Annotated in this window: 50 protein-coding genes (1 of these 50 running past the window's edge); 35 read left to right on the forward strand and 15 right to left on the reverse strand. The window is 65.0% G+C overall.

Annotated elements, in window-relative coordinates:
- Positions 1–1,170: the 5' portion of an amidase gene (locus tag AB0N65_RS15890; RefSeq protein ID WP_364163541.1), read on the reverse strand. Its footprint begins 252 nt before the window's first position; 1,170 of the gene's 1,422 nt are visible here — the first part of the coding sequence; its start codon is at positions 1,168–1,170; its stop codon lies beyond the left edge, outside the window.
- Positions 1,163–1,906 carry a peptidase E gene (locus AB0N65_RS15895; RefSeq protein WP_364163544.1) on the reverse strand — a complete coding sequence of 248 codons (744 nt, stop codon included), beginning with the start codon at positions 1,904–1,906 and terminating at the stop codon, positions 1,163–1,165. Before AB0N65_RS15895 ends, AB0N65_RS15890 begins: the two co-directional genes overlap by 8 nt.
- 138 nt (positions 1,907–2,044) lie before the next feature.
- On the opposite strand from AB0N65_RS15895, the gene AB0N65_RS15900 reads away from it, so the two are divergent.
- From AB0N65_RS15900 to AB0N65_RS15910, 3 genes are all read left to right on the forward strand, one after another.
- On the forward strand, positions 2,045–2,371 hold the full coding sequence (locus tag AB0N65_RS15900; RefSeq protein WP_364163547.1) for a rhodanese-like domain-containing protein: 327 nt from the start codon (positions 2,045–2,047) through the stop codon (positions 2,369–2,371).
- Positions 2,372–2,406: 35 nt separating this feature from the next.
- The gene (gene pheA / locus AB0N65_RS15905; RefSeq protein ID WP_364163550.1) at positions 2,407–3,336 is read left to right on the forward strand and encodes a prephenate dehydratase; all 930 of its coding nucleotides are present in this window, start codon (positions 2,407–2,409) and stop codon (positions 3,334–3,336) included.
- A gap of 145 nt (positions 3,337–3,481) precedes the next feature.
- Positions 3,482–3,712 carry a hypothetical protein gene (locus AB0N65_RS15910; protein WP_364163553.1) on the forward strand — a complete coding sequence of 77 codons (231 nt, stop codon included), beginning with the start codon at positions 3,482–3,484 and terminating at the stop codon, positions 3,710–3,712.
- Here AB0N65_RS15910 and AB0N65_RS15915 read toward each other — a convergent pair.
- Positions 3,709–4,770 carry a diacylglycerol kinase family protein gene (locus AB0N65_RS15915; RefSeq protein ID WP_364163556.1) on the reverse strand — a complete coding sequence of 354 codons (1,062 nt, stop codon included), beginning with the start codon at positions 4,768–4,770 and terminating at the stop codon, positions 3,709–3,711. The two genes, AB0N65_RS15910 and AB0N65_RS15915, sit on opposite strands and share 4 nt — an antisense overlap.
- Before the next feature lie 55 nt (positions 4,771–4,825).
- Between AB0N65_RS15915 and serS the strand changes: the two genes are divergently transcribed.
- Entirely contained in the window at positions 4,826–6,106 is a 1,281-nt protein-coding gene (serS, locus tag AB0N65_RS15920) for a serine--tRNA ligase (RefSeq protein ID WP_364163687.1), read from the forward strand.
- Between the two features lie 20 nt (positions 6,107–6,126).
- Here the strand turns inward: serS and AB0N65_RS15925 are convergent, their stop codons facing one another.
- Positions 6,127–7,035 carry a hypothetical protein gene (locus tag AB0N65_RS15925; RefSeq protein WP_364163559.1) on the reverse strand — a complete coding sequence of 303 codons (909 nt, stop codon included), beginning with the start codon at positions 7,033–7,035 and terminating at the stop codon, positions 6,127–6,129.
- A gap of 362 nt (positions 7,036–7,397) precedes the next feature.
- Between AB0N65_RS15925 and AB0N65_RS15930 the strand changes: the two genes are divergently transcribed.
- The 3 genes from AB0N65_RS15930 to AB0N65_RS15940 all read left to right on the forward strand — a co-directional run bounded on the left by AB0N65_RS15930 (position 7,398) and on the right by AB0N65_RS15940 (position 9,606).
- Positions 7,398–8,243, forward strand: coding sequence for an HAD family hydrolase (locus AB0N65_RS15930; protein ID WP_364163562.1), 846 nt, complete (start codon positions 7,398–7,400; stop codon positions 8,241–8,243).
- 42 nt (positions 8,244–8,285) lie between these two features.
- On the forward strand, positions 8,286–9,122 hold the full coding sequence (locus AB0N65_RS15935) for an AraC family transcriptional regulator (RefSeq protein WP_364163564.1): 837 nt from the start codon (positions 8,286–8,288) through the stop codon (positions 9,120–9,122).
- A gap of 88 nt (positions 9,123–9,210) precedes the next feature.
- Entirely contained in the window at positions 9,211–9,606 is a 396-nt protein-coding gene (locus tag AB0N65_RS15940) for a DUF1761 domain-containing protein (RefSeq protein ID WP_364163567.1), read from the forward strand.
- A gap of 42 nt (positions 9,607–9,648) precedes the next feature.
- Here AB0N65_RS15940 and AB0N65_RS15945 read toward each other — a convergent pair whose 3' ends face one another.
- Together AB0N65_RS15945 and AB0N65_RS15950 are read right to left on the reverse strand one after the other, a co-directional pair.
- Positions 9,649–10,098, reverse strand: coding sequence for an SRPBCC family protein (locus AB0N65_RS15945; protein WP_364163570.1), 450 nt, complete (start codon positions 10,096–10,098; stop codon positions 9,649–9,651).
- A 32-nt stretch (positions 10,099–10,130) separates the two neighbouring features.
- Positions 10,131–10,874, reverse strand: coding sequence for a GAF and ANTAR domain-containing protein (locus tag AB0N65_RS15950; protein WP_364163573.1), 744 nt, complete (start codon positions 10,872–10,874; stop codon positions 10,131–10,133).
- Positions 10,875–11,015: 141 nt separating this feature from the next.
- Between AB0N65_RS15950 and AB0N65_RS15955 the strand changes: the two genes are divergently transcribed.
- Positions 11,016–11,786: a sigma-70 family RNA polymerase sigma factor gene (locus AB0N65_RS15955; protein ID WP_364163576.1), complete on the forward strand. Its 771-nt coding sequence runs from the start codon at positions 11,016–11,018 to the stop codon at positions 11,784–11,786.
- A gap of 15 nt (positions 11,787–11,801) precedes the next feature.
- On the opposite strand, the gene AB0N65_RS15960 is transcribed toward AB0N65_RS15955, so the two are convergent.
- On the reverse strand, positions 11,802–12,770 hold the full coding sequence (locus AB0N65_RS15960) for a glycosyltransferase family 9 protein (RefSeq protein WP_364163579.1): 969 nt from the start codon (positions 12,768–12,770) through the stop codon (positions 11,802–11,804).
- Between the two features lie 86 nt (positions 12,771–12,856).
- On the opposite strand from AB0N65_RS15960, the gene AB0N65_RS15965 reads away from it, so the two are divergent.
- The 7 genes from AB0N65_RS15965 (at position 12,857) to AB0N65_RS15995 (ending at position 19,779) form a co-directional block, all read left to right on the forward strand.
- A complete protein-coding gene (locus tag AB0N65_RS15965) occupies positions 12,857–13,399 on the forward strand; it encodes an HAD-IIIA family hydrolase (RefSeq protein ID WP_364163582.1) in 543 nt (180 codons plus the stop codon).
- Positions 13,396–14,487: a glycosyltransferase family 9 protein gene (locus AB0N65_RS15970; protein ID WP_364163585.1), complete on the forward strand. Its 1,092-nt coding sequence runs from the start codon at positions 13,396–13,398 to the stop codon at positions 14,485–14,487. The genes AB0N65_RS15965 and AB0N65_RS15970 overlap by 4 nt, the downstream gene beginning before the upstream one ends.
- Positions 14,484–15,590 (forward strand): glycosyltransferase, encoded by a 1,107-nt coding sequence (locus AB0N65_RS15975; RefSeq protein WP_364163588.1) that lies wholly within the window; start codon positions 14,484–14,486, stop codon positions 15,588–15,590. The genes AB0N65_RS15970 and AB0N65_RS15975 overlap by 4 nt, the downstream gene beginning before the upstream one ends.
- Positions 15,587–16,855: a glycosyltransferase gene (locus tag AB0N65_RS15980; RefSeq protein ID WP_364163591.1), complete on the forward strand. Its 1,269-nt coding sequence runs from the start codon at positions 15,587–15,589 to the stop codon at positions 16,853–16,855. The genes AB0N65_RS15975 and AB0N65_RS15980 overlap by 4 nt, the downstream gene beginning before the upstream one ends.
- Complete coding sequence (locus tag AB0N65_RS15985) at positions 16,852–17,568, forward strand: SIS domain-containing protein (protein WP_364163594.1); 717 nt, start codon at positions 16,852–16,854, stop codon at positions 17,566–17,568. The genes AB0N65_RS15980 and AB0N65_RS15985 overlap by 4 nt, the downstream gene beginning before the upstream one ends.
- Entirely contained in the window at positions 17,565–19,022 is a 1,458-nt protein-coding gene (locus AB0N65_RS15990) for a PfkB family carbohydrate kinase (RefSeq protein ID WP_364163597.1), read from the forward strand. Before AB0N65_RS15985 ends, AB0N65_RS15990 begins: the two co-directional genes overlap by 4 nt.
- Before the next feature lie 61 nt (positions 19,023–19,083).
- Positions 19,084–19,779: an SDR family oxidoreductase gene (locus AB0N65_RS15995; RefSeq protein WP_364163600.1), complete on the forward strand. Its 696-nt coding sequence runs from the start codon at positions 19,084–19,086 to the stop codon at positions 19,777–19,779.
- On the opposite strand, the gene AB0N65_RS16000 is transcribed toward AB0N65_RS15995, so the two are convergent.
- The gene (locus AB0N65_RS16000) at positions 19,745–20,911 is read right to left on the reverse strand and encodes a glycosyltransferase family 9 protein (RefSeq protein ID WP_364163603.1); all 1,167 of its coding nucleotides are present in this window, start codon (positions 20,909–20,911) and stop codon (positions 19,745–19,747) included. The genes AB0N65_RS15995 and AB0N65_RS16000 overlap by 35 nt on opposite strands.
- A gap of 110 nt (positions 20,912–21,021) precedes the next feature.
- On the opposite strand from AB0N65_RS16000, the gene rfaE2 reads away from it, so the two are divergent.
- A complete protein-coding gene (gene rfaE2 / locus AB0N65_RS16005) occupies positions 21,022–22,629 on the forward strand; it encodes a D-glycero-beta-D-manno-heptose 1-phosphate adenylyltransferase (RefSeq protein ID WP_364163606.1) in 1,608 nt (535 codons plus the stop codon).
- Positions 22,630–22,656: 27 nt separating this feature from the next.
- Positions 22,657–23,694 (forward strand): NAD-dependent epimerase/dehydratase family protein, encoded by a 1,038-nt coding sequence (locus AB0N65_RS16010; protein WP_364163609.1) that lies wholly within the window; start codon positions 22,657–22,659, stop codon positions 23,692–23,694.
- 1 nt (position 23,695) lies between these two features.
- Here AB0N65_RS16010 and AB0N65_RS16015 read toward each other — a convergent pair whose 3' ends face one another.
- Positions 23,696–24,778, reverse strand: coding sequence for an aromatic acid exporter family protein (locus AB0N65_RS16015; protein WP_364163612.1), 1,083 nt, complete (start codon positions 24,776–24,778; stop codon positions 23,696–23,698).
- Between the two features lie 185 nt (positions 24,779–24,963).
- Here AB0N65_RS16015 and AB0N65_RS16020 point away from each other — a divergent pair, with 185 nt between their 5' ends.
- From AB0N65_RS16020 to AB0N65_RS16030, 3 genes are read left to right on the forward strand one after another with little or no spacing between them, the layout of a single operon-like run.
- Positions 24,964–25,881: a hypothetical protein gene (locus AB0N65_RS16020; protein ID WP_364163615.1), complete on the forward strand. Its 918-nt coding sequence runs from the start codon at positions 24,964–24,966 to the stop codon at positions 25,879–25,881.
- On the forward strand, positions 25,878–26,309 hold the full coding sequence (locus tag AB0N65_RS16025; RefSeq protein ID WP_364163617.1) for a phage holin family protein: 432 nt from the start codon (positions 25,878–25,880) through the stop codon (positions 26,307–26,309). Before AB0N65_RS16020 ends, AB0N65_RS16025 begins: the two co-directional genes overlap by 4 nt.
- The gene (locus AB0N65_RS16030; protein ID WP_364163620.1) at positions 26,306–26,881 is read left to right on the forward strand and encodes a DUF3618 domain-containing protein; all 576 of its coding nucleotides are present in this window, start codon (positions 26,306–26,308) and stop codon (positions 26,879–26,881) included. The genes AB0N65_RS16025 and AB0N65_RS16030 overlap by 4 nt, the downstream gene beginning before the upstream one ends.
- 92 nt (positions 26,882–26,973) lie before the next feature.
- Here AB0N65_RS16030 and AB0N65_RS16035 read toward each other — a convergent pair whose 3' ends face one another.
- The 6 genes from AB0N65_RS16035 to AB0N65_RS16060 form a co-directional block, all read right to left on the reverse strand.
- Positions 26,974–27,573 (reverse strand): hypothetical protein, encoded by a 600-nt coding sequence (locus AB0N65_RS16035; RefSeq protein WP_364163623.1) that lies wholly within the window; start codon positions 27,571–27,573, stop codon positions 26,974–26,976.
- Positions 27,574–27,630: 57 nt separating this feature from the next.
- The gene (locus AB0N65_RS16040) at positions 27,631–28,281 is read right to left on the reverse strand and encodes a hypothetical protein (RefSeq protein WP_364163626.1); all 651 of its coding nucleotides are present in this window, start codon (positions 28,279–28,281) and stop codon (positions 27,631–27,633) included.
- A complete protein-coding gene (locus tag AB0N65_RS16045; RefSeq protein WP_364163629.1) occupies positions 28,253–28,888 on the reverse strand; it encodes a hypothetical protein in 636 nt (211 codons plus the stop codon). The genes AB0N65_RS16040 and AB0N65_RS16045 overlap by 29 nt, the downstream gene beginning before the upstream one ends.
- 57 nt (positions 28,889–28,945) lie before the next feature.
- Positions 28,946–29,755, reverse strand: coding sequence for a hypothetical protein (locus tag AB0N65_RS16050; RefSeq protein WP_364163632.1), 810 nt, complete (start codon positions 29,753–29,755; stop codon positions 28,946–28,948).
- Positions 29,752–30,732, reverse strand: a complete 981-nt coding sequence (locus tag AB0N65_RS16055; protein ID WP_364163635.1) for a hypothetical protein — start codon at positions 30,730–30,732, stop codon at positions 29,752–29,754. Before AB0N65_RS16055 ends, AB0N65_RS16050 begins: the two co-directional genes overlap by 4 nt.
- Positions 30,733–30,960: 228 nt before the next feature.
- Complete coding sequence (locus tag AB0N65_RS16060; protein ID WP_364163638.1) at positions 30,961–31,449, reverse strand: inorganic diphosphatase; 489 nt, start codon at positions 31,447–31,449, stop codon at positions 30,961–30,963.
- A 210-nt stretch (positions 31,450–31,659) separates the two neighbouring features.
- Between AB0N65_RS16060 and dacB the strand changes: the two genes are divergently transcribed.
- From dacB to AB0N65_RS16135, 15 genes are all read left to right on the forward strand, one after another.
- Positions 31,660–33,108 carry a D-alanyl-D-alanine carboxypeptidase/D-alanyl-D-alanine-endopeptidase gene (dacB, locus tag AB0N65_RS16065; RefSeq protein ID WP_364163641.1) on the forward strand — a complete coding sequence of 483 codons (1,449 nt, stop codon included), beginning with the start codon at positions 31,660–31,662 and terminating at the stop codon, positions 33,106–33,108.
- Between the two features lie 60 nt (positions 33,109–33,168).
- Positions 33,169–34,290: a zinc-dependent metalloprotease gene (locus AB0N65_RS16070; protein WP_364163643.1), complete on the forward strand. Its 1,122-nt coding sequence runs from the start codon at positions 33,169–33,171 to the stop codon at positions 34,288–34,290.
- Positions 34,291–34,409: 119 nt separating this feature from the next.
- Positions 34,410–35,468 (forward strand): tRNA lysidine(34) synthetase TilS, encoded by a 1,059-nt coding sequence (gene tilS / locus AB0N65_RS16075; RefSeq protein WP_364163690.1) that lies wholly within the window; start codon positions 34,410–34,412, stop codon positions 35,466–35,468.
- Between the two features lie 31 nt (positions 35,469–35,499).
- Positions 35,500–36,051 carry a hypoxanthine phosphoribosyltransferase gene (gene hpt / locus AB0N65_RS16080; RefSeq protein WP_364163646.1) on the forward strand — a complete coding sequence of 184 codons (552 nt, stop codon included), beginning with the start codon at positions 35,500–35,502 and terminating at the stop codon, positions 36,049–36,051.
- 332 nt (positions 36,052–36,383) lie between these two features.
- Positions 36,384–38,453, forward strand: a complete 2,070-nt coding sequence (gene ftsH / locus AB0N65_RS16085; protein WP_364163649.1) for an ATP-dependent zinc metalloprotease FtsH — start codon at positions 36,384–36,386, stop codon at positions 38,451–38,453.
- A gap of 10 nt (positions 38,454–38,463) precedes the next feature.
- Positions 38,464–39,096, forward strand: coding sequence for a GTP cyclohydrolase I FolE (gene folE / locus AB0N65_RS16090; protein WP_364163652.1), 633 nt, complete (start codon positions 38,464–38,466; stop codon positions 39,094–39,096).
- Positions 39,097–39,103: 7 nt separating this feature from the next.
- The gene (gene folP / locus AB0N65_RS16095; RefSeq protein ID WP_364163655.1) at positions 39,104–40,009 is read left to right on the forward strand and encodes a dihydropteroate synthase; all 906 of its coding nucleotides are present in this window, start codon (positions 39,104–39,106) and stop codon (positions 40,007–40,009) included.
- Positions 40,010–40,021: 12 nt separating this feature from the next.
- A complete protein-coding gene (folB, locus tag AB0N65_RS16100; protein WP_364163658.1) occupies positions 40,022–40,381 on the forward strand; it encodes a dihydroneopterin aldolase in 360 nt (119 codons plus the stop codon).
- Entirely contained in the window at positions 40,378–40,917 is a 540-nt protein-coding gene (gene folK / locus AB0N65_RS16105) for a 2-amino-4-hydroxy-6-hydroxymethyldihydropteridine diphosphokinase (protein WP_364163660.1), read from the forward strand. The genes folB and folK overlap by 4 nt, the downstream gene beginning before the upstream one ends.
- A gap of 3 nt (positions 40,918–40,920) precedes the next feature.
- Complete coding sequence (locus AB0N65_RS16110; protein WP_364163663.1) at positions 40,921–41,442, forward strand: DUF3180 domain-containing protein; 522 nt, start codon at positions 40,921–40,923, stop codon at positions 41,440–41,442.
- Positions 41,423–41,935: a PH domain-containing protein gene (locus AB0N65_RS16115; protein ID WP_364163665.1), complete on the forward strand. Its 513-nt coding sequence runs from the start codon at positions 41,423–41,425 to the stop codon at positions 41,933–41,935. The genes AB0N65_RS16110 and AB0N65_RS16115 overlap by 20 nt, the downstream gene beginning before the upstream one ends.
- A gap of 44 nt (positions 41,936–41,979) precedes the next feature.
- The gene (locus tag AB0N65_RS16120) at positions 41,980–43,575 is read left to right on the forward strand and encodes a PH domain-containing protein (RefSeq protein ID WP_364163668.1); all 1,596 of its coding nucleotides are present in this window, start codon (positions 41,980–41,982) and stop codon (positions 43,573–43,575) included.
- Positions 43,568–44,476, forward strand: coding sequence for a DUF2520 domain-containing protein (locus tag AB0N65_RS16125; protein WP_364163671.1), 909 nt, complete (start codon positions 43,568–43,570; stop codon positions 44,474–44,476). The genes AB0N65_RS16120 and AB0N65_RS16125 overlap by 8 nt, the downstream gene beginning before the upstream one ends.
- Positions 44,477–44,481: 5 nt before the next feature.
- Positions 44,482–45,384 carry a pantoate--beta-alanine ligase gene (panC, locus tag AB0N65_RS16130; RefSeq protein ID WP_364163674.1) on the forward strand — a complete coding sequence of 301 codons (903 nt, stop codon included), beginning with the start codon at positions 44,482–44,484 and terminating at the stop codon, positions 45,382–45,384.
- Between the two features lie 105 nt (positions 45,385–45,489).
- Positions 45,490–46,965: a DHA2 family efflux MFS transporter permease subunit gene (locus tag AB0N65_RS16135; protein WP_364163676.1), complete on the forward strand. Its 1,476-nt coding sequence runs from the start codon at positions 45,490–45,492 to the stop codon at positions 46,963–46,965.
- Positions 46,966–47,399 lie beyond the last annotated feature (434 nt).

Below are 47,399 nucleotides of genomic sequence, written 5' to 3' on the forward strand. Positions count from 1 at the left end.
GATCGGCCGCGGCGTCTGGGCGAGCGTCGGCATGAGGATGACGTCCCATGGCGCGTACTGCGCGACCGTGTCGTGCTCGAACTGCCGCAGGAACGCCAGTGCCTCGTTGACCTTGGCCGCGCTGCGCTGTTGCGCCCGACGCCGGAACGTGCGGGTCAGCGGGGTCAGCAACGCCTCCCGCTGGGGTGCTATGCGGGCACTCCCGACGCCGGCAGTCCAGGCCGCGGTGAACGCTGCGGGATAGCGGTTGTCGTAGCGGATGTCAGCTTCACCGACACGGTGACCGGCGAACTCCAACAACTCCACTCCGCGTGCCAGGGCGTCCAATGCTTCCTGCTCAACTGCAAACGGATAGACCCCGGCCCATGGGCTGTCCAGGCTCACTCCGACGCGCAGCGGCGAGGGTGGCCGCCCGACATTGGCGAGGTATCCGCCGTCGGGCTTGTCCTCCACGGGGACGAGTGCATCAAGCAGCAAGGCAGCGTCAGCCGCCGAGCGTGCCAGCGGCCCGGCGACCACCAACTTCGCTGCGTCGCCGGCACTCGCACCGGACGGCACCACGCCACGGCCGGGCTTCAAGCCAACCAGCCCACAGGCGCCGGCAGGGATGCGAATGGAGCCGCCGCCGTCGGAACCGGGCGCGAACGGAACCATCCCCGCGGCCACCGCGGCAGCACTGCCGCCCGAGGAACCGCCGGAACTGCGGCTCGGCGAATGCGGATTGCGCGACGGCGGCGCGACGCGGTTTTCGCTGTAGGCGGTGAGTCCGAACTCCGGAACCTGGGTCTTGCCCAACGAGATAACGCCGTGCGCCTTCAGGGCAGCTGCAACGGCACTGTCCTCAGGGGCAGGCTTGTGCTCCAGTGCCGCGCTGCCGTGGGTTGTCGGGACACCGGCGACGTCAGTGAGGTCCTTGAACGCGACGGGCATGCCGTGGAGGAGGGGAAGGTTGTTGCGCGCGCGGTTTGCGTGGAAGGCATCGGCGGCCTTGGCATCTTCCATGGCCTGCCCGGCGGTGACTGTGATGAACGCACCCAGTTGCTTGTTCCGGGTCTCGATGACCGAGAGGAAGTGGGCGGTGACCTCGCGGGCTGAGAGCTCTCCGGAGGCCAGGGCATGGCGAAGTTCGACCGCGCCCAACTGCGCGATACCGGGGTCGGAATCAACCAAGGAAACGCGACTCCAACCGTTCCTCCACGGCAATGGCATCAACGCTCTCGCCGGCACCAGCGGTGACGCGGAAGGCAGCCTTGTTCTTCACCTCCGACACCACCTCCACAAGTTCCGTGCCCCGGTACACCAGCCCCACGCCGTCGTCCGTGCAATGTGCCTCGCCAAGCGTGCCGTTGGCCACCAGCTTGTGGATGGTGGGGCGGCGCCGGAGTTCGGAGTCGTAGTGGACACCGTTGGCATAAGGGAGGAAGCCGAGCGTGTCGGTCACCGGGCGCAGCTCTGGACCGAAGGAGTCCGTGACGCCACCCTTGAACCAGCAAATGGAGCCCGCCGAAACGCCCGCAAGCACCACGCCGCCTTCCCATGCTTTGAGGAGGATCCGGTCCAGTCCATGGGCACGCCACACCGCCAGGAGGTTCACCACCGAGCCGCCGTTGACCCACACCACGTCCTGCTCCAGCAAGTGTGCCTCGGGGTCCTCGACGTTGGGCATGGTGAAAAGGTTCAGGTGGCTGAAATCAAAGCCTGCAATGCGGGCGGCCTGGTCCATTTCCGCGGCCCACCAGCGTTGATCCCCGGAAGCTGTGCCTATGTGTGTCACGCGGGGCGCACGGCCCGTCACCCCGGACAATTCCACGGCGTAATGCATGAGGTGGTCGAACTCGATCCTTGTCCGGCTGCCCGGCCTGTAACCGCCGGATGTTGCCAGGATGGTGGGTTGTCCAGCCGCCATGGGTCCTGCTCCTTGCTACCTGTTCGGGGATCGTTTGCGATCCAGTCTTCGCGCCCGGACCCCGGCATGCAAGCAGCGCCGCACGCGAATCCCGGGGGGACTAGGCTGGATGGTGACTTAATCCAAGGAAGGGACACCATGAGCGACTTCGAAACCGTACCGGTGGGCGACATTCCGGCCGACGCCAACATCCTGGACGTCCGTGAAGAGTACGAGTGGGTTGCCGGACACGCTGAAGGTGCGCGCCACATCCCCATGGATCAACTGCCCGCACGCCTGGAAGAACTGGACCCTGACGACGACCTGTTTGTCATCTGCCGCACCGGCGGGCGTTCCTTCCGTGTGGTGCAGTGGCTCGTCGGCCAGGGGTACTCTGCCGTGAACGTGGCCGGAGGCATGGACATGTGGTTCGAGGCGGGGCGGCCCATGGTGTCGGACAATGGCTTGAAGCCCGTCGTTCTGTAAGCCCCGGCGACAACATAACCAGCAAGGAATATTCCATGTCAGCACTCACCTACACGTTCCTCGGCCCTGAAGGTACGTTCACCGAGGCTGCGCTGATGCAGGTTCCGGGTGCACGCGATGCCACGCGCATTCCGTGCACCAACGTCAACACGGCCTTGGACAAAGTACGGGCCGGTGAAGCCGATGCTGCCATGGTTCCCATCGAGAACTCGGTGGAGGGCGGCGTGACCGCGACGCTGGATGCGATCGCGACCGGCCCGGAACTCCGGATCATCCGTGAGGCCCTTGTTCCCATCACTTTCGTGCTCGTGGCGAGGGCCGGCGTCGAAATTTCCGACATCAAGCGGATCTCAACGCATGGGCATGCCTGGGCGCAGTGCCGCCTCTGGGTCGACGAACATATTCCGCACGCCGACTATGTTCCGGGATCATCCACCGCTGCTGCTGCGATGGGACTCCTGGATGACGGCGCCCCTTACGAAGCCGCTATCTGTGCACCGCTTGTGGCCGCTTCCCGGCCCGGGCTCAAGGTGCTGGCGGAGAACATCGGCGACAACCCTGATGCTGTAACGCGCTTCATCCTTGTGAGCCGGCCCGGCACACTTCCCGAACGGACCGGTGCGGACAAGACCACCGTGGTGGTGCCCCTGCCCGAGGACCACCCGGGAGCGCTCATGGAAATCCTGGACCAGTTCGCTTCCCGGGGAGTGAACTTGAGCCGCATCGAATCGAGGCCAACCGGCCAGTACCTGGGCCACTACTTCTTCAGCATCGACGCCGATGGCCACGCTGCGGATTCCCGGGTAGCCGACGCCCTCGCAGGACTGCACCGGATCAGCCCCGCCACCCGTTTCCTGGGCTCATACGCGCGCGCTGACAAGCAGGCCGCCGTGGTGGCTCCACACACCTCGGATGCCGCCTTCGCGTCGGCCCACGCATGGGTTGAATCGATCCTGAAAAGCTAGTCGCCACGGCTTGGCCGGGGCCGCTCGGTCCTCTCCGGCAGGGCTAAATAATTGACGCTTCAACCCCTTTCGCACTGATGCAACTGTGCGTATGCTTGCCTGATCCATAAACGATGGATGAAATGCCCAAAAGAAGGGAGAGGTCATGTCTGTCCACCGCGATGACAAAGACGGCCAGGGCATGATCGTCAATCCCAAGCCCTCCGGCGACAACAAGGACGACTGGGACGGCGACGAAGCTGACCGCGCGGATCGACTCCGTTTTGAAGAAGAACAAGCAATGATCCGCGAACAGGCTGAGGCCCGGGCCGCCGCGAAAGCCGCCGCAGAAGCAGCCGAACAAACAGCAGCGCAGCCGGACAAGGGCGCGGTCTAAGCCGTTACAGCCTTCGGCACTCGAACCAGCAGCGAAGCCGGCTGGACCTGAACGGTGACCTTGGTCGCCTCACCCGAGGGGTCGCCGTCGAGCTGTGTTGCCATCGGTTCCTGGCTGCGGATGGTGACCTTGCCGGAACGGTAGAAGTTCATCACCGGCAGGTTCCGGTTGTGCTTGAACAGGACCTTTGCGTACATCGCAAGCCAGCCGAACGCGCTTCGCGGGCTCATGACCACGATGTCCAGCATGCCGTCGTCGAGCATGGCCTGCGGGATGAAGTCGATGCCGCCCGGGATCAGGCCGCAGTTGGCGAAGAGGACGCTGCGGATCTTGCGCGACTGCTCGGGTTCGTCGTCCATGGTGATGGTGACGCGCTTCCGGCGGCCGGGCAAATGCCGGACGCCCGCCTCCGTGTAGGCGAGCCAGCCCACGGTTTTCTTGAGGTCTTCCTTTGTGTCACCCACAACTTCCGCGTCCAGGCCCATGCCGGCGATGACCAGGAACGTGTGCACGGACGACTCCCCGGTGGTGTTGTTGGCGATGCTCATGGTTGCGGTGTCGATGTACCGCTGATGCCCGAACAAGGCAATTTGGATGCAGTCGGCGATGTCGTTGACGTCCAGCTCGACGTTGCGTGCCAACAGGTTTCCCGTGCCCAGCGGTACCAGGCCCATCGCGACGTTCTTGTTCGCCAGCGACTCAGCCACTACCCGCACAGTACCGTCGCCGCCGCACGCCAGAACGACGTCGGCCCCGTACTCCAGCGCCTGGCGCGACTGGCCGTAACCGGGGTCCTCGGGAGTGGTTTCGAAGAACCTGGGCGCGTCCCAACCTGCCAGTTCGCAGGCGTCGATGATCCCTTGCCGCGCAACCTCGGCGTTGTTCTTGATCGGGTTGAAGACCACGGCAACCCTTTGGTACCCGGGGTCCGGCTTGTGCGTATCCTCCCGCACCGCGCTCCTGATGTGCCTGGCTTTCAATCGGCGCACACCCCACCAACTGGAGACGGCAAACGCCACGCCCCCAGCGAGAATCACGTACAGGATCCAGTCGCTCATGGTGCTCCAACACTATCGTCAAGGGAGGGCACGTCCGATTCGATACTCTTGTGTGGTGATCGACGTAAAAGACCTCAGCGAAAACCCGGACAAGTTCCGTGCCAGCCAGCGCGCCCGTGGTGCCGACGAGTCCGTTGTGGACGCGATCATCTCCGCCGACTCCGACCGCCGCGCCGCGCTGATCCGCTACGAGACCCTCCGGGCCGAGCAGAACGCCTTTGGCAAGAAGGTGGCACAGGCCAAGGGCGAAGAGAAGCAGGCACTGCTGGCAGAGGTCAAGGAGCTGGCCAACTCGGTGAAGGCCGCTTCCGCGGAAGCCGATGCCGCACAGGCCAAGCAGGACGAACTCCTGCGCATCATCCCCAACCTGATCGTCGACGGCGTGCCCGAGGGTGGCGAGGACGATTTCGTGGTGGTGAAGACTGTGGGCACCCCACGCGAATTCCCCGACTTCGAGCCCAAGGACCACCTGGAAATTGGTGAGCTGATCGGCGCCATTGATATGGAACGCGGCGCCAAGGTTTCCGGTGCACGCTTCTACTTCCTGCGCGGGGTCGGCGCGCGCCTGGAGATGGCGTTGCTGCAGATGGCCATGGACCAGGCCATAGAGGCCGGCTTCATCCCCATGATCACCCCCACTTTGGTGCGCCCGGAGACCATGCAGGGCACCGGTTTCGATGTAAAGCACGACGCCGAGATCTACCGTCTCGCTGAAGACGACCTTTACCTTGTGGGAACCTCGGAGGTGGCCCTCGCCGGCTACCACGCAGACGAAATTCTGGACCTAACCAACGGTCCGATCCGCTACGCCGGCCAGAGCTCCTGCTACCGCCGCGAGGCCGGTTCCCACGGCAAGGACACCCGTGGCATCATCCGGGTTCACCAGTTCAACAAGGTGGAGATGTTCATCTACACCACGGTCGAGGAAGCCGCTGCCGAGCACGAGCGTTTGCTGGCGTGGGAAGAGGAGATGCTGGCCAAGTGCGAGCTTCCCTACCGCGTGATCGACACCGCCGCCGGTGACTTGGGCATGTCCGCGGCCCGGAAGTTCGACTGCGAAGCCTGGGTTCCCACGCAGAACGCCTACCGCGAGCTCACCTCCACCTCCAACTGCACCACCTTCCAGGCCCGCCGCCTCAACATCCGCGAACGCGTGGTCACCGAGGAAGGCGTCGCCAAGGGCACCCGTGCTGTGGCTACTTTGAACGGTACGCTGGCCACTACGCGCTGGATCGTGGCATTGCTTGAGCACCACCAGAACCCTGATGGCTCCGTGAACGTGCCCAAGGCGCTGCAGAAGTACCTGGGCGGGCTCGAGGTCCTCCCGGTTCTCTAGATCACCCTCCAGCGGACAATTCACCCTTGCGCGCGCTGGTGAATTGTCCGTTTGGCGGTGTTGGGTTCCGGCGCAAGTCCGGCCGCGAGGAGTTTTGCTGTGAGCTTGGCCGGATCGTTGGCCGTGGCCCAGTCCCAGCGCACCACTGTGAACCCCATGGCACGCAGCCTGTCCTCCCGTTTTTTCTCGGCCAGTACGGCTTCCCGCGCGCTCAGGCCACCCAGATACTCGTCCTGCAAGTACTTTGCATCGCCATCGAACTCACCGATAATTCCCTGGTCACGCCAGAAGAAGTCTGTACGGGCAACGAAGCCCATGGCGTCGTGGAACTCGCACTGCAACTCGGGAGCTGGAAAGCCCAACAGGTGCATCTGCGCACGACTAAGAGATTCACCCGCAGATCCGGAATTCTTATCAGCGAAGCTAAGAATAGAGTTCACACGCTCCCTCTTGGCGTGGGAAGCCAGGTTCTCGGCTGCCATGCCGAGTGTGGCTTTACTCGTGACAAGCGAAGGAAACCTCGATGCACTGATGGCGTGGTCGGCCAGGACGACTCCCTTGCTGAATGAGCCTCTGGCAAGGACATCCACCGCCGTTCGCGGCAAGTCGGTCAGTCGCAACCCGCGGAGGGCCACCGTGCCGGTGGAGTAGTAGTGCCGGTAAATGCCGTACCCCCGAACTCTCTCAAGTCCGGTAGCGTGGGACGGGCCGACGACGGCTGCGCAGGTGCTGGAGCTTCGGGCCCCGGCATGTCCGCGCGAAGCGTTGGCCAGGTGGATGTGCGATGGAACGCCAACAACTTGGAGGCCCCAGAACACCGCCGCTGTTTCAAAGCAGAATTCCGCGGACGGGTTCTCTGCAGCCACTGCCCGTGCAGTTGCGGCGTATCTCTGCCAGGGCTTGAGCCCGAGCCAATGCTGCTTGTCCACGTAGATTCCTTTGCGGACTCTGACGAGCTCGCCCTTCTTGTACCGGCGGCTAAGCTGCCGTGTACTTCCTGATTCCAGCCCATGCCGGGCAGCTACTATGAATTCGTTCCGGTAGTCCATGAGCAACTGTTGCCCTACGGGGACCACGTGAACACGGGACGTGCACCGCTATGTGGATAGCCCCAGTGACATTCACCTCTATGTGGACAATTCACCACGGGATGCGGGGGTGAAATGTCCGCAGGTGGGTGAAAAGTGGCAGGCGGGGGCGGGGGCCAGGGTCTCAACTGTTCACTCCCCGTTAAGCCCCTGCTGTGGTCCCGGTCCTAGTGGGTGTCGGTAGGGTCTGCTCTACTGGAAGCATGACTATTTTGACTGATACTCCAGTTGCTGGCATCGATGACCAGCCAAATAACAACAACAAACTCATGATCGCCCTGGACGTTGACGGTACCCTGGTGGACCACGATGGCCACATGTCCCCTGGCGTCCGCAGCGCCGCGCAGGCAGTGGTGGCCAAGGGGCACGACGTCATGATCGCCACGGGCCGCTCCCTCAATGCCACGCTCCCGATCATCGAGCAGATCGGCCTGGAGCGTGGGTACGCGGTGTGCTGCAACGGTGGCGTGACCCTCTGCCTCGATCCAAACCTGGACGCCGGGTACGAGATCATCCACAAGGCCACCTTCGACCCCGCACCCGCCCTGAAAGCACTCCGCGAGCGGCTGCCCAACGCCAAGTACGCGCTGGAGGACGAGGACGGCAACTTCCTCTCCACCGAGCGCTTCCAGGATGCGAGCTTTGGTGTGGAAGCAATCGGCGTCGACTTCCAGACCATGCTGGACTCCACGGCCGTCCGCGTCGTTGTCTTCAGCAGCGAGAACACCTCGGAGGAATTCAACGCGGCCATTCGCCACATCGGCCTCTCCGGCGTCACCTACTCGGTGGGCTGGACGGCCTGGCTGGACATCGCCGCGGAGGGTGTCACCAAGGCCAGTGCGCTTGAGGCCCTGCGCCTTCAACTCGGCACTGACCCGGACAACACCCTCGCCATCGGCGACGGCCGCAATGACATCGAGATGCTCACGTGGGCAGGTCGCGGTGTGGCGATGGGCCAGGCTCCCGAGGAAGTCCTCGCCGTTGCGGATGAGGTCACCGCGTCAGTGTTCGACGACGGCGCCGCCCTGGTGTTGCGCGGCCTTCTGTAACTGCCCGCTCACCTTCGGAGGGGTAGCTCCTAGACTGGGCCTGTGCTCTACGAGGAGATCCCGGCGCCACCCGCGCTGCAGCCGTTCGTCACACAGCTGTGGTTTGTCCGCGGCCGGCCGAAGACCAGGTATGAAAAAATCCTGCCCGGCCCTTCGGCCCACTTGGTCCTCAACCTCTCGGACCCGTACCGGCTCATCACCCCGGGCGATGGCGTGGAAGCCGCAGCCACGGAGGTTTCCGCAGGCTTCTACGCCGGACTTCAACGCAGCTACCTCATCAGCGAGAACCCGGACCGGCTATTCAACGTCGGTGCCCGACTGACTCCCTATGGCCTGGCGGCGTTCACCCCCCAGCCGCCATCGACGTTCCAAGGCAGGGTAGTGGACGCTGAAAGCGTGTTTCCGGGCTTCACCGACCTCCGGCCGAAACTACTCAAAGCGGAACCGGCTGGGGCGTTCACGGTGCTGGCCACCTTCCTCGCGGACCGGATCCGCAAGGGTTATCAACCTGATCCGCGCACGGTTGACGCCGTGGAAACCCTCGCGGAACGGGACGTGGAAGTAGCGGTGTTGGCTTCAGGATTGGGCATCAGTTCGTCCACGCTTGAGCGGATCATGAAGCGGGATTGCGGGACGACGGCCAAGACGTACTCGGACGTCTGCCGTTTCTACAGGTTCGTCAACCAGGCCGCGGCGCTTCCGCCGGGCGCCGTTCCGGGCCGGGAACTGTTGGGCTTGGCGGACTACTACGACCAGCCCCACCTGATCCGCTCGTTCCGGAGATTCAGCGGCTTCACGCCCACGGAGTATCTGCAGGTGGTCCAAAGCCATGGGGCGGAGTATGCGACCTTCGTTCCGTTGGAGGACGTTGCGAGCTAGCGGCATCCGTGCGGCTTTTTTACAAGACGCCGTCGGTACCGAGGCATAGGGTCCACTCAGAACCTGAAGACCCGGGAGAGGACCCACCATGGAAGTAAACATCAACTGGCTGGCCGTAGTGCTGGCGGCTTTGGCCACGTTCGTTGTGGGCGGTCTCTGGTATTCGCTGCTCTTCGCCAGGCCATGGCAGAAAGCGGCAGGCGTTACTGACGAGCAATTGAAGTCCGGAACGGCGAGGGTGTTCGTGGGGTCGTTCATCCTGGCGCTGGTGATGGCCGTGTTCCTCGCAGCCTTCATTGGCCGGGAAGGAGCCGTCTTTGGCACGCTCGCCGGCTTGGCTGCGGGTGTTGGTTGGGTTGCCACGGCACTGGGCGTGAACTACCTTTTCGAACGCCGCAGCCCTGTGCTCTTCGCTATCAACGGCAGCTACAACGTGGTCACCTTCACCGCGATGGGTGCCATTATCGGAGCGCTCCAAGCTTAGAGTTCGCGCGCGCCCGGACCCGACCCCGGACCACGGAAGCAATCAGTCCAGCCGTCCCCGCCACGCCCCGGTTTCACGCCCGCGGTCTTCGATGAATTCCTTGAACTTGTCCAGGTCCGCGGCCACCTGCATCTCGTCAGCGGACAGCGCAGCGCCGGCTTTCTCGATGAATCCCTCGGGCTCCCACTCCAGGGTCACGCTGATTCCGCAATGCTCAGGTCCGAGGTTGTCGAAGCGGACGGTCCCGGCGTTACGTGGTTGGTCGATGCTTTCCCAGCTGATGACGGTGTCAGGCACCTGCTGGGTGATCCGGGCGTCGTATTCACGCTTGACCCCGCCGACTTTCGTGGAGAAATGGAGTGTTGCGTCGTCGATTTGGCGGACATTTTCCACGCCGCTCATGAATTCCGGAAACTTCTCGAATTGGGTCCACTGGTTGTAGGCCACGGACACGGGTACCTCCACCTCAACGGCTTTGGTGACGGTTTGCATGGGTAACACCTCGTTTGGTTGGACGGAAGGAACTACTTGAAGTGGGTCTGGACTGGTCCGCCGCCTGCCGAATCAACAATGGCTTGGGCGACGTCCCGGAGCTTGACGTTCCGGTTGCTTGAGGCCTTCTTGATGAGTTCGACGGCTTCCGCCTGGGTACAGCGGTTTTGGGCAATGATGATGCCGGTTGCAACGTCGATGACCGTGCGGGACGCCATGGCAGCCCGCAGGTTGGCGGCCGTCTGGCTGTGCTGGGCGATGAGGACTGCCAAGCGGAGGCCTTTGGAGGCCTGCTCTACATAGTCGGTGGCGCGCTGCACGCTGGCCTGGTCGAAGCCGCCGGTACGTTCGGAGTAGAGGTTAAGCCCGGCCTTGGCAGCGTTGTCGGTCAAGGGAAACGGGACGGCCAGGACTGAACGGATGCCTTGCTTGGTGGCTACCTCGTTGTACTCGGGCCAGGTGTTGTCCCTCCCGAGGTCCGGGATATGTACCAATGTGCCCTCCCGCGCGGCGGTTAGGCAGGGGCCGTCCGCGAACTGGTATTGGAGTTCATCGAGCGATAAGGCGCGCTCACTGCTGCTGGCGACCGTGGCTGCGGCACGGTGCCGAAGCATGGTGATGCCGCAGAAAACTTCCCCGCCCGGGCTGCTGAACATGGCAGCGGAGTGGCGTGCGAGTTCGGTCAAGAATGCCTCGACGTCGGGGGTGTCGAGCAGCAGGTCCTGGATGTCTGCGGCCACGGGTTGCGGTTCTTCAACAAGCTGGGGGTCTTCCATTGGATCTCCGATCCCTGGATGAGGCTACCCTCCGAGCCTAGTCCTGTATACCCGTTGAAAGCTAATAGTAAGTGTGCTTCTCTTTTTTAAGAGTCTTGCCGTGGGCTCACCCTTTCCAACAGGTCTAAGGATTGAAGCCCCATGCGACAAACCCGACCATTCGACGTCCACGCGAGGACGTCCGCGCCGGAGAGCACCATCCGTCAGAGCTTCCAGGACGGCCTCGTCTTGGACCATCTCAACCTAGCCAAGTCCATCGCCGCCCGTTACTCGGCCCACACGCACGACCTCGACGACGTCCGTCAGGTTGCGTACATGGGCTTGATCAAGGCGGCGCGTGGCTATGACGAGGCAAAGGGCATAAGCTTCCCGGCTTACGCCGCCCCTACGATCGCCGGCGAGGTCAAGAGGTACCTCCGCGACCATTGCTGGGTGGTCCGTCCGCCTCGGCCTATCCAGGACGTACGGCGGCAAGTGCTGGCCCGGACAGAGGAAATGACCCAGGCCCTGCAGCGCACACCATCCCCTGAGGAAGTAGCGGCCGACCTGAAGCTCGAGCCATGCCAAGTCCGGGAGGCCCTGATGGCCGGCTCCAGCAAACGGCCCGATTCGTTGGATGCTCCCGCTGCCGAGGGCAGGGACGGCTTGCAGGGATCACTCTCCGCTTTCGGGTGCCCCACGGAGAGGCTGGAGGACGTCCTGGCCCTGCGGAATGCCATTCGGAGCTTGAGCGCGGAAGACCGGCACCTGCTGTACCGGCGCTACTACCGTGAGGAAACGCAGTCCACCATCGCCGAGGCACTGGGGATGTCCCAAATGCAGGTGTCCCGGAAGCTCTCCAAGATCCTCGTCTCCCTCCAGACGCAGCTGCTGGACGAAGAAGCCCACCGCCAGACCGGCACTGCACCCTAAGGCGCAAACCCGGCTTCAGCAGCCCAGTTCATCGACGGCGTCCAGCACGTCGCGTACGCCCACGGCCAGGAGCGCGGGGTCCGGATCCGCGGCGAAAACGTCACCACGGCGAAGTTCGACGGCGGTCAGCACCTTATGTGGTCCGGGCGGCGGACCCCATTCTTCGGCGGGCGCGGGACCAAACAGGACCACCGACGGCCGGACGTAGGCCGAGGCCAAGTGAGCGGCCCCCGTATCGGCGGAAACCACCAGCCGTGCTTCGGCTATGGTTGCCGCGAACTCGGCGAGCCCTTGCCGCCCGGCCAGCACCCCGTCGTCGAGGTTTGCTCCCTTAAGGCGCGCTAGCGCGGCGGTCTCTTCCGCGCGCCCGCGTTCGGAGGTGCCGCCCGTGAACACGACGTCGTGCCCGGCGGCCGCCAGCTCCGACGCAACGTCCGCGAACCGCTCCACGGGCCACAGCCTGCTACCGTACGCGGCGCCCACGTGGATGACGGTGGCGCCTGGCCGCGGTGAGGGGACGGAGGGACGGTGCAGGCGGAAGTCGAGGGGGTCGGCGTCAATGCCATGCCAATTCAGCAACCTGGTCCAGCGCTCGCGTTCGTGGAGGCCCGTGGTCCACTCAGGTCCCTCCAACGCAGGCAGCCCGTCCAGCTCCGGCGAGGAATGCGCCAGCACGCGGCCCGCATTCAATTCATCGATTCTCTGCCGGCTCTCCGGCCCGTTACCGTGCAGGTTGACGGCCACATCAACCACCCCGGGGGCGATGGTCAACGGGTCGTCGAGTCCCGGCGTCGGCAGGTGGTCGATGCCGCCCACCAGCTCCAGGGCTTCGGCAATCCAGCCCGGAGCGGCGTACAGGATCCTGTGCTCCGGAAAGGCCCTGCGCAGCCCGCGGAGGGCCGGCACGGCTACCAGCAGATCGCCGAGTTTCAGCGCGCGCAGGGCGAGCAAAACGGGGTGTCCGTTGCTTTTGACAGTGTCCACGATGGCCTCCCGCTAGGAGTCTAGCGGCAGGAAACTTCTCACGGCCTCGCTGTTTAGCGCGAGGAGAACTGGGGAACGTTGCGGGTATGGGAGGAACCGGAACGTTGAAAGCGGTCCTGTTTGACCGCGATGGAACGCTCGTCGTTGACGTGCCTTACAACGGCGACCCGCAACTGGTGCGGCCCATGGACAGTGCCCGTCCGGCACTCGAGAGAGTACGCCGGGCAGGACTGGCAACAGGGGTAGTGAGCAACCAGTCGGGTGTCGCGAGGGGCCTGTTGTCGCTGGGGCAAGTCACTGCCGTGAACCAGCGGGTGGAGCAGCTCCTGGGGCCGTTCGATGTGTGGGAAGTGTGCCCGCACGGGCCGGAGGACGGTTGTGCCTGCCGCAAGCCCGCGCCGGGAATGATCCTCAGTGCGTGCCGGACTTTGGGCATCGAACCTTCGGAGGCCGCCGTGATCGGTGACATCGGGGCAGACATGGGCGCCGCGCGAGCCGCCGGCGCCCGTGCGGTCCTGGTGCCCACGGAAGTGACCCGGGCTGAGGAGATTGAAGCGGCGGAGGTGGTTGCGGACGACCTGCAGCACGCCGTCGAACTGTTGCTGCAGACCCGGGTGGCACCTGCATGAGCCGCGTCCTGGTGGCCCGGCTGGACAGCATGGGCGATGTGCTCCTCTCCGGACCGGCCCTGCGTGCTGTGGCCAATGGAACGAGGCCCGATGGCAGCCGCCCGAACGACGTCGTCCTGCTATGCGGGCCGGAAGGTGCCGGTGCTGCGGAAATGCTCCCCGGAGTGACCCAGGTCCACACGTGGCCATGCCCGTGGATCGTGAACCCCGCACCCCCGGCAACCGACGAGTTGACCAACGGGTTGATCGAGTTCGTCCGGAATTCGCGGATCGAGGAAGCCGTGATCCTGACGTCCTTCCACCAATCCCCGCTTCCGTTGGCGCTGCTGCTGCGACTCGCCGGCGTCAAGCGGATCACGGGCGCCTCTACTGACTATGCGGGATCGCTCCTTGACGTCAGGTTGAAACCCGGCGAGGACTTTCCCGAAGACCAACCCGAGGTGGTCCGGGCCTTGGGAATCGCTCAGGCTGCGGGCTTTGGGCTCCCACAAGGGGACGACGGCAAGCTGCACATCAACCCGTCCCCCGACCCGGATGACGAGCTCGTGGAAGAGCTGGCAAGCAAGGGCCCCTACATTGTGGTCCATCCGGGGGCAGCTGCTCCGGCGAGGGCCTGGCCTGCGCTCCACCACGCGGCCGCCGTGGAACTCTTGGAGGCGTACGGGCACCGTGTGGTGGTCACGGGCGGGCCGGGAGAAACGTCACTCACGGCAACGGTGGCCGGCCCTTCCGCCCAGAACCTCGGCGGACGTACCAACCTGAGGACGCTGGCGGCGGTACTCGCGCGCGCCGCCGTCGTGGTCACCGGCAACACGGGACCCGCCCACCTGGCTGCAGCGGTCGGCACGCCGGTGGTGTGCTTGTTCGCACCTGTGGTTCCGGCAATTCGCTGGGCGCCGTACGGGGTGCCGATGGAGCTGCTGGGCGATCAGGAAGCCGCGTGCCGGAACACAAGGGCGCGCAACTGTCCCGTCCCGGGCCACCCGTGCCTCAGTTCAGTAACCCCTGAACAGGTTTTGGAAGCGGTGGAACGTCTATTGGGTGGAGTTTCCTCCCTGACCACGCGAAGAAAGGTGTGGAAACCATGAGGATCCTGGTGTGGCATGTCCACGGCGGATGGATGGAGGCATTCGTCCGCGGTAAACACGAGTACCTCCTTCCGGTGGAGCCCGACGGCGGCCCTTGGGGCTTGGGGCGCGGCGGCCGTGAGTGGCCGGTCACCGCGCAGGAAGTCGAACTGGCTACGCTCGACCCGGACACCGTGGACGCCGTGGTCCTGCAGCGGCCCGAAGAGATCGCGGCTGTGGCCCGGACGCTCGGGCGAAGGCCGGGCGTGGACCTGCCCGCTGTCTACCTCGAGCACAACACTCCCAAGGGCGACGTCCCGTTCACCCTGCATCCGCTCGCCGACCAGCACAACATCCCCGTGGTGCACGTGACCCACTTCAACAAGCTCTTTTGGGACACCGGCTCAGCGCCAACAGTGGTGATTGAACACGGCATCCCCGATCCCGGCCTCCTTTACACGGGAGAGCGCGAGGAAATGGGCGTGGTCGTGAATGAGCCTGTGCGCCGGGGCCGGGTGACCGGGACCGACCTCCTGCCCGACTTTGCCGGCGTTGCTCCGCTGCGGGTGTTCGGAATGGGGACAGAGGCCCTGCCCGAAGCACTCAACCTCAAAGGATTCGGGCTGAGCGAGGAGCGGCTCCGGATTGCCGGCGATGTGCCCGCCCCGCAGTTGCATCAGGAGTTGGCCCGGTGCAGGCTCTACCTTCACCCCCTGCGGTGGACGTCGCTGGGCCTTGCCCTGCTGGAGGCCATGCACCTGGGCATGCCCGTGCTGGCACTTTCCACCACTGAAGCTGCACGTGCCGTCCCGCACGGTGCAGGACTGGTCTCGAACGACGTGGACGAACTCCAGCGGTTCGCCCGCCGGCTCCTCGATGACCCCGACGACGCGTTCGCGATGGGCATGGTGGCACGCGAGGCCGCCTTGGAACGCTACGGACTTGCCAAGTTCCTCACCGCCTGGGACGAACTCCTGGCCGATCTTGGCAAGGAACTGCGGGTTCGCAGCCCGCAACCCGGAACGGAACACCGCCCGCCAGCCGACGCGGTTTCCGTCAACCATGACACGTCCGTCGGCCACGACTCTTCCGTTGGCCATGACACAGAGAGGACGCACCCATGAAGATCTCCATGGTTTCCGAACACGCCAGTCCCTTGGCCGCCCTGGGAGGCGTGGATGCCGGAGGGCAGAACGTCCACGTTGCGGCGCTTTCCTCCAGCCTGGCCGACCGCGGCCACCAAGTCACCGTCTATACGCGACGCGATGATCCCGACCTCCCTGCAACGGTGCAGGTTGCTCCGGGTCTCACCGTGGTGCACGTCGACGCAGGTCCGGCCAGCCGCCTCCCCAAGGACGAACTGCTGCCCTTCATGGGCGAACTCGCCGACGGCATCTGCGAGCATTGGGCAGGCCAGGGCCCGGACGTGGTCCACGCACACTTCTGGATGTCCGGGCTCGCCGCTATCCAGGCTTCCCGGCGGTCCGGCGCAGTGGATCCGATCCCCGTGGTGCAGACGTTCCACGCGCTCGGCTCAGTCAAGCGCAGGCACCAGGGCTCCGCCGATACCAGCCCGCCCGCCCGTGCCTGGCTTGAACCGTGGGTAGGCCGCACAGCTGACTGGGTCATCGCCACGTGCCCGGATGAGGTCTTCGAACTCAAAGCACTGGGCATCAGCCGTTCCAAGATCTCCATTGCCCCCTGCGGCGTGGACCTCAACCTTTTCCCGGGAACCGCCGACGCCGAACCCAAGTCCCGCACGCACCGCATCCTGAGCGTCGGCCGCCTCGTGCCCCGCAAGGGAGTGGACCTCATCATCCAGGCCCTGCCGCTCCTCGCCCAGGCGGGCTTTGACGACGTCGAACTCCTGATCGTCGGTGGCTCCGGCGACGCCCTGACCCTCGAGGAAGACCCGGAAGCCCAACGGCTCCGTGCCCTGACGAAGGAACTCGGGGTGGAGGACAAGGTGACCATGCGAGGCCAGGTTCCACGCGATGCCATGCCCGGCATCTTCCGCAGCGCCGACGCCGTGATCTGCACACCTTGGTACGAGCCGTTCGGCATCGTGCCGCTCGAAGCCATGGCCTGCGGCGTGCCCGTGGTGGCTGCCGCCGTCGGAGGACTCCGCGAGACCGTCGTGGACCAGAAAACCGGACTGCACGTCCCGCCGCGGGACCCCGAAGCAATCGCCGACGCCGTGGGGCGGCTCCTCGGCGATCCCGCCCTGCGTGCCGATATGGGGAAAGCCGGCATGCGCCGCGCCCGCTCACGCTACTCCTGGGACCGCATCGCGGCCGACACCGAGAAAGCGTACCGATCCGTCCTGGCCGCCGGGCTCTCCCGACAGGCCGGAGAAGGCCTGGAACCACTGGAAGGAACGGCACTGTGACTATGAAACCCATGCCCGTAACCCGTCCCATCCCGGATACTGTGCCCGTCGGCTGGGCCGGGTCACCGGACCTCCGTGGATCCCGCACCGCCTCGGAAGTCACCACGCACCTGGACAATGTGTTACCGGCACTTGAGTCGCTGCGCTCGCAGGCAGGCCGGCTCTCCGAATGGGGCACTGAACTGGCGCACCGGCTCCTCGCAGGGCAGCGGCTGCTCGCCGCGGGCAATGGAGGGTCCGCTGCGGAAGCACAGCACCTCACTGCCGAGCTCGTGGGAAGGTTCGACGCCGAGAGGGCACCGTTCTCCGCGATCTCCCTGCACGCTGAGTCGTCCGCCGTGACAGCACTCTCCAACGACTACGGCTACGAGGAAGTCTTCGCCAGGCAGGTGCGGGCGCACGGCCGGGCGGGGGATGTCCTTATTCTCCTGTCCACGAGCGGCCGCAGCCCCAACCTGCTCAACGCCGTGCGGGCAGCCAAGGAACGCGGCATCACCACATGGGCATTGACCGGCACCGGCCCCAATCCGCTCTCCGACGCCTGCGAACAGGCAGTGATGGTGGACGCCATCGCTGCCAACGCCCAGGAAGGACACCTCATCGCCGTCCACGCGGTGTGCCGCGCCTTCGATGCGGAAGTCGCCCGGCGGTCCGGAGCCTACCCTGGCCAGAACGCAGCCCACCCCGCCCCCGGCAAGGGAACGCCGTCATGAAAGTGACAGTGGTGGGCGACGTCCTCCTGGACGTGGATATCAACGGCAACGCAACACGGCTCAGCCCCGACGCGCCCGTTCCGGTGGTCGACGTCGTGGATGTCCGGCATCGGGCCGGCGGTGCAGGCCTCGTGGCCACGCTCCTTTCGAACGATGGCCATGACGTCAAGCTGGTCACCGCAGTATCGGACGACGACGGCGCGAGCCACCTCCGGCGCGCCCTGGCGGGTATCGCCGTGCTCACCGGAGCCCCGCTCGCCCCGACGCCCACCAAGACGCGCGTCCGGATCGGATCGCATCCCATGGTCCGCTTCGACGAAGGGTGCGCCCCGGCCCCGACCCCTGCATGCACCCGGGAAATGGTGGACGCGATCGTATCCGCGGAGGCGGTGGTCGTGGCGGATTATGGCCGCGGAATCACCGCCAACCCTGAGATCAGGGCGGCGCTCGCAGAGGCTGCCTGCCGCGTCCCGGTGGTGTGGGATCCGCATCCTGCCGGTTCGGAACCTGTGCCGGGTGTCGCCGTCGTGACCCCCAACCTCGCGGAGGCGCTGGCCGTGGCCAAGGCGGCAGGGCTGGATCCTTCACGGACCGGACCTGCAGAAGCGGGGCGCCATCTGCAGCAGCGTTGGCGCAGCTCGGCCGTGTTGGTGACGCGTGGGGAGGATGGCGCTGTCCTGGTGGGTTCCTCCGGGGACACCAAGGACATCCCCGCGCCCAGGACTTCCGTGACGGACCCGTGCGGCGCCGGTGACCGGTTGGCCGGGAGCCTCGCAGTGCACTTGGGGCGCGGTGTGGAACTGCCGGAGGCTGCTGCCCGCGCGGTGGAGGATGCTTCGGCGTTCTTGGCCAACGGGGGTGCAGCGTCGCTCGCCGTGCCGGCCAGCGCGGAGGATCGCGCGGACGGTCGGGCCGCTGAATCCGCGGACGTATCCACCCGGGTGAGTCCCGTCGTCGAACTCAAAGGGCTCGGACTGGTCAACGGCCCCGCCGGCCTGGAACCCGATGGGGTCCAACTCGCCGAATCCGTCCGTGCGAAGGGCGGGACCGTGGTGGCCACCGGAGGGTGCTTCGACCTTCTCCACGCCGGACACGCCCGGACGCTCGCCGCTGCCCGCAGCATGGGCGACTGCCTCATTGTCTGCTTGAACTCCGACGAATCCGTTCGCCGCCTCAAGGGGGCTCATCGGCCGATCGTCAGCCAGGAGGACCGCGCGGAACTCTTGCTGGCGTTGTCCTGTGTCGATGCCGTGGTGGTTTTCGGAGAGGACACGCCTGAGGCCTGCCTGGACCGGCTCCGGCCCGACATTTGGGTCAAGGGCGGCGATTACGAACCCGAAGAACTGCCCGAAGCCCGCCTGATCGCCGGTTGGGGTGGCCGCTGCGTCACGGTTCCCTTCCATCCGGCACGTTCCACCAGCGGCCTGGCTGAAGCCCTGGCCAAGGTCGGCTGACCCAAACCTGCTCCAGGAAAGAATCTGCTCCAGCTAAGAAACGACCAACGAAAGGAAACGCATGAACACGCAAACACCTGGCCGCGTCATCGTCACCGGAGGCGGCTCCGGCCTTGGCGCCGCGATCGTGGAAGCCATCAGCAACGCCGGTGGCACACCGGTGGTCTTTGACCGGAACATCAGCAACGTCTCCCGAGCCAAAGCGTTCGAAGTGGATGTTGCCAACCGTGAATCCGTTGAAGCCGCCGTCAAGGAGGCTGCGGAGAGCCTCGGCGGGCTGGACGGGGTGGTGACCGCCGCGGGCATCGACCGCTGCGGCAAGTTGGCCGACGTCCCGGCGGAGGAGTGGGAGAAGGTGATCGGGGTGAACCTCCTTGGCACCGTATCCACCGTGCGCGCAGCACTGCCGTACCTCAAGGAATCCCGTGGCCGCGCCATCACCATCGCGTCAACGCTGGGCCTGCGCGCCCTGCCGGACGCCACCGCGTACTGTGCTTCCAAGTTCGGCGTGATCGGGTTCAGCCGCGCGTTGGCCGCGGAAACCGGGGGAGTTATCGGCGTGACCACCATCATCCCCGGCGGCATGAAGACGCACTTCTTCGACGACCGCGATGAGCAGTACAAGCCGCAGGACGACTCCAAGCTCAACGATCCCGCCAACGTGGCCTCGGCCGTGGTGTTCGCGCTCTCGCAACCGTTCGGCAGCGAGGTCCGCGAACTGCTCATTTGCCCCGCAGAAGAAGGCTCGTGGCCGTAAGGTCCAGCACGTCCTGAACAACGTCGGCCACGGCGATGCCCCTGATGAGGGTGTCGTCGTGGCCGCAGTGCGGGGCCGTCCAACCAACCTGGGTGACATCGGCCCCGCAGCGTGGGCACTGCGTTACCCAGGACATGTGGATGCGGTGCATGCTGCGTCCACGCGGTCCCGCGTTGAATACGTTGCCCACCCAGAAGATCCCCACCGTCGGCGTCCCCAACGCCTGTGCCAAATGGCGTGGGCCACTGTCACTGGCCAGCATGACGGTGGCCGAGTCCAGCAGCGCGGCAAGGTCCCCAAGATCCAACTCGCCGGCGACCGACCGAACGGCCTCCCTGTCCCCGCCGCTCAGTTGCTTGGAGGCAAGTTCGGCCACGTCCTGGGCCAGCGCCTTCTCGGAACGGTCTCCCACTACAAGCACCTGGGCACCTTCCAGGGCGGCGCCCGCCGCCGCTTCTGCAAAGTACGACGCCGGCCAGCGCCTTCGCGGATCGGTGGCACCCGGGTGGACCACAAGGAGCGAACCACGGGTTGCATCCCTTAATCCGCTGATGTTTTGTTGGTGTTCGGCGCGTGGCCGCAAAGGTGGAGCGATGATGGTGGGGGCACCGGCCAGGCCAACCACCTCAAGCCAGCGGTCCGGCTCGTTCTGGTAGTAGATGTAATCCAGGTTCCGTTCCAGCGCTTGTGCGTCCCTGGTCCGCGTGCCTACCGTGTGCAAAGCGCCAAGGCGGAGCAGGAAGGGGTTCGAGTAGCGTCCTCCGCCGTGCATTTGCAGTGCGAGGTCGAACCTTTGCTCCTTCATCGCGGTGAAGAAGTCTTCCGTTGCGTCCGGGTCTTCCGTATCCCCGGCGCCGGCGTCGCGCACCCCTTCGGCGAACGGGAGGATCTCTACTGTGTCCACCGGCCCGTCTGTTGCCGCCGCAAGTGCCGCGTGGATGGGTGTGCCAAGAAGCGTGACCGTGGCGTCCGGGTAAGCCGCCTTCAGAGCATAAAGCGCGGGGTATGTGTAGATCAGGTCCCCCAAGCCGCCCCCGCGCAGGACGGCGATGCGCTCCACGTCCGGATACTTCTCCAAGAGCGGGCCAACGCCCAAGCCGGAACCTATGGCGGAAGGTGGGGGAACGACCATGAGTACATCCCTTCATCGTGGTGGAAAACTCCCGGGCCCCGCGTGTGAAGCGCGGGCAGTGGGGTACCTGAGGGGAACAGGAACATGCCGCCTCTACCGGAAGGTACCCAATGGCACGCCTATCCAATCAAGAAGGTTTGGCCGAATGGCTGCCCCGCCGCTTGGCCGAGGAACGCCCCGTGGTAACAGTCATCGGCGATGCAATTCTGGACGGCTGGTGGGATGGGCTGATTGAACGCTTCTGCCGTGAAGCGCCCGCCCCCGTGGTCCAGGTACAACGCCGCGAGTTCGCCCCGGGCGGTGCTGCAAATACGGCGATGAACCTCGCTGCCCTCGGAGCGGACGTCAGGTTCGTTTCGCTCGTAGGTAAGGATTCCGCGGGTGAGGAGCTCACCGGCCGGCTTGCCGCCGCCGGGGTGGATATTGCCGGGGTCGTGCCGCATCCGGACATGCTCACCACCACCAAGTTCCGCGTCATCAGCGGGGGCCAGGTGATGCTTCGCCTGGACGACGCCGCTTCCGAGGTGCCTGCCGCAGGTCTTCAAGAACTGGCCCGTTCCATCCCTGGCGCTGTGGCCGGCGCGGATGCCGTGGTGCTGTGCGATTACGAAGCCGGTGCCCTGGATGGGCCTGTGCGTGCGGCCGTGCTTGATGCGCTCGGTCCCGACGGGCAGCTTGGAGTTTCGGAACAGCCCGGCAGCGCAGGACAGTCCGGCCGGGATGGACAGTCCGGCCGGGATGGACAGTCCGGCCGCGCAGGACAGGGCACCCTGGTGGTGGTGGACGCCCACCACCCTGCGCGCTGGGCTGAACTCAAACCCGACCTCGCCACCCCCAACGCCCAGGAAGCCGCCACCCTGCTTGGTACGGAGTTCCCCGGCGGAGCCGCACGGTGCCCCTTCGTGGAAGCGCACGCAGACCAGATCCTTCGCGCTTCCGGTGCGGCCGCCGTCGTCGTAACCCTGGACCGGGAGGGGACGCTGACGCTGCGTTCCAGCGGAACCGGGCAACGGCCCCCGTCGCACAGGACCTGGGCACGTCCCGAGACGGAGAAGCAGGCCTCGGGTGCCGGCGATACCTTCGTAGCGGCGTTGACCCTGGCCCGCGCGGCAGGGCTGCCCCTGACCACCAGCGTGGACCTGGCGCAGGCTGCGGCGGATGTGGTGGTCCACAGGCCCGGCACGTCGGTATGCAGCACGGAAGAGCTCGCGCGGCACCTGGGTGGATTCGCGGATACCGCGCTCACAGCCGATGAGCTGGCCCGGCAGGTGGAGGCGCACCGCAGGGAAGGCCGCAGGATCGTCCTGACCAATGGCTGCTTCGACGTCCTGCACCGCGGCCATACCCGCTACCTCAACCAGGCCAAGCAACTGGGCGATGTGCTGGTGGTGGCGCTCAACAGTGATTCTTCCGTGCGGCAGCTCAAGGGGCCGGACCGTCCGGTCAACCATGAAGCGGACCGCGCCGCCGTCATTGCCGCACTCAGCTGCGTGGACCATGTCACGGTGTTTGATACGCCAACGCCCATCCCGCTGATCGAGCTCCTCAAGCCCGACGTGTACGCAAAGGGTGGCGACTACACGCCGGAAATGCTGGCGGAAACGGAAGCGGTGGAACGCTGCGGCGGCATCGTGACCATCCTGGACTACGTGCCCGAACACTCCACCACCGCCGTGCTGGAACGCATCCGCTCCACAGGCGATAGCCCGCAAACCTAGACGGTTGAAAGCAACCGAGGAGATCCCATGCGCATTGTCATCACCGGCGGGACAGGTAACGCCGGCACAGCACTCCTGAAGCGACTCCAGCGTGCCCGTTCGGAAGAGGGCGCCGACTTGGACCTCGTGGGCATATCCCGCCGGGAACCGGACAAGGACGCAGCCCCCTATAACGGGGTCCAGTGGCACAGCCTGGACGTCGGCGATTACAAGGACCGCGAAACCTTGGAAAAAGCCGTTGACGGAGCGGATGCCGTGGTGCACCTGGCCTGGCAGATCCAACCGAACCACAACCGTGAACTGCTGCGTCGCACCAACGTCGCAGGCACCGCGCACGTCCTCGGGGCAGCCAAGAAAGCCGGAGTGGGCCAAGTCGTGTGCGCATCCTCCGTCGGCGCCTATTCGCCGGCGCCCAAGGAACAGCGGACCAAGGAAGGATGGCCGGCCGGAGGTATCAAGGGTTCCCACTACAGCGTGGACAAGGCGGCACAGGAACGGCTTCTGGATAGCTTCGCCAAGGAAAACCCGGAGATCGTGGTGGCCCGCCTGCGTCCTGCCCTGATTTTCAGCGGCGAGGCCGGCAGCGAGGTAGGGCGGTACTTCCTTGGACGGGTCATCCCACGACTCATTCCCGCCAAACCCATGCTGCCGGTGCTCCCGATCCCCAAGGAACTCGTCTTTCAGGCAGTCCACTCCGACGACGTTGCCGATGCGTACTGGCGGGTCCTGGACCGGCGGGCGGAAGGTGCGTTCAACTTAGCCGCCGAACCCGTCCTGGATCCCAACGCGCTGGCGTGGATTTTCAAGGCCCGGCGGCAGCTGCCGTTGCCGCTTCCGGTGCTGCGCGCCGTCGTCGACGTCTCCTGGCGACTGCGGCTGCAGGCGACCGACGCAGGTTGGGTGGACATGGCGGCCGGCGCGCCCATCATGGACACCAGCAGGGCGCACGAGTTGTTGGGGTGGATGCCGCGGCGGTCCTCGATCGAAGCCCTGACGGAAATCCTGGACGGGCTGGGTGCCGGAAAGGGGCGCGAGGCGTCTCCTCCGCTGACGCCTCGCTCGTAGCCTATTCCGCAGTGGAGACCGCGGTGATCATCCGGCGCAGGCTCATGGCCACTGAGGCTGCTGCGTTGACGGAGGCCTGGCCGGCAGCAGCCTCCGTCACGGCATCTCCGAGCGCCGCCACGCTCTCCCGTGCGTCGGCCAAGCGGTTCTTCAATTCGCCGGCGTCGCCGGTGCGCCATTGATCGATCATGCCGGCCGCCGACTCAAGCGCTTCGGAAAGGTTCTCCAACACGCTGTCCGGGATCACCGTTCCGGCGTTTTCCTCCCAGATCACACTCGCCAGGACATCGGTGATGTCCTGGACGTGGAAGGTCAGCCGTTCCACCGTTCGCAGCCCGGCCAAATCACTCGGCAGGCGGGAAGCACGACGCCGGGACCGCGGATTCGCTTTGGCGCTTAGTTCCGCTTCGTGAACGGCTGCCCGCACGGCTGCCGCGGTTGCTGACAGTTCGCCGCTGCGGCTTGCCCACGCCTCATGGTTGGGCGGCCAGGATTCCTCCATGGCGCGGGCCATGTCCGTGAGTTGGCGTGAAAGGGCGCGCTGGTGTCCGGCGAGGGCGGGATCGATTCCTTCGAGGTGCAGCGGCGGAAATACCAGCCAGTTGACGGCGAACCCTACGGCAACGCCCATGGCCATCTGGAGGACATAAGCGAACGAGAAACCTTGGGCGTTGGAGTCGCCGAGGACCAGGACGAACAGGGCGGCCATGGGAATCCACTCCGAGGCCGTGCCCAAGCGGGGAAGGCCCCCGATCACCACTCCCAGTCCCACCACTACTGCCACTGCCAACGCCGTGGGCGCCGCGACCGTGGTCACGGCGAATGCCATGCCGATCCCCAGAGTCAGCCCAAGGAGGCTTTGCAGCCCGTGTTTGGCGGAGTCGGCCACCGTGGGGTGCATGCTGACCAGGACCCCAAGGGGTGCATAGTAGGGGTAGGACGCGGCTGGTCCGGGCATGAAGGGTGCCAGGTACCACGCCAGGCCCGCGGCAACCGCAGTTTTCGCGGCGAAGAGGAGTCGGTGGGGCGTCACGGTTTTTCGAAGCGCGGGGATCAGCCGCCGCCTTAGGGGCTTGTGGCTCATTGATCCAACGTAGGCAGGTCACCTGCCGGCTGTCGAGCGCAGCTCGGGACTGGCTGAACGGTAAACAGACTTTTTTATTGAGTGTGATTGAAGCCCGGACAAGCGGGTACACACCCATTGATAGTAACGATCCTTACTATCCCGGCTGCTGTCCGCAGCCTGCCAACTGTGGAAAGAGAGCGACAATGACTGAGAGCCAATCGCCGCAGGACGGAAGCTTCGCGGCGCCACGAACTGGAGTCCCTGCAGGGACCGAGCCTTATTCCGGAAGCTACCTCGACGCGCCGGTCGAAACCGAAACCACCGCCGCCGGCACCACCGGCAGCACCGAGTCATCGGGCAAGGTCGAAACCGCCAAGCAAGAAGCCGCGGGCGTTGCTGGTGCAGCACGCGATGCCGCTGGTGGTGTCGTGGATACAGCCAAGACCGAGGCCTCGCATGTGGCTCAAGAGGTCAAGCTGAACGCGCGCCAACTGCTTCACCAGACCAAGGGGGAATTGACGGACCAGGCCGCAACCCAGCAGCAGCGCGTTGCCGAGGGCCTGCGGTCCATTTCCGACGAACTGTCCACCATGGCTAATGCCTCCAACCAGGGTGGAGTTGCCTCCGACCTGGTCCAGCAGGCCGCCCAGCGTTCCTCCTCCATAGCCAATTGGCTGGAGAACCGGGACCCGGGTTCGCTCCTGGATGAGGTCAAGGGCTTCGCACGCCGTAAGCCGGGTGCGTTCCTCCTGATCGCCGCCGGTGCGGGTGTCCTCGCTGGAAGGCTCGGCAGGGGAATGGCAGATGCCGCCTCCGCCGATGCGTCAACCACCACGACCACGGCCGCACCACGCGCTGAGTACTACCCCACCTCGCGGGGTGCTGCAGTCACTCCGCCGGCCGTTGATCTGCCCGGGCCGCAGACCACCACCGCAGGGTACGGAACTGCCGCCGGGTATGGCGCTGCCACCACCACCGGATACGGTGCCGGCACCACGGGTGGCCTCGAAGGCTCCACCGTCCCCTACCCCGAGACGGAAGCCGGCGGCGTCAAGTCCCAGGGCGACCCGCTCGCAGGACCTTTGGACCCGGATAACCCTGAGTACGGGGGTCCACGATGAGTAGTCCCGCCGACCTGCCTCCCACCGAAGCCCATGCGAAAGCGGAATCCGTACCCCTTGGCGAGTTGCTGAGCGACCTCTCCCGCGACGTTTCCACGTTGATGCGCCAGGAAGTTGAGCTGGCCAAGGTAGAACTCAAGGAGTCCGCCACAAAGGCCGGGAAGGGCGCCGGCATGCTCGCCGGTGCCGCTTGGGCCGGCCATCTCACCATGCTGTTCCTGTCCCTCGCACTGTGGTGGGCCCTCGGCCAACTCATTGGCCTGGGATGGTCCGCCGTAGTGGTGGCCGTCATCTGGGGCATCGTCGCGGCGGTCCTTGCCACCGTGGGACGCAAGGAACTCAACACCATCAAAGGCCTGCCCCGCACGGCCGAGACAGTCAAGGAAATACCTCCAACCTTCAAACCGAATACTGAGGAGACACGATGACGCAGAACCCCGACGCCCTGCGCGCCGGCATCGAAGAAACTCGCCGGCGGCTCAGTACCAATGTTGATGCCGTAGCGGACAAGGTCACCCCCTCGCACATCGTCAACCGGAGGGTAGACAGGATCAAGACTGCCGTGTTCGGTGCCCGGGACGACGTCCAGTATCGGGCCGGCCACGCTGCGCACAGCGCCCAGGATGCCGTTTCCGGTGTTGTTTCTGATATCGGGGACGCACCCCAGGCGATTACCCGCAAAGCCCAGGGAAGCCCTATCGCTGCCGGACTTATCGCATTCGGTGCAGGCTTGCTCGTTTCGGCGCTGATCCCGCCGTCGGACAAGGAGCGCGAAGCTGCCCAGGCCGTGAAGGAAGCAGCCCAGCCGCTGACGGAGGAACTGAGCCACGCGGCCAAGGAAGTGGCCGAGCACCTCAAGGAACCTGCACAGGACGCTGTCCAGAACGTCAAGGAAAGCGCCACGGAGGCCGCAGCCAACGTCAAGGACGAGGGCCAGGCCGCTGCAGCCGATGTCCAGGATCGCGCGACGACCGCCAAGGACAACCTCGGCAATCAGTAGTTCCTGAAAGTTTGCCCAACTGAGTCGCAGTTGATGCCGTTTTGACCCGTCAGAACGGCAACAACTGCGACTCAGTTGCGTGCGGGCGCGGGTTAGCGGACTTCCAGGATCATCTGAAGCAAGCGGGCAGCTGCCGGGCGGGCGGCATGCTCCTCAGCCCACTGCGCACGCGCCAGGGCCTTGCTGACTGCCTGGGTGGTAATTCCCAGTTCCTGCGCGACCGCCCTTTGCTGGCCACGGACACCCGGCGTGAGCAGGTCAAGGACGCGCCACTCTGCCGCGCTGCGATGCTGGACGATGTGGCCGAGGAGTCGGAGCACTGCCTCGGCTTCCGCTGCCAAGGCTGTGAAGGGGCCGTCCACGGCAACGGGGATCCGTTCCTTCCCGTTGCGAAGGCGATCCACCGCACGCCTCGCGTACACCAAACCGTGCCCCGACGCGTCTTTGACCAGGTTGGGCAGGGGTTCATTGATGGGCCCGGCGCCGATTCCCACGTACCACTGGCCGGTGCGGAGCGCGATCAGGGCGGACTCCACAGCTTGGTGGCCGGACTCCACGATGCCCTGGACCTCATCCTCCACCGAACGGTCGAAATCCAGCCGCGCCGGAATGTGCCGCAGGTCCTTCAGGAGCTTGGGCACGAGGTCGCCGTCGCGGCGACTGTCGCGTTGGTTGATGGTCAGCGTGAACATAGTGGATCACATGCTACCGGCTGGTAGCGGCTCGGCAAGGGCTTTTTCTACTGTTACTTAGTCAAGCGCCATCGAGCTGCTGAGGACGACAGCGGGCAGCGCGGCGGCAGAAACCTGCCGGGCGCCCGGGACCCCTGAGTACTCCATGGCTTGTTGGACGGCGCCCACCAGATCCGCCGGATCATGGTGGGAGGCGAAGACCCAGAAATCATCGCGGACCTTGAAAACCACCGCGTTCCGGCCCCCGGCCCCAAGGGACATCTTGCTCCGGGCCACCAGTCGACGATCCGGGTCAGTGTTGTCCGGGGTGGTTACAGCCTTGATGGAACCTGGCGCGATCTCCGCCCAGCGTGCCACCAACGTCGTTCGCGGCTGTGAGTAGCGGACGACCACCCCACCCTCAAAGATGAGCAGTTTCCGGAAGCTTCCCAGCAACGTCATCGCCCACAGCAGCAGGCCTGTCAGTGTGCTGGCCACGACGAACAGGAGGGGGTCGGAGAAGTATGCCGGTTCCCGTGTGGAACGGATCGGGGTGACGAACTCAGCGACCGTCCCGAAGACGAAACCAACCGCCAGGCAGGGAACGAGTGCCTTCCAGTAAATGTGGCGGGAGGGTGCGATGAACCGCAATTCACCGAGCTCGGGTCCCAGTCGCCGTTCAGAGCTCCTGACGAGCCAGTTACGGCCGCGCATCCGGACGCTGGCCATAGAGGTTGGGCAGGTTTTGCCCTTCGGCTTCAGCTGCTTGCCGGGCGGCCGTGGCCTTGGGATCGGGGATGGGCTGCTTGCCCTGCGCCGTGCCGGATCGGCGGTCCATTGCAGCAAACTTCGGATCCCAAGTGTCGCCCGAGCCGCCACTTAGGGCTGAGGCAATGACCATCACGACGAAGAACGGGAAGAAGGACCAGCAGATGGCACGCCAGCCGCCAAGCCAAGCACCCGCCGTCGTGCCGTCCTTGATCCTGACCGAGCGCATTCCTGCCGCGGCGTCCCCAACGCTGCCAACGCTGCCCCAGATCATGCCGTAAGCGAAGAGCCCCACGAACCAGAGGATGACGTACAGCGCTACCCACAGGCCGTTGTTGTAGGCCAGCGCCGAGCCGCTGTTCAGCATGGACTCGCGGACGACGGCCAGCACCACTGCCAGGACTGAATACCCGGCGAGGAACACGATCGCGTCCAACACCCGCCCCCAGAAGTGGGCAGCGCCGGACGCCTTGACGAAGTAGGCGCCGGTATCGGTGTGCCGACGGACTGCCCTGCCGTTGGCGGCATCAACCAGGCCGGTGGCGGTTTGGGACTTCGATGTGCTCATGAGGGGCTTTCAGCTCGACGGCGGTATGGCGGCTTGGTGATTCTGTCCGGGGAAGTGTCAGGCCAAGCCTGCGAGTCCAGCGAGGACTCCGGCGAGACCGACAGCGGACGTCTCCTTCAACTCCAGCCTGACAGACCCGCCTTGCTCCGGTGAATCCATGCCCTCCGGGGAGCCCTCCACGCGGGGGGTCAGTACGTGGACGCCGGACGGGCCGGTGTACACGGTGACCGTGGGGAAGTGGTTGGTGTCGGCATTGAACGCCACTACGTTGCTGGCAGCCTGGGTGTCGGCCAAGGTTGTTGCCGCGTGCTGTTCGAATTCTGCCTCGGTGTACTCCGTGGGATCCGTGTCGCGCGTGGCGGACTTGTTCGGGTCCACGAATTCCGCGAGGCGGTGGACCAGTTGTTCACGGGTGATAACCGTGAAGCCGTGCAGACCGCCTTCGTCCACTTCTTCCAGCAGAACGCCTTCGTCGTGAACGTAGCCATAAAGCCATCGCTTGCCCGTGGATACGGTGCGTTCCACGGAGACCACGCTGCTGCCGCTCCGGCGAAGTGTCAGGGCGCCGGTGATCTCTTCCGTAGCGTGCAGCCGGCTCGGCTCTGTCTCGCCCTCGAAAATCACGGGGTACACAAGTTCCTTCGCCAGCAGCCCACGCAGGGCAACGGCGCACATGAGGTCCTTGCTGGCGTCCTGGGTGGACAACCAGGGCAATGCCACGAGCTGCTCGTGCTGGACGCCGTCCAGGGCAACCACTTCTTCGTCCGTCAATGTGGGGAGTGCTGCGCCCGTTGCGCTGGCCTTGGCGAGTACCTTCGCGGCCGCCTCAATGTCCCGCTGGGTCCATTTCATGGTGCTGGTGGTCATCCGAATATCCCTCCGACAAAGTTTCCGACTGACTTGGCGGCATCACTGACCCCGTCTGCCACCTTACTGCCTACGTCCTTGGCGAAGTTGCCTACCTCCCTTGCGCCATCGGCAATGTAGCTGCCCGGATTGCGGGCAAAGTTGGAGATGGAATCCCAGTTGTCGGCCACAAGGTTGCCCAACGCCCAAGCGCCGGCAACGATGCCTGCGCCGATCACGATCGGGGCGCCGATGGGGCCAAGGAGGGCGGCGCCGCCGGCGGTCATGAGCATGATGCTGCCCACGCCGCCCACCACGGAAAGGCCACCGGCGATGCGGTCTCCCGTGCCACGCCAGCCGTCGTGCTCAGGGTTGATCATGTCGCTGATCCCGCCCACGATGTTCAGCGGCGCCGCCAAGGCGCCGGCGATCCGCAGGCCCTTGGAGAACTTGCTCGCATCCTGGAAGGCCTGGCTGTACGGAATGTTTGCCTTGAGGTCCGTGAGGACGTCCGTGACCTTTTCCCCGTTGCGCAGTGCGGTGAGGGCATCCCGGATTACCGTTCCGCCGGCGCGCCAGTTGGTCAGGACTTCGCGCGTTTTGACCCATTCCGCGTGCCCCAGCTTGCCGTACTTGTAGGCTGTCCATAGTTGCGCAGCGAGGTCCTTGACGCCCAAACCGGTGTCGTAGACGTCTTTCAATACGCCAACCGACGTGCCGGAGCCATCATTGTGGCTCGCGAACTCCTGCTGGTTTGCGTGCTTCTTCAGCTCGCTGGCGTTTTCCCGGAGCATGTTGGCTGCCTTGACCAGGCTCTGCCTGTGCTGGCTGTTCCAGTCGCTCTTGAACATGGAGGCGTCCCGGCCCTGCCACGCAGTCGTGGAATTAATGGCGTTGGACAGCTGCATGCTCTGCAAGTTGATGGCATCGGCAGCTTTGCCCATCACGCCTGCAAGACTGCGGAGCTGCGCGATGTCCGCGCCGTAGAACCCAGCCATATGGAACCCCCTGTGTGCATCGAAAAGTCTCGTCCCAGCCTAGGCTGACCCCGCAAGCGCCGCGATGGGGAGACATGCCCATGTGAAAAACTTCCGCTTAAAGTACGACGGCGGGTGGTGCCGTCCCGTACGGAACCGCACCACCCGCCGTCGTGACCCAACTGAGTCGCAGTTAAGCACGTTTTGGGCCTCCAGAACGCGCACAATTGCGACTCAGTTGGGGAAGAATCAGTGGCCTTCGGCCGAGAAGCGCTTGATGGATGCTTCCAGTTCGGCTTCGGCAGCGGCACGGTCGCCCCAGCCTTCGGCCTTGACCCACTTGCCGGGCTCGAGGTCCTTGTAGCGGGTGAAGAAGTGCTCGATCTCCTTGATCAGGAATTCGCTGACATCGCTGACTTCCTTGATGTGGTCAAAGCGGGCGTCGGCCGGAACACAGAGGACCTTGGCATCTCCGCCGCCGTCGTCGGTCATGTTGAACACGCCGATGGGGCGGGACTCAACGATGACGCCCGGGTGGAGGTCGAAGTCCTGCAGGAGCACCAGTGCGTCCAAGGGGTCGCCATCTTCGCCCAGGGTGTTCTCGAAGAACCCGTAGTGCGTGGGGTACTGCATGGAAGTGAACAGGACGCGGTCCAGGCGGACACGGCCGGTTTCGTGGTCAACTTCGTACTTGACGCGCGATCCCTTAGGGATCTCGATGGTCACGTCGTGCTTCATGGATGCTCCTTGACGGGTGTGGGTGGGGCGTTGCTCCGCCGAAGCGGCGGCCGTCACTGATGACGGCCCCTGGGCAGGCTGCTCAGCCCGGGGCTGGCGGCATGCGGAAGTACAGCCGACGCCGCCGACTACTATTGAGGATATAGGGAGAGGCCCGGGTTTCTTGAACCGGCGGGGACATTTGAGGACTGACAGGACCAAGCAACCTTCATGAAGGGCGTTAAAGACGGGGATGCCCGCAGGTGGGTATCCACGGTGTGGCGGCGCTTGAAGTGGCCGTTGCTCTTGGCCGGTGTCCTTCTTTGTGTTGGAGCGATCGTGGTGGCGGGGATGGTTCCGGGACTTCTTAACGGGCCCAAGTCCGTGCCCCCTCCGCCCGCGTGGCAGCAAGGACCCAGCCAACTTTCGGACGTCAACAGCGTGCTTCCGTTGGGTGACGATGCTCCGTTGCCCGTACCTGCTGAGTTGGCCCGGCTCTTGAACGAAACCCTCAAGCCGGACGGCACGGGGAGCATTACGGGCGTCGTCATGGATGCCTCCACCGGCGAGGTCCTTTTCGACCGCGAAGCCGACGCCAACCGGATCCCGGCGTCGAACATGAAGCTGCTGACCGCCGTCGCCGCCTTGAAAGCGATGGGGCCCGAGTCCCGTTTCACCACGCGAGTGCTCGCATCGGAGGATCCTTCAACCGTGGTCCTGACCGGCGGCGGGGACGTGCTGCTCGGCGCGGGCGCCTCCGATTCCTCGGCCGTCATGGGCCGTGCCGGGCTGGGGTCCTTGGCCTTGGACACCGCTGCAGCGCTAACCTCAGCGGGCGTCAAAGGACCCATCAATGTGCAGGTGGATGATTCCCTCTTTAGCGGCGCGCCCCTGAATCCGGCGTGGAGCCCGGACGACGTCGCCGCGGGCGAGACCGCGCCCTTGTTCTCCTTGGCGCTGAATTCCGGACGCTACTCACCCTCCGTCACCACTGGCCCGCGGCCGCAGGATTCGGCCGTCACCACCGCCCAGGCGTTCGCCGGGCAACTGGCGGCTGCCGGCGTCCAGGTGAGTCCCGGCGTCGAACGTGGCAAAGGCATCCCCACCAACGTGTTGGCCAGTGCGGATTCAGCAACGGTGGCGGAGCAGGTGGACCTGATGCTGGAGTCCTCGGACAATTTCCTGGCGGAAGCACTCGGGCGGATGACCGCCGTTGCGTCCGGCGGTGAGGCGACGTACGACGGCGCCACTGCGGCCGTGCGGCAAAGGCTGGGGGAGTTGGGCATCGCCACGGATTCGATGCAGTTGGCCGACGTTTCCGGGCTCGCGCTGGAAAACCAGGTCAGCGCCAAGCAGTTCGCGGAGGTGGTCCGTGCCATCACGAGCGGTCCGGACCTTGCCCTTCGGACAGCGCTTGACGGTTTTCCGGTGGCAGGCCTGACGGGCACCCTGGACGACAGGTACGTCGACGCCGGCACTGCTGAGGGCGCTGGGTTGGTGCGGGCCAAGACGGGCACGCTCAACACGGTCATCGCCCTGAGCGGGTATGTTGTGGACGCTGACGGACGGTTACTCGTCTTCTCTTTCATCGGGAACGGGCTGCAACCGGGCGCTGCGGGAAACAAGGTTGCCATGGACCGGTCGGCGTCGGTGCTGGCGTCCTGCGGGTGCCGCGGCTAAAGCTCAGCGCGGAGCGAACTTAAGGCCCCAATGTCAGCGGGGTGTGGTGTGATGGACCGTATGGTGTCATCTGCCCGAGATTCGTCAGCAGGGGCCCCGTCCCTGATCAATTGGGACCTGGCCGCCGCTACGGCTGCCCGGCTTGCCCCTCCCGGTCCGGCGCTGAGCGCCGGGGAAATCGGCAAGGCGGTGGAGAACCTGCGCTTCAACGCGGATATCTCCGTTCCGCACGTCCACGACATCACCGGCCTCGATGCCGCCAGGGACCTGCGGGATTCCCACGTGCTCGTCGTGGACCGGGCCTCGTGGTCCAAGGCCAACACGCAGAGTTTCTCCGTGATGCTCGGGCCCGCGCTGAAGCAGATGGTGGAGAGCCGGAGCACTCTTTCCATGACGCCTGCAGCGGCTGCCGCCGGCGGGGCCATCACCGGCAGCCAACTGGGCGCCATCCTCGCGTTCCTGTCCAGCAAAGTCCTGGGCCAGTACGATCCGTTTGCGGCCCTCGCACCGGAAGCGCATGTTCCGCCGGGCGGACGGCTCCTTCTTGTGGCGCCCAACATCATCTCCGTGGAACGCGAACTGAACGTGCACCCGGATGACTTCCGGCTGTGGGTGTGCCTTCATGAGCAGACGCACCGTGTGCAGTTCGCCGCCGCACCGTGGCTTCGTCACCACATGCTGGACGAGATCGAGAAGCTCAGCGGTCACCTGCTCGGCAACATGGACACCTTGGTTGAGCGGGCCAGTGCGGTGGCCAAGTCCCTGCGCGACCGTTCCGCCTCCGGCAATGTGCCTGGTCGCGGTGCCATCCTCGATCTCCTGCAGGACCCGGAGGAGAAGGCATCCATTTCGCATCTGACTGCGGTGATGAGCCTCCTGGAAGGCCATGCCAACGTGGTGATGGATGCAGTGGATTCGAGCATCGTCCCGTCCGTGAAGACCATCCGCCAACGCTTCAACGATCGCGGCAAGGATCGCGGCATCATCGAGAAGTTCATCCGGAACCTCCTGGGCCTGGACGCCAAGATGCGCCAGTACACGGACGGCGCCAAGTTCGTCCGCGAAGTCGTGGCGGTTGGTGGCATGGAGGGCTTCAACAGGGTCTGGGATGCCGCCGAAAACCTTCCCACCGAAGAAGAAATTCACAACTCCAAGCTGTGGCTTGAGCGGATGGGGCTTTGAGCGTTCCTTCCGGTGCCGTCAGCGACTTTTCGGAGGGGGACGCTGCTGCCCGCGCTGTCGTTAAGGGTCGACGACGACCTGGTCGTTTGGCGCCGGTCGTCGGCAAGGCGCGGAAGCACTTGGAGAACGCCTTGGCAGCTGCTGGTTATCCGGCGCGGATCCTCGTTGCCTGCAGCGGCGGGCCGGACTCTCTGGCCTTGGCTGCAGTTGCTGCCTACTTTGCACGCCGGGGGCACGTAGATGGGCATCCAGTCTCTGTTGCCGCAGCGATCGTGGATCACCAACTGCAGCCCGGCTCGGCGGAGGTAGCTTCCCGGACCGCCTCTGTTCTGCGCGAACTGGGGCTTTCCCCGGTAGAGGTTCGCACTGTTGAGGTGTCATCCACGGGCTTCGGGCCTGAAGCCGCTGCCAGGGACGCCCGCCACGCTGCCCTTGAAGCGGCCGCAGACGCACACGGCTGCAATGTCATCCTGCTGGGGCACACCCTGGACGACCAAGCCGAGCAGGTTCTCCTTGGCTTGGCCCGCGGCTCGGGTACCCGGTCGTTGGCAGGCATGCGGCCCGCCCGAGGCCGCCTGCTCCGCCCTTTCCTTGGCCTGCGCCGCATGGAGACCCTGGAAATCTGCGACGCCGAGGAACTGGAACCCTGGCACGATCCGAGCAACGCTGACCCTGCGTTCGCCCGCTCCAGGACACGGGTGGAGGTCATGCCCGTGCTCGAGGAAAAGCTGGGCCCGGGAGTTGCCGAATCGTTGGCGCGCACGGCGGCGATTCTTCAACAGGACGCGGATTTCCTCGAGGACCTCGCGGACCAAACGTACGGCTCCCTCGTGCAGCGGACGGATGATGGTGCATGGTTGCCGGAGGACGCCGTCCGGGACCTTCCCGCAGCGCTCCGGTTCCGCGTCATCGCGAAGGCGGCTGCCGACGTCGGAGGTCAACAACCCGGCTACGGGCGGCTGCAGGCCGCGGAAGCATTGCTCCGCCGCCAGGGTTCGGCCGGCCCGGTTGAACTTCCCGGCCATGTCAGTGTGTACCGGTTGTCCCTCAGCGATTTGGAGCAGGAACGAGCCGCCGCGGCGGTCGTCGGGACGGGTGATTCAGCTTCGGCCGGTCCCCGTGAGGCTGTGCGCTGTGGGAAGCTAGTATTCCGGCATCAGAAATCGTCCCAACAGTAGCCGCACCCGAGCATCAAAACAGGAGCCATTGGTGGATTCAAACGACGTCCAGGCAGATCTCAAGCACGTTCTTTACACCAAAGAGCAGATCCAATCCCGCATCGCTGAACTGGCGGCGCAGATCGACAAGGACTACGAGGGCCGCGAACTGCTGATCGTTGGCGTCCTGAAGGGTGCCGTCATGGTCATGGCGGACCTGGCACGCGCACTTCACAGCCACGTCAGCATGGACTGGATGGCTGTTTCGTCCTACGGCTCGGGCACGCAGTCCTCGGGCGTCGTCCGCATCCTCAAGGACCTCGACACCGACCTCATGGGCAAGGACGTCCTGATTGTCGAGGACATCATCGACTCCGGGCTGACCCTGTCCTGGCTCAAGTCCAACCTCGAGTCCCGGGGCACTGCCAGCGTGGAGATCTGCACCGCCTTCCGCAAGCCGACGGCAGCCAAGGTTGAGATCGACGTCAAATACGTGGGCTACGACATCCCCAACGAGTTCGTGGTTGGTTACGGCCTGGATTACGCCGAGAAGTACCGCAACCTGGACTTCGTGGGCACCCTGGCCCCGCACGTTTACGAGTAAGCGTTTCATTCGCAGCGCTGCCGCACCGCTTCCCACCTTCCGCCCGGTAATTATGGCTGCGGACGGCGGGAACGGGTGCGGCGTTTGCGCTTAAGGGCGCGCCCGGAGTCAGTGTTTGGAGCCGCTGCGGGGATTACAAAAACCGGGGCCCAGTGCTCTGTTTTAGCCGGTCATAGGCGAGTATCCTGTGTACGCCCAGAGGGAACTTTTGAGCTTTCCAGTGCGTGAATTACTGGGAACGGTGTATAGCTAGAAACTGAAGCAGCACCACTTGCGCGCAGAAGTTGCGCCTTGCAGCACTACCAGGAGGGACGGGGCGCAACCCCGATCAGATGAAAGCTAAGAGTTTCTTCAAAGGTCCGGGCATCTGGATTGTTGTCGTCGTTGGCTTGCTCCTGGTGGCATTCGCAACCCTGGCTCCGGGCGGTTCGACGCGCATTGACACCAAGGACGGCCTGGAGCTCCTTGCCCAGAGCGGCAAGGTGGAGCAGGCAAAGATTTTCGACGCCGAGAACCGCGTTGACCTGGTGCTCAAGGACAACCTGAACATTGACGGCCAGGACAAGGGCAAGAACGTCCAGTTCTTCTACGTCACGGACCGTGGCCCCGATGTTGTCAAGGCCGTCACCAACGCAAACCCGGACAAGGGCTTCACTGACCAGCCGATCGAGAACAACTGGTTCTCCGGCCTGTTCTCCCTGCTCATCCCGGTGCTGCTGCTCGGTGTGCTGTTCTGGTTCCTCCTGTCCCGTATGCAGGGCGGCGGCTCCAAGGTGATGCAGTTCGGCAAGTCCAAGGCCAAGCTGGTCAACAAGGACATGCCCCAGGTCACCTTCGCTGACGTTGCCGGTGCTGACGAAGCCGTTGAAGAGCTCCAGGAAATCAAGGAATTCCTCCAGGAACCGGCAAAGTTCCAGGCTGTAGGCGCCAAGATCCCCAAGGGTGTGCTGCTGTACGGCCCTCCAGGGACCGGTAAGACCCTGCTGGCCCGTGCCGTGGCAGGCGAAGCCGGCGTTCCCTTCTTCTCGATCTCCGGTTCCGACTTCGTTGAGATGTTCGTCGGTGTGGGTGCTTCCCGTGTCCGTGACCTCTTTGAACAGGCCAAGGCGAGCTCCCCGGCCATCATCTTCGTCGATGAAATCGATGCCGTGGGCCGTCACCGTGGCGCCGGTATCGGCGGCGGTAACGATGAACGCGAGCAGACCCTGAACCAGCTGCTCGTGGAAATGGACGGCTTCGACGTCAAGACCAACGTCATCCTGATCGCCGCCACCAACCGTCCGGATGTGCTGGACCCCGCGCTGCTCCGCCCGGGACGTTTCGACCGCCAGGTCACCGTGGAAGCTCCCGACCTGCAGGGCCGTGAGCAGATCCTCAACGTCCACTCCAAGGGCAAGCCGATGGCACAGGGCATCGACTTGAAGGCTGTTGCCAAGAAGACTCCCGGCTACACCGGCGCCGACCTCGCCAACGTCCTCAACGAGGCCGCCCTTCTGACCGCCCGTTCCAACGCCAACCTCATCGATGACCGTGCGTTGGATGAGGCCATCGACCGCGTGATGGCCGGGCCGCAGAAGCGCAGCCGGGTCATGAAGGAACTGGAACGCAAGATCACGGCGTACCACGAGGGTGGCCACGCCCTGGTGGCAGCGGCTTTGCGGAACTCCGCACCGGTCACCAAGATCACCATCCTGCCGCGTGGCCGCGCACTCGGCTACACCATGGTGGTTCCCGAGGATGACAAGTACTCGGTTACCCGCAATGAACTGCTCGACCAGATGGCGTACGCCATGGGTGGGCGCGTTGCTGAAGAAATCGTGTTCCACGATCCCTCCACCGGTGCCTCGAACGACATCGAAAAGGCAACGTCCACGGCCCGCAAGATGGTCACCCAGTACGGCATGAGTGAGCGCGTCGGTGCCGTGAAGCTTGGCCAAGGTGGCGGCGAGCCGTTCCTGGGCCGCGACGCCGCACAGGAGCGCAACTTCTCGGACCAGATCGCCTACGTGGTGGACGAGGAAGTGCGCCGGCTCATTGACCAGGCACATGACGAGGCTTACGCCATCCTTACCGAAAACCGCGACATCCTGGACCGCCTGGCCCTGGAGCTGCTGGAACGCGAAACCTTGAACCAGGCCGAGATCGCAGACATTTTCCGTGATGTCCGCAAGCGCGATTTCCGTGAGATCTGGCTATCCAAGGAGTCCCGTCCCGTGCAGACCATTCCTCCAGTGGAATCGCGCGCCGAGAAGGCTGAACGCGAAGCCCAGGAGGAGGCCAAGAAGGCCCGCTTGGACGAGCCACTGGACTCTGTTGCCCCGCACGCCCAGGGCGTCAGCAGCCAGGAGTCGTTCCAGGCGCCAAAGCCCGACGGCGGCAACGACTCTCCGCTTCACGGCTAAGCTTTCTGCTGTGACTCATTTCGACGACGACGACCTCGCCGCCGCCCACGGTTCCGCCGTGGACGCCAAGCGGGGCCATAAAGTGGACCGCCCGCGCATTGAAGCAGCAGTCCGCGAGATCCTCCTGGCCATTGGTGAAAACCCTGACCGGGGAGGCCTGGTGGACACGCCCAAGCGCGTGGCCAAGGCCTACGCGGAGGTTTTCGCGGGCCTGCACCAGAACCCCGCGGAGGTCCTTTCCACCACCTTCGACCTCGACCATGAAGAGCTTGTCCTCGTGAAGGACATCCCCTTCTACTCCACGTGTGAACACCACTTGGTACCGTTCCACGGTGTTGCGCATGTCGGTTACATTCCGTCACATGACGGCAAGGTGACAGGCCTGAGCAAGCTTGCACGTTTGGTGGACATCTACGCTCGTCGCCCGCAGGTCCAGGAGCGCCTCACCACGGAAATCGTTGAGGCGCTCGTGACGCACCTCAACCCGCGCGGTGCGATTGTCGTCGTCGAGTGCGAACACATGTGTATGTCCATGCGCGGCATCCGTAAGCCGGGCGCAAAGACCGTCACCAGTGCGGTGCGCGGTCAACTCCATGACCCGGCCACCCGCGCCGAGGCCATGAGCCTCATACTCGGAAGGTAAGCAATATATGGATTCCCTCGCTGCAGCACCCGGAACCGGCCCGGCCACAAGCCCGTTGCCGATTCTCCGCAAGCCGCGACCCGCGGCACGGTTCGAGGACCTGCCAACGGACCGGACCCTCGTTATGGGAATCCTGAATGTCACCCCGGATTCCTTCAGCGACGGCGGCGCCCACCGCACGCCCGACTCCGCGATCGCCCTGGGCTTGCGGATGTTCTACGCCGGTGCGGACATCATCGACGTCGGTGGAGAGTCCACGCGTTCCGGCGCTGAACCGGTGAGCCCCGAGGAGGAGCAGCGCCGCGTCCTCCCCGTGATTGAGGCGCTGGTGAAGGCCGGCGCCCTGGTCAGTATCGACACGATGCACACATCCACGGCAGCAGCCGCCGTGGATGCCGGCGCCGCAATCATCAACGACGTCTCCGGGTTGACCATTGAGCCGGACATGCCGGAACTCGTCGCCCGTGCCAAGGTGCCCTATATCCTCACGCATCGTCGTGGGGATGCACTCACCATGGACAGCCTCGCGGACTACAACGACGTAACGGCGGACGTCGTGGCGGAGCTGAAGGGAGTCCGCGACAAGCTGTACGCGGCAGGAGTCGCCCCCGAGCAAATCATCGTTGATCCAGGCATTGGCTTCTCCAAGAAGGAAGACCACAACTGGGAAATCCTGAAGAACCTGGACCAGCTCTTCGGGCTCGGCCACAAGGTGATGGTGGCAGCATCCCGCAAGCGGTTCCTTGGTTCGCTCCTGACAGTGGCCGGCAAGGCTGCCGCCCCGCAGGAACGTGACGCGGCCACCGCAGCCATCACTGCCTTGAGTGCCGCGAAGGGCGCGTGGGCTGTCCGCGTCCACGACGTCGGTCCAAGCCTTGACGCCGTCAAGGTCGCCGCTCGAATCGCCCGCTGACCGGAGGACGCTGTGGACAGGATCACGCTGACCGGCGTCACCGCCGTCGGCTATCACGGAGTGTTCGACTTCGAGCGCCGGGACGGCCAGCCGTTCGTGGTGGACGCCGTGCTGCACACGGATTTCACCAAGGCTGCGGAGACGGACGACCTCCAGTTCACAGCGCACTACGGCGAGGTGGCCGAACTCATCACCAAGCACATCGAGGGCGAGCCGCTGAACCTGATTGAAGGTTTGGCGGTCAGGATTGCCGAGGGCATCCTCGCCAACTACGACGTGACCGCCGTCGACGTCACCGTCCACAAACCCAAAGCCCCCATAGAGGTGCCGTTCGGCGATGTCACGGTGAGCGTCCACCGGGAGCGATCATGAACTCCGGGTACACCAAAGCCATCCTTGCCCTGGGCAGCAACCTGGGGGAGCGGAACGACACCCTGTCCACGGCGGTCGCGGATCTTGTGGATCCTCCCGAGGTGCGGCTCCTTGGCGTTTCGCCGGTGGTGCAGACCAAAGCTGTGGGTGGTCCCGAAGGCCAACCTGACTTCCTGAACATGGTCATGGCGGTTGAAACTACGCTGACTCCCCTCGAACTGCTGGAGCACTGCCACGGCGTCGAGCAGAAGCACCACCGGACCCGGGAAGTCCGTTGGGGTCCGAGGACCCTGGACGTGGACATCATCGTTTATGGTGAGCTCGTGAGCGAGGACCCCATTCTCACCATCCCGCACCCGAGGGCCGCGGAGCGGGCGTTCGTCCTGTACCCGTGGTCCTTGCTGGAGCCCAACGCCAAACTGAATGGTCGCAGCGTTGCTGAACTTGCCGCCGTCGCGAATGACATGCCGGATATCCGGCGCTTTGACGGGTACGGTGACATCGCTGGTGTCCCCGCGACGGGAGCCGTGGAGTAGCTTATGAAAGCCATGCGTCCGCTGGTCCTGGTGACTATCGCCGTCGTTGCTGCCGCCATAGGCTGGCTGGCCACGGCGGCAACCAACCGCTTCAGCATGCCGACCCCTGTGCTGCCGGTCTCTGCTCTGGTGACCATGGGTGTCATCGCCGTGCTCACGCTGATCATGGGGATCCGCGTCCTCCGGTGGCGCAACGGCAAGAAGAAGAACCTGCTGAACCCGATCCTGGCTGCCCGGACCCTGATCCTGGCTCAGGCGTGTGCCTACGCAGGGACGCTCCTGCTGGGTTGGCACGCCGGAATCGCTCTGGACCTCCTGCGCATCGGGACCCTGCGGAGCGGTGAAGGAATCCTCTGGAACGCCCTGCTCATGGGCGGTGGTGGCGTGGTGATGGTCATCGTCGGGCTGGTTGTGGAGCGGTTCTGCCGCATCCCTCCTGAGGATTTTGAGGGCGGTACGGCCGGACCGGAAACCCGTCGCGGCGAAGCAAAAGGCGAAGGCGAGTATGCGTACCGAGGCGATTGACCCTCCCGGTATCCAGTGGGTGCGGGTGTCCCCGAAGTACGTCACCGTCCGTTTGGTGGAATGGACCATTGGCAACGTGGTGATGCTGGCCATCGTGAGCCTTCCCTTGGTTTTCGTGCAGATGGGTTGGTGGCGTTGGCCTCCGCTGTGGCTGGCCATCGCGGTTCCGGCCGTGATGCTGGTCCTGGCTCTGTGGCGGCTGGTGCTGATTCCTCGCCAGGTCCGGGCGATCGGTTACGCGGAGCGTGACGACGACCTCCTCATCCGCCGCGGCATCTTCTTCCAGCGGACCATGGTGGTTCCGTACGGCCGGATGCAGTACGTGGACGTGGCCGTGGGGCCGGTTGAACGCGGGCTGGGACTCTGCACTTTGAAACTCCACACGGCTTCCGCCGGGACCAACGCCCACCTTCCCGGTCTTCCGGCCGCGGAAGGTGCCCGGTTGCGCGAGCAGCTTTCGGCGCGCGGAGAAGCCAGGCTGGCCGGGCTGTGAGCCCGGAGGACAGTTCGGCCGTTGGCCCTGAAAGCAGTGCCGCGATGAGCCTGCCGGGCAAAGCCGTCGACGGCGATTGGCGGCGCGTGCATCCGGCGTCACCGTTCGTGCGTGGCTGGGTGGCGTTGGCCGCCGTCGTGTATTTCTTTGGGCGTGACGCCTTCGAACGCATGCTTCAAGGGCGCGATTTCCTGGATCCGAACATCAGCGGCCGCGTCCCGTGGCTTTTGGCGGGCGGCGCCGCCCTGATGCTGCTGACCGTGGGCGGGTTCATCCTTAGTTGGTATTTCACGCGGTATCAAGTGGCGGAGGGCTACGTCCGGGTCAACACCGGGTTCCTTTTCAAGCAGCAGCGCCAGGCGCGGCTGGACCGCGTCCAGGCGATCGACATTGTGCAGCCCCTTTTGGCGCGGATCTTCGGTCTCGCTGAACTCAAGTTCGAAGTTGCCGACGCCGGTGAATCAGCCGTGCGTTTGGCGTACCTGCCGCTCGCCCAGGCCAAGCAGTTGCGCGCCACGATTTTGGCGAGGGCCGCCGGCGTGGTGAGTGGTCCTGCCACCCAGGAGGAAGTTCCCGAGGCTCCGGAACAGGTGGTGCTCTCTGTCCCGCCGTCGCGGCTGATTGGATCCCTGCTGCTGAGCGAGCAGACAATTTTCGTGGTGCTCGGGGCGGTGGCGTCCATTGCCATCTCCGTGATCACGGAGAACAACGCCATCTTCCTGGCCCTGATACCTGCTGTCCTGGGTATCGGCGCCGCGTACTGGAGTTCCTTCAACAAGGGGTACAACTTTACGGCAGCGATTTCCCCGGACGGCATCCGGCTGCGCTACGGACTTCTCGACACCCAAGCCCAGACCTTGCCGCCCGGCCGGATCCAGGCGCTGATGGTCACGCAGGCACCGCTGTGGAGGTTCTTCGGGTGGTATCGGATGCACGTCAACGTTGCGGGATACGGCCTTGCTGCCAGTGGGGAAGGCGCGGCCCGCACCATGCTGCTCCCCGTCGGTCTGAAGTCCGATGTGATGCGCATGTTGTCGCTGGTCCTTCCGGATCCGGGGATTGACGATCCCGTGCGTGTGTTTACTGCGGGGCTGGAGGGAATGGCGCCGGCTGGTTCCGGTGTGCGGGCTGGTTCCGGTCTGCCTGGGGGCGCGCCGGATGCTGGCGCGTCGGGCGCTGGGGGAGACGGTTTTGTCACCACTCCGCGCCGTGCTCGTTGGTTGGCCCCGCTGGGCTGGCGGCGCAACGGTTTCCTGGCCACCCGCACTGCGCTGCTTCTTCGTTCGGGGCGTTTGTGGCGTGCTTTGGTGGTGGTTCCGCACCAGCGCACCCAGTCCATGGCCCTGCAGCAGGGGCCGCTGGCCCGACGCTTCGGGGTGGCCGATCTCGTCCTCCACACCACGGCAGGTCCCGTGTCTCCGCGCCTCTTCCATGCCGACGTAACGCAGGCCGTCGAGCTTTTCGACCAGCAGGCTGCACGGGCCCGGGAAGCGCGGAAGCGGCAAACGAGCGAGCAGTGGCTGGCGCAAGTAGCGCCCGCGACGGCGGGACCCGAACCGGCGCCGCCTTCAACGGAGCAGGCTTCACCGCAAGCTGCCCCACCGCAGATTCCTAGCAGGGAGGACCAGAACCATGGCTAGGCCAGGTCGACTTGGAGTCGGTGTCATCGGCGCCGGCAAGGTGGGTGCCGTCCTTGGTGCGGCCTTGCGCGCGGCCGAGCACGCCGTCGTCGGGGTTTCCGCAGTCTCCGAGGCGAGCCGGGAGCGTGCCGAGAGCCTGCTGCCGGGTGTCCCGATACTTGAGATTCAGGAGATCGTGGAGCGGTCGGAACTGGTGCTGCTTGCTGTGCCGGACGATTCTCTGGGCGAGCTCGTGGCCGGACTCGCGAAGCTCGGAGCTTGGCAGCCCGGACAACTGGTGGCGCATACATCCGGCCGGTTCGGCGTCGGAATCCTCCAGCCGGTTCGCGCGGCCGGTGCAATTCCGTTGGCGCTGCACCCGGCCATGACGTTCACCGGGATGAGCCTGGACCTGACGCGGCTCATGGACTGCACGTTCGGTGTCACCGCCGACGCCGCGATGCTGCCGATTGCCCAGGCGCTGGTAGTTGAGATGGGCGCGGAACCGGTGGCCATTGCCGAGGCGGACCGAACGCTGTACCACGCCTCCCTCGCCCACAGCTCGAACCACATGGTGACGTTGGTAGCCCAGGCGTCGCAGCTGCTGCGGGAGATCGGCGTCGAATCGCCCGAATCCATGCTGGGGCCCCTGCTGCGCGCCACCTTGGAGAATGCCCTCGCTTCAGGCGAGTCGGCCCTGACGGGGCCGGTCGCCCGCGGCGATGTGGGCACGGTTTCGGCCCACGCGCAGGCGTTGAAGGAATACGACGGCGGTGCGGGCGGCGATGTCCTCGCGGCCTACCAGGCCATGGCGCGGGCAACGGCTCGCCGGGCCGGGAACCGAGGACTGCTGCGCCCCGAACAGTTGAAGGACATCAGCGCCGCGCTGGACAGCGAGCCCGCGGCGCCGGAAGGAAAATGAAGAGCATGGCCATCAAGCTTGTGACCACCGCCGCCGAACTTCGCGCCGAAAGTGCCCGCCTGCTCGCGGAAAAGCGCGGGAATTCGCAGGGTCTCGTGCCAACAATGGGCGCACTGCACTCCGGCCACGCCGCTTTGGCGCGCACAGCCGTGGCTGAGAACGACGTTGTTGTGGCCACCATTTTCGTGAACCCACTGCAATTCGGTGACGCCGTGGACTTGGACCGGTACCCGCGAACGCTCGAGGCAGACATGGCCCTGCTCGATGCCGAGGGCGTCGATCTCGTGTTTGCACCCTCCGTGGATGAGGTGTACCCGGGCGGCCAGCCATTGGTGCGCGTGACGTCCGGGCCATTGGGTGAAAAGTGGGAAGGCTCCTCACGCCCCGGGCACTTCGACGGCGCCCTGACTGTGGTTGCCAAGCTGCTGCACTACGGGCTGCCTGGCGGCGCCGCTGCGGACGGTTCGACGGCGGCCTACCGCGCCTACTTCGGCCAGAAGGACGCCCAGCAGCTTGCCTTGGTGAAACGCATGGTTGCCGACTTGAACTTCCCTGTGGAGATCGTTCCCGTGCCGACCGTCCGCAGCGACGACGGGCTGGCACTATCCAGCCGGAACCGTTTCCTTTCGGATGAAGAGCGTGAAGCCGCCCTCGTGCTCTCCCGGGCTTTGCGCCTGATCGAGTCGCGCGCAACCGCGCATGAACCGCTGGACCTGGATTCCGCCGTCGCGCTTGTTGAATCCCAACCACTGGTGGAACTGGACTATTTCGACGTCGTTGACCCCGCCACACTCGAACCGCTCGCCGAGAACTGCAAGGAGACGCCCTTCCGCGGCGAGGGGCTCGCCATCATTGCAGCCAAAGTGGGACCGGTGCGGTTGATTGACAACGCACCATTGAATTCCTGACGTTTGGATTTCCTGCTGACGGGAATGGCGGGGGAGCTTAGACTGTTCCTGTCTTTGCCGGCACAGATCGCCGGACACCAAAAATCCAAACCTTGGGGAATCTTCATGTCTACCGACGTCACGTCCGACGCCCACGGCGATCCCGTTTCCGGCGCACCTGCCCCTGCCTCCACGGAAGCAGGGCAGCCTCCTGTCAACGGAAAAATGTCCCGTGAGTCAGTCACGGTCATCGTCACCTTGTTGGTCGCCACTTTCGTGGTGATCCTCAACGAGACCATCATGAACGTCGCGCTTCAGCGGCTCATGACCGATCTGCGCGTGGATGCGCCCACGGTACAGTGGCTCGCCACCGGGTTCATGCTGACCATGGCGGTTGTGATTCCGACCACGGGGTTCATCCTTCAACGGCTGACCACCCGGGCGTCCTTCATGCTTGCCATGGGTCTTTTCAGCGGGGGCACGCTCCTGGCTGCGTTGGCACCGGGATTCGTGGTGTTGCTGCTGGCCCGGATCGTGCAGGCCGGCGGCACGGCCATCATGCTTCCGCTGCTGATGACCACCATCCTCACGTTGGTTCCGATGTCGCGACGCGGTGCGGTGATGGGCAACGTCAGCATCGCGATCTCGGTTGCTCCCGCCATGGGACCGACAGTTTCCGGCATCATCCTGGACCACTTCTCGTGGCGTTTCATGTTCGTGTTCGTGCTGCCGGTGGCCCTTGCTGCCCTTGCGATCGGTGCGAAGTACCTCACGAACGTTGGCGAGCGGGGCAAGACCACCCTGGACATCACCTCAGTTGTCCTGACCGTCCCGGCGTTTGGCGGGCTCGTTTACGGGCTCAGCCAAATCGGTGGCGCGAATGCCGGCGTGGTGCCGGTCATCGCGTTGGCGGTTGGCGTCGTGTGCTTGGCGCTCTTCGTCTTCCGCCAGATCAGGCTGCAGAAGTCCGACTCTCCGCTGCTCGATCTCCGCGCCTTCAACTTCCGCATGTTCACTGTGTCCACGCTCCTGATGGTCGTGGCCATGATGGCCCTGTTTGGCGGAGTTATCCTTTTGCCGCTCTACCTGCAGAACACCCTGCACCTGCAGCCCATGGAGACCGGACTGGCGTTGCTGCCGGGCGGCTTGGCTATGGGCCTCCTGGGCCCCGTGATCGGGCGCATCTTCGACAAAGTAGGGCCCCTGCCCCTGACTGTGTCCGGCTCGGTCCTCATGGTCCTGACCCTTTGGCAGTTCTCGCGGCTGGATGAAAGCAGCGCCCTGGGGTGGGTCATCGCCCTGCACGTGGCGCTTAGCCTGGGCTTGGCCCTGCTGTTCACGCCCGCTTTCACCACGGGCCTTAACCCGTTGCCTCCGCACCTGTACTCCCACGGGTCGGCCATCATGAGCACTGCGCAGCAGGTGTCCGGTGCTGCCGGTACTGCGCTGCTCGTGTCCATCTTCGCTGTAGTGTCTGCGTCCTCAGGGTTGGTTGCCGGCATGCAGGCTGCGTTCCTCGCCGCGACAATCATCGCGATCGCGGCAGTGGTCCTTGGCGCCATGATGCGCCGGACCGAGGGCGCCGGCCACGGAGGACACTGAGCCGCTGCCACCCCCCCTTGCGACGCTCTCTCACCTAAGGCCGTCTTTCCGGCGACGCTCTCTCATCGCCCGGGCTGCTCCCCTGAAGTTGGACTGGATTTCCGACTTCAGGGGAGCTTTCCAGTTTGGCCAACACTTCCGGTTCCTGGGTCGCGCTGCGGGTTTCATATCGGGGTGCCGGCTTTGGGCGCTGCTGTCTTAGCTGGCGCCTTTTGAGGGGATGCTCGACGGCGGCCCACCCTTTGGACGCTCTCACCGATTGCCCTGTTTATGGGTCGCTCTCTCACCGGTGGGCGGCTTTTGCTGGTCGCTCTTTCACCGTTGGCAGGCTTTTGCTGGTCGCTCTTTCACCGGGGGTGATGGGGTTCACGTGATGTGTTTTGTGGGGGTTGGGGTGGTTGGTGGGGGTTGGTGGTGGGTTTTGTGGTGTGTTT

This window comes from Paenarthrobacter sp. NPDC089322 (assembly GCF_040684895.1).
Lineage (GTDB): Bacteria > Actinomycetota > Actinomycetes > Actinomycetales > Micrococcaceae > Arthrobacter.

What these genes read in the sequence shown, in the direction of transcription:
- AB0N65_RS15895 (WP_364163544.1), bottom strand. Translation starts at nt 1,906, where the DNA reads ATGGCGGCTGGACAACCCACCATCCTGGCAACATCCGGCGGTTACAGG.
- AB0N65_RS15900 (WP_364163547.1), top strand. Translation starts at nt 2,045, where the DNA reads ATGAGCGACTTCGAAACCGTACCGGTGGGCGACATTCCGGCCGACGCC.
- pheA (WP_364163550.1), top strand. Translation starts at nt 2,407, where the DNA reads ATGTCAGCACTCACCTACACGTTCCTCGGCCCTGAAGGTACGTTCACC.
- AB0N65_RS15910 (WP_364163553.1), top strand. Translation starts at nt 3,482, where the DNA reads ATGTCTGTCCACCGCGATGACAAAGACGGCCAGGGCATGATCGTCAAT.
- AB0N65_RS15915 (WP_364163556.1), bottom strand. Translation starts at nt 4,770, where the DNA reads ATGAGCGACTGGATCCTGTACGTGATTCTCGCTGGGGGCGTGGCGTTT.
- AB0N65_RS15930 (WP_364163562.1), top strand. Translation starts at nt 7,398, where the DNA reads ATGACTATTTTGACTGATACTCCAGTTGCTGGCATCGATGACCAGCCA.
- AB0N65_RS15940 (WP_364163567.1), top strand. Translation starts at nt 9,211, where the DNA reads ATGGAAGTAAACATCAACTGGCTGGCCGTAGTGCTGGCGGCTTTGGCC.
- AB0N65_RS15945 (WP_364163570.1), bottom strand. Translation starts at nt 10,098, where the DNA reads ATGCAAACCGTCACCAAAGCCGTTGAGGTGGAGGTACCCGTGTCCGTG.
- AB0N65_RS15950 (WP_364163573.1), bottom strand. Translation starts at nt 10,874, where the DNA reads ATGGAAGACCCCCAGCTTGTTGAAGAACCGCAACCCGTGGCCGCAGAC.
- AB0N65_RS15955 (WP_364163576.1), top strand. Translation starts at nt 11,016, where the DNA reads ATGCGACAAACCCGACCATTCGACGTCCACGCGAGGACGTCCGCGCCG.
- AB0N65_RS15965 (WP_364163582.1), top strand. Translation starts at nt 12,857, where the DNA reads ATGGGAGGAACCGGAACGTTGAAAGCGGTCCTGTTTGACCGCGATGGA.
- AB0N65_RS15970 (WP_364163585.1), top strand. Translation starts at nt 13,396, where the DNA reads ATGAGCCGCGTCCTGGTGGCCCGGCTGGACAGCATGGGCGATGTGCTC.
- AB0N65_RS15975 (WP_364163588.1), top strand. Translation starts at nt 14,484, where the DNA reads ATGAGGATCCTGGTGTGGCATGTCCACGGCGGATGGATGGAGGCATTC.
- AB0N65_RS15980 (WP_364163591.1), top strand. Translation starts at nt 15,587, where the DNA reads ATGAAGATCTCCATGGTTTCCGAACACGCCAGTCCCTTGGCCGCCCTG.
- AB0N65_RS15990 (WP_364163597.1), top strand. Translation starts at nt 17,565, where the DNA reads ATGAAAGTGACAGTGGTGGGCGACGTCCTCCTGGACGTGGATATCAAC.
- AB0N65_RS15995 (WP_364163600.1), top strand. Translation starts at nt 19,084, where the DNA reads ATGAACACGCAAACACCTGGCCGCGTCATCGTCACCGGAGGCGGCTCC.
- AB0N65_RS16000 (WP_364163603.1), bottom strand. Translation starts at nt 20,911, where the DNA reads ATGGTCGTTCCCCCACCTTCCGCCATAGGTTCCGGCTTGGGCGTTGGC.
- rfaE2 (WP_364163606.1), top strand. Translation starts at nt 21,022, where the DNA reads ATGGCACGCCTATCCAATCAAGAAGGTTTGGCCGAATGGCTGCCCCGC.
- AB0N65_RS16010 (WP_364163609.1), top strand. Translation starts at nt 22,657, where the DNA reads ATGCGCATTGTCATCACCGGCGGGACAGGTAACGCCGGCACAGCACTC.
- AB0N65_RS16015 (WP_364163612.1), bottom strand. Translation starts at nt 24,778, where the DNA reads ATGAGCCACAAGCCCCTAAGGCGGCGGCTGATCCCCGCGCTTCGAAAA.
- AB0N65_RS16020 (WP_364163615.1), top strand. Translation starts at nt 24,964, where the DNA reads ATGACTGAGAGCCAATCGCCGCAGGACGGAAGCTTCGCGGCGCCACGA.
- AB0N65_RS16025 (WP_364163617.1), top strand. Translation starts at nt 25,878, where the DNA reads ATGAGTAGTCCCGCCGACCTGCCTCCCACCGAAGCCCATGCGAAAGCG.
- AB0N65_RS16030 (WP_364163620.1), top strand. Translation starts at nt 26,306, where the DNA reads ATGACGCAGAACCCCGACGCCCTGCGCGCCGGCATCGAAGAAACTCGC.
- AB0N65_RS16035 (WP_364163623.1), bottom strand. Translation starts at nt 27,573, where the DNA reads ATGTTCACGCTGACCATCAACCAACGCGACAGTCGCCGCGACGGCGAC.
- AB0N65_RS16040 (WP_364163626.1), bottom strand. Translation starts at nt 28,281, where the DNA reads ATGGCCAGCGTCCGGATGCGCGGCCGTAACTGGCTCGTCAGGAGCTCT.
- AB0N65_RS16045 (WP_364163629.1), bottom strand. Translation starts at nt 28,888, where the DNA reads ATGAGCACATCGAAGTCCCAAACCGCCACCGGCCTGGTTGATGCCGCC.
- AB0N65_RS16050 (WP_364163632.1), bottom strand. Translation starts at nt 29,755, where the DNA reads ATGACCACCAGCACCATGAAATGGACCCAGCGGGACATTGAGGCGGCC.
- AB0N65_RS16055 (WP_364163635.1), bottom strand. Translation starts at nt 30,732, where the DNA reads ATGGCTGGGTTCTACGGCGCGGACATCGCGCAGCTCCGCAGTCTTGCA.
- AB0N65_RS16060 (WP_364163638.1), bottom strand. Translation starts at nt 31,449, where the DNA reads ATGAAGCACGACGTGACCATCGAGATCCCTAAGGGATCGCGCGTCAAG.
- dacB (WP_364163641.1), top strand. Translation starts at nt 31,660, where the DNA reads ATGAAGGGCGTTAAAGACGGGGATGCCCGCAGGTGGGTATCCACGGTG.
- AB0N65_RS16070 (WP_364163643.1), top strand. Translation starts at nt 33,169, where the DNA reads ATGGTGTCATCTGCCCGAGATTCGTCAGCAGGGGCCCCGTCCCTGATC.
- ftsH (WP_364163649.1), top strand. Translation starts at nt 36,384, where the DNA reads ATGAAAGCTAAGAGTTTCTTCAAAGGTCCGGGCATCTGGATTGTTGTC.
- folP (WP_364163655.1), top strand. Translation starts at nt 39,104, where the DNA reads ATGGATTCCCTCGCTGCAGCACCCGGAACCGGCCCGGCCACAAGCCCG.
- folK (WP_364163660.1), top strand. Translation starts at nt 40,378, where the DNA reads ATGAACTCCGGGTACACCAAAGCCATCCTTGCCCTGGGCAGCAACCTG.
- AB0N65_RS16110 (WP_364163663.1), top strand. Translation starts at nt 40,921, where the DNA reads ATGAAAGCCATGCGTCCGCTGGTCCTGGTGACTATCGCCGTCGTTGCT.
- AB0N65_RS16115 (WP_364163665.1), top strand. Translation starts at nt 41,423, where the DNA reads ATGCGTACCGAGGCGATTGACCCTCCCGGTATCCAGTGGGTGCGGGTG.
- AB0N65_RS16120 (WP_364163668.1), top strand. Translation starts at nt 41,980, where the DNA reads ATGAGCCTGCCGGGCAAAGCCGTCGACGGCGATTGGCGGCGCGTGCAT.
- AB0N65_RS16125 (WP_364163671.1), top strand. Translation starts at nt 43,568, where the DNA reads ATGGCTAGGCCAGGTCGACTTGGAGTCGGTGTCATCGGCGCCGGCAAG.
- panC (WP_364163674.1), top strand. Translation starts at nt 44,482, where the DNA reads ATGGCCATCAAGCTTGTGACCACCGCCGCCGAACTTCGCGCCGAAAGT.
- AB0N65_RS16135 (WP_364163676.1), top strand. Translation starts at nt 45,490, where the DNA reads ATGTCTACCGACGTCACGTCCGACGCCCACGGCGATCCCGTTTCCGGC.